Annotated in this window: 59 protein-coding genes and 1 CRISPR repeat array (1 of these 60 only partly in view); of the genes, 8 read left to right on the top strand and 51 right to left on the bottom strand. The window is 57.8% G+C overall.

The window, feature by feature from the left end; translation table 11 throughout:
* The 5 genes in view from DXX99_RS06370 to DXX99_RS06350 are tightly spaced (at most 17 nt apart) and all read right to left on the bottom strand, a layout consistent with a single transcriptional unit that may run on beyond the window.
* Positions 1-427: the 5' portion of a spore germination protein gene (locus DXX99_RS06370; RefSeq protein ID WP_115792665.1), read on the bottom strand. The gene continues 1,064 nt to the left of window position 1, outside the view; only the first 427 of its 1,491 coding nucleotides appear in the window; it begins with the start codon at positions 425-427; its stop codon lies off the left edge, out of view.
* A 17-nt stretch (positions 428-444) separates the two neighbouring features.
* Positions 445-801 (bottom strand): stage V sporulation protein AE, encoded by a 357-nt coding sequence (gene spoVAE, locus DXX99_RS06365; protein ID WP_115792664.1) that lies wholly within the window; start codon positions 799-801, stop codon positions 445-447.
* 13 nt (positions 802-814) lie between these two features.
* Positions 815-1,828 carry a stage V sporulation protein AD gene (spoVAD, locus tag DXX99_RS06360; protein WP_115792663.1) on the bottom strand — a complete coding sequence of 338 codons (1,014 nt, stop codon included), beginning with the start codon at positions 1,826-1,828 and terminating at the stop codon, positions 815-817.
* 16 nt (positions 1,829-1,844) lie between these two features.
* A complete protein-coding gene (gene spoVAC, locus DXX99_RS06355) occupies positions 1,845-2,330 on the bottom strand; it encodes a stage V sporulation protein AC (RefSeq protein WP_115792691.1) in 486 nt (161 codons plus the stop codon).
* Between the two features lie 14 nt (positions 2,331-2,344).
* Complete coding sequence (locus tag DXX99_RS06350) at positions 2,345-2,539, bottom strand: dodecin family protein (protein ID WP_115792662.1); 195 nt, start codon at positions 2,537-2,539, stop codon at positions 2,345-2,347.
* Positions 2,540-2,688: 149 nt separating this feature from the next.
* On the opposite strand from DXX99_RS06350, the gene DXX99_RS06345 reads away from it, so the two are divergent.
* Entirely contained in the window at positions 2,689-3,918 is a 1,230-nt protein-coding gene (locus DXX99_RS06345) for an MFS transporter (RefSeq protein ID WP_115792661.1), read from the top strand.
* On the opposite strand, the gene DXX99_RS06340 is transcribed toward DXX99_RS06345, so the two are convergent.
* From DXX99_RS06340 to DXX99_RS06255, 16 genes are all read right to left on the bottom strand, one after another.
* Positions 3,908-4,351 carry a 4Fe-4S dicluster domain-containing protein gene (locus DXX99_RS06340; RefSeq protein ID WP_115792660.1) on the bottom strand — a complete coding sequence of 148 codons (444 nt, stop codon included), beginning with the start codon at positions 4,349-4,351 and terminating at the stop codon, positions 3,908-3,910. The genes DXX99_RS06345 and DXX99_RS06340 overlap by 11 nt on opposite strands.
* Before the next feature lie 241 nt (positions 4,352-4,592).
* Entirely contained in the window at positions 4,593-4,943 is a 351-nt protein-coding gene (locus DXX99_RS06335; protein WP_115792659.1) for an NADH-ubiquinone oxidoreductase-F iron-sulfur binding region domain-containing protein, read from the bottom strand.
* Between the two features lie 38 nt (positions 4,944-4,981).
* A complete protein-coding gene (hemL, locus tag DXX99_RS06330; RefSeq protein ID WP_115792658.1) occupies positions 4,982-6,277 on the bottom strand; it encodes a glutamate-1-semialdehyde 2,1-aminomutase in 1,296 nt (431 codons plus the stop codon).
* The gene (ahbB, locus tag DXX99_RS06325; RefSeq protein ID WP_115792657.1) at positions 6,270-6,755 is read right to left on the bottom strand and encodes a siroheme decarboxylase subunit beta; all 486 of its coding nucleotides are present in this window, start codon (positions 6,753-6,755) and stop codon (positions 6,270-6,272) included. The genes hemL and ahbB overlap by 8 nt, the downstream gene beginning before the upstream one ends.
* Complete coding sequence (ahbA, locus tag DXX99_RS06320; protein ID WP_115792656.1) at positions 6,712-7,233, bottom strand: siroheme decarboxylase subunit alpha; 522 nt, start codon at positions 7,231-7,233, stop codon at positions 6,712-6,714. Before ahbA ends, ahbB begins: the two co-directional genes overlap by 44 nt.
* Positions 7,234-7,240: 7 nt before the next feature.
* Positions 7,241-8,233 (bottom strand): putative heme d1 biosynthesis radical SAM protein NirJ2, encoded by a 993-nt coding sequence (gene nirJ2, locus DXX99_RS06315; RefSeq protein WP_115792655.1) that lies wholly within the window; start codon positions 8,231-8,233, stop codon positions 7,241-7,243.
* A 22-nt stretch (positions 8,234-8,255) separates the two neighbouring features.
* Positions 8,256-9,230, bottom strand: a complete 975-nt coding sequence (gene hemB / locus DXX99_RS06310) for a porphobilinogen synthase (protein ID WP_115792654.1) — start codon at positions 9,228-9,230, stop codon at positions 8,256-8,258.
* Positions 9,227-10,753 (bottom strand): uroporphyrinogen-III C-methyltransferase, encoded by a 1,527-nt coding sequence (gene cobA / locus DXX99_RS06305; protein ID WP_115792653.1) that lies wholly within the window; start codon positions 10,751-10,753, stop codon positions 9,227-9,229. Before cobA ends, hemB begins: the two co-directional genes overlap by 4 nt.
* Positions 10,754-10,775: 22 nt before the next feature.
* The gene (gene hemC, locus DXX99_RS06300; protein WP_115792652.1) at positions 10,776-11,702 is read right to left on the bottom strand and encodes a hydroxymethylbilane synthase; all 927 of its coding nucleotides are present in this window, start codon (positions 11,700-11,702) and stop codon (positions 10,776-10,778) included.
* Between the two features lie 5 nt (positions 11,703-11,707).
* A complete protein-coding gene (gene hemA, locus DXX99_RS06295; RefSeq protein WP_115792651.1) occupies positions 11,708-13,018 on the bottom strand; it encodes a glutamyl-tRNA reductase in 1,311 nt (436 codons plus the stop codon).
* Positions 12,993-13,622, bottom strand: a complete 630-nt coding sequence (locus DXX99_RS06290) for a precorrin-2 dehydrogenase/sirohydrochlorin ferrochelatase family protein (RefSeq protein ID WP_115792650.1) — start codon at positions 13,620-13,622, stop codon at positions 12,993-12,995. Before DXX99_RS06290 ends, hemA begins: the two co-directional genes overlap by 26 nt.
* Before the next feature lie 21 nt (positions 13,623-13,643).
* Entirely contained in the window at positions 13,644-14,606 is a 963-nt protein-coding gene (locus DXX99_RS06285; RefSeq protein ID WP_115792649.1) for a polyprenyl synthetase family protein, read from the bottom strand.
* Between the two features lie 68 nt (positions 14,607-14,674).
* Complete coding sequence (locus tag DXX99_RS06280; RefSeq protein WP_115792648.1) at positions 14,675-15,265, bottom strand: TraR/DksA C4-type zinc finger protein; 591 nt, start codon at positions 15,263-15,265, stop codon at positions 14,675-14,677.
* Between the two features lie 366 nt (positions 15,266-15,631).
* Positions 15,632-16,591: direct repeats of the CRISPR family, unit length 30 nt; unit sequence CTTTCAATCCCACAATGGTTCGATTGCTAC.
* A gap of 1,517 nt (positions 16,592-18,108) precedes the next feature.
* Positions 18,109-18,426, bottom strand: coding sequence for a DUF5665 domain-containing protein (locus tag DXX99_RS06265; RefSeq protein ID WP_115792645.1), 318 nt, complete (start codon positions 18,424-18,426; stop codon positions 18,109-18,111).
* A complete protein-coding gene (locus DXX99_RS06260; RefSeq protein WP_115792644.1) occupies positions 18,423-18,638 on the bottom strand; it encodes a YlzJ-like family protein in 216 nt (71 codons plus the stop codon). The genes DXX99_RS06265 and DXX99_RS06260 overlap by 4 nt, the downstream gene beginning before the upstream one ends.
* A gap of 13 nt (positions 18,639-18,651) precedes the next feature.
* Positions 18,652-19,356 (bottom strand): ClpP family protease, encoded by a 705-nt coding sequence (locus DXX99_RS06255; RefSeq protein WP_115792643.1) that lies wholly within the window; start codon positions 19,354-19,356, stop codon positions 18,652-18,654.
* An 87-nt stretch (positions 19,357-19,443) separates the two neighbouring features.
* On the opposite strand from DXX99_RS06255, the gene DXX99_RS06250 reads away from it, so the two are divergent.
* On the top strand, positions 19,444-20,826 hold the full coding sequence (locus DXX99_RS06250) for an RsmB/NOP family class I SAM-dependent RNA methyltransferase (protein ID WP_115792642.1): 1,383 nt from the start codon (positions 19,444-19,446) through the stop codon (positions 20,824-20,826).
* Here DXX99_RS06250 and DXX99_RS06245 read toward each other — a convergent pair.
* The 26 genes from DXX99_RS06245 to DXX99_RS06110 all read right to left on the bottom strand — a co-directional run bounded on the left by DXX99_RS06245 (position 20,823) and on the right by DXX99_RS06110 (position 45,933).
* Positions 20,823-21,950, bottom strand: coding sequence for a geranylgeranyl reductase family protein (locus tag DXX99_RS06245; protein WP_165847742.1), 1,128 nt, complete (start codon positions 21,948-21,950; stop codon positions 20,823-20,825). The genes DXX99_RS06250 and DXX99_RS06245 overlap by 4 nt on opposite strands.
* Before the next feature lie 14 nt (positions 21,951-21,964).
* Positions 21,965-23,326, bottom strand: a complete 1,362-nt coding sequence (locus DXX99_RS06240) for a PFL family protein (RefSeq protein WP_115792640.1) — start codon at positions 23,324-23,326, stop codon at positions 21,965-21,967.
* A gap of 15 nt (positions 23,327-23,341) precedes the next feature.
* Positions 23,342-23,626, bottom strand: a complete 285-nt coding sequence (locus DXX99_RS06235; RefSeq protein WP_115792639.1) for an ACT domain-containing protein — start codon at positions 23,624-23,626, stop codon at positions 23,342-23,344.
* A gap of 4 nt (positions 23,627-23,630) precedes the next feature.
* Complete coding sequence (gene secF, locus DXX99_RS06230; protein ID WP_115792638.1) at positions 23,631-24,521, bottom strand: protein translocase subunit SecF; 891 nt, start codon at positions 24,519-24,521, stop codon at positions 23,631-23,633.
* 17 nt (positions 24,522-24,538) lie between these two features.
* Positions 24,539-25,774, bottom strand: coding sequence for a protein translocase subunit SecD (gene secD, locus DXX99_RS06225; protein WP_115792637.1), 1,236 nt, complete (start codon positions 25,772-25,774; stop codon positions 24,539-24,541).
* Between the two features lie 14 nt (positions 25,775-25,788).
* Positions 25,789-26,469, bottom strand: a complete 681-nt coding sequence (locus DXX99_RS06220; protein WP_115792636.1) for an HD domain-containing protein — start codon at positions 26,467-26,469, stop codon at positions 25,789-25,791.
* Positions 26,470-26,473: 4 nt separating this feature from the next.
* The gene (gene yajC, locus DXX99_RS06215) at positions 26,474-26,761 is read right to left on the bottom strand and encodes a preprotein translocase subunit YajC (protein ID WP_115792635.1); all 288 of its coding nucleotides are present in this window, start codon (positions 26,759-26,761) and stop codon (positions 26,474-26,476) included.
* A gap of 224 nt (positions 26,762-26,985) precedes the next feature.
* A complete protein-coding gene (locus DXX99_RS06210) occupies positions 26,986-28,299 on the bottom strand; it encodes an RNA-guided endonuclease InsQ/TnpB family protein (RefSeq protein WP_115792634.1) in 1,314 nt (437 codons plus the stop codon).
* Between the two features lie 125 nt (positions 28,300-28,424).
* Positions 28,425-29,522: a tRNA guanosine(34) transglycosylase Tgt gene (tgt, locus tag DXX99_RS06205; RefSeq protein ID WP_115792633.1), complete on the bottom strand. Its 1,098-nt coding sequence runs from the start codon at positions 29,520-29,522 to the stop codon at positions 28,425-28,427.
* Positions 29,485-30,732, bottom strand: a complete 1,248-nt coding sequence (locus DXX99_RS06200; RefSeq protein WP_115792632.1) for a cation diffusion facilitator family transporter — start codon at positions 30,730-30,732, stop codon at positions 29,485-29,487. The genes tgt and DXX99_RS06200 overlap by 38 nt, the downstream gene beginning before the upstream one ends.
* A gap of 221 nt (positions 30,733-30,953) precedes the next feature.
* Complete coding sequence (locus DXX99_RS06190) at positions 30,954-31,586, bottom strand: cyclodeaminase/cyclohydrolase family protein (RefSeq protein ID WP_205664656.1); 633 nt, start codon at positions 31,584-31,586, stop codon at positions 30,954-30,956.
* Positions 31,587-31,611: 25 nt separating this feature from the next.
* A complete protein-coding gene (locus DXX99_RS06185; protein WP_115792629.1) occupies positions 31,612-32,448 on the bottom strand; it encodes a bifunctional 5,10-methylenetetrahydrofolate dehydrogenase/5,10-methenyltetrahydrofolate cyclohydrolase in 837 nt (278 codons plus the stop codon).
* Between the two features lie 112 nt (positions 32,449-32,560).
* Positions 32,561-32,992: a transcription antitermination factor NusB gene (gene nusB / locus DXX99_RS06180; protein ID WP_115792628.1), complete on the bottom strand. Its 432-nt coding sequence runs from the start codon at positions 32,990-32,992 to the stop codon at positions 32,561-32,563.
* Positions 32,993-33,002: 10 nt separating this feature from the next.
* Positions 33,003-33,221 carry a DUF2273 domain-containing protein gene (locus DXX99_RS06175; protein ID WP_115792690.1) on the bottom strand — a complete coding sequence of 73 codons (219 nt, stop codon included), beginning with the start codon at positions 33,219-33,221 and terminating at the stop codon, positions 33,003-33,005.
* 11 nt (positions 33,222-33,232) lie between these two features.
* Positions 33,233-33,769 carry an alkaline shock response membrane anchor protein AmaP gene (gene amaP, locus DXX99_RS06170; RefSeq protein ID WP_165847741.1) on the bottom strand — a complete coding sequence of 179 codons (537 nt, stop codon included), beginning with the start codon at positions 33,767-33,769 and terminating at the stop codon, positions 33,233-33,235.
* Between the two features lie 19 nt (positions 33,770-33,788).
* Positions 33,789-34,190: an Asp23/Gls24 family envelope stress response protein gene (locus DXX99_RS06165; RefSeq protein WP_115792626.1), complete on the bottom strand. Its 402-nt coding sequence runs from the start codon at positions 34,188-34,190 to the stop codon at positions 33,789-33,791.
* Positions 34,191-34,263: 73 nt separating this feature from the next.
* Positions 34,264-35,610, bottom strand: coding sequence for an acetyl-CoA carboxylase biotin carboxylase subunit (gene accC, locus DXX99_RS06160; protein WP_115792625.1), 1,347 nt, complete (start codon positions 35,608-35,610; stop codon positions 34,264-34,266).
* A 12-nt stretch (positions 35,611-35,622) separates the two neighbouring features.
* Positions 35,623-37,479 (bottom strand): sodium-extruding oxaloacetate decarboxylase subunit alpha, encoded by a 1,857-nt coding sequence (gene oadA, locus DXX99_RS06155; protein ID WP_115792624.1) that lies wholly within the window; start codon positions 37,477-37,479, stop codon positions 35,623-35,625.
* 155 nt (positions 37,480-37,634) lie between these two features.
* Positions 37,635-38,186 carry a DedA family protein gene (locus DXX99_RS06150; protein WP_165847740.1) on the bottom strand — a complete coding sequence of 184 codons (552 nt, stop codon included), beginning with the start codon at positions 38,184-38,186 and terminating at the stop codon, positions 37,635-37,637.
* A 45-nt stretch (positions 38,187-38,231) separates the two neighbouring features.
* Complete coding sequence (locus DXX99_RS06145; protein WP_115792622.1) at positions 38,232-39,026, bottom strand: PIG-L deacetylase family protein; 795 nt, start codon at positions 39,024-39,026, stop codon at positions 38,232-38,234.
* A complete protein-coding gene (locus tag DXX99_RS06140) occupies positions 39,013-40,191 on the bottom strand; it encodes a glycosyltransferase (protein WP_115792621.1) in 1,179 nt (392 codons plus the stop codon). Before DXX99_RS06140 ends, DXX99_RS06145 begins: the two co-directional genes overlap by 14 nt.
* 51 nt (positions 40,192-40,242) lie before the next feature.
* Positions 40,243-42,474, bottom strand: coding sequence for a putative bifunctional diguanylate cyclase/phosphodiesterase (locus tag DXX99_RS06135; protein WP_115792620.1), 2,232 nt, complete (start codon positions 42,472-42,474; stop codon positions 40,243-40,245).
* Positions 42,475-42,558: 84 nt separating this feature from the next.
* On the bottom strand, positions 42,559-42,939 hold the full coding sequence (gene aroH, locus DXX99_RS06130) for a chorismate mutase (protein ID WP_205664655.1): 381 nt from the start codon (positions 42,937-42,939) through the stop codon (positions 42,559-42,561).
* 10 nt (positions 42,940-42,949) lie between these two features.
* Positions 42,950-43,414 (bottom strand): hypothetical protein, encoded by a 465-nt coding sequence (locus DXX99_RS06125; RefSeq protein WP_115792619.1) that lies wholly within the window; start codon positions 43,412-43,414, stop codon positions 42,950-42,952.
* Positions 43,415-43,473: 59 nt separating this feature from the next.
* On the bottom strand, positions 43,474-44,229 hold the full coding sequence (locus tag DXX99_RS06120; RefSeq protein WP_115792688.1) for a pseudouridine synthase: 756 nt from the start codon (positions 44,227-44,229) through the stop codon (positions 43,474-43,476).
* A gap of 183 nt (positions 44,230-44,412) precedes the next feature.
* Positions 44,413-45,933 carry a recombinase family protein gene (locus DXX99_RS06110; protein ID WP_115792618.1) on the bottom strand — a complete coding sequence of 507 codons (1,521 nt, stop codon included), beginning with the start codon at positions 45,931-45,933 and terminating at the stop codon, positions 44,413-44,415.
* Between the two features lie 392 nt (positions 45,934-46,325).
* Here DXX99_RS06110 and DXX99_RS06105 point away from each other — a divergent pair, with 392 nt between their 5' ends.
* The 4 genes from DXX99_RS06105 (at position 46,326) to DXX99_RS06090 (ending at position 49,898) form a co-directional block, all read left to right on the top strand.
* The gene (locus DXX99_RS06105) at positions 46,326-47,411 is read left to right on the top strand and encodes a DNA cytosine methyltransferase (protein WP_115792617.1); all 1,086 of its coding nucleotides are present in this window, start codon (positions 46,326-46,328) and stop codon (positions 47,409-47,411) included.
* Positions 47,378-48,157, top strand: coding sequence for an HhH-GPD family protein (locus tag DXX99_RS12125; protein ID WP_115792616.1), 780 nt, complete (start codon positions 47,378-47,380; stop codon positions 48,155-48,157). The genes DXX99_RS06105 and DXX99_RS12125 overlap by 34 nt, the downstream gene beginning before the upstream one ends.
* A gap of 14 nt (positions 48,158-48,171) precedes the next feature.
* Positions 48,172-49,044, top strand: a complete 873-nt coding sequence (locus DXX99_RS06095) for an NgoMIV family type II restriction endonuclease (protein WP_205664654.1) — start codon at positions 48,172-48,174, stop codon at positions 49,042-49,044.
* A 92-nt stretch (positions 49,045-49,136) separates the two neighbouring features.
* Entirely contained in the window at positions 49,137-49,898 is a 762-nt protein-coding gene (locus tag DXX99_RS06090) for a hypothetical protein (RefSeq protein WP_115792614.1), read from the top strand.
* A gap of 620 nt (positions 49,899-50,518) precedes the next feature.
* Here DXX99_RS06090 and DXX99_RS06085 read toward each other — a convergent pair.
* Positions 50,519-51,073 (bottom strand): Clp protease N-terminal domain-containing protein, encoded by a 555-nt coding sequence (locus tag DXX99_RS06085; protein ID WP_276308331.1) that lies wholly within the window; start codon positions 51,071-51,073, stop codon positions 50,519-50,521.
* 195 nt (positions 51,074-51,268) lie between these two features.
* Positions 51,269-52,090, bottom strand: coding sequence for a thermonuclease family protein (locus DXX99_RS11910; RefSeq protein WP_240610845.1), 822 nt, complete (start codon positions 52,088-52,090; stop codon positions 51,269-51,271).
* A 555-nt stretch (positions 52,091-52,645) separates the two neighbouring features.
* Here DXX99_RS11910 and DXX99_RS06075 point away from each other — a divergent pair.
* Together DXX99_RS06075 and DXX99_RS11325 are read left to right on the top strand one after the other, a co-directional pair.
* The gene (locus DXX99_RS06075; RefSeq protein WP_134642960.1) at positions 52,646-53,143 is read left to right on the top strand and encodes a hypothetical protein; all 498 of its coding nucleotides are present in this window, start codon (positions 52,646-52,648) and stop codon (positions 53,141-53,143) included.
* A gap of 93 nt (positions 53,144-53,236) precedes the next feature.
* Positions 53,237-54,091, top strand: coding sequence for a hypothetical protein (locus tag DXX99_RS11325; RefSeq protein WP_134642959.1), 855 nt, complete (start codon positions 53,237-53,239; stop codon positions 54,089-54,091).
* A 137-nt stretch (positions 54,092-54,228) separates the two neighbouring features.
* Here DXX99_RS11325 and DXX99_RS06065 read toward each other — a convergent pair whose 3' ends face one another.
* The gene (locus DXX99_RS06065) at positions 54,229-56,193 is read right to left on the bottom strand and encodes a VirD4-like conjugal transfer protein, CD1115 family (RefSeq protein WP_115792611.1); all 1,965 of its coding nucleotides are present in this window, start codon (positions 56,191-56,193) and stop codon (positions 54,229-54,231) included.
* On the bottom strand, positions 56,156-57,145 hold the full coding sequence (locus DXX99_RS06060) for a hypothetical protein (protein WP_115792610.1): 990 nt from the start codon (positions 57,143-57,145) through the stop codon (positions 56,156-56,158). Before DXX99_RS06060 ends, DXX99_RS06065 begins: the two co-directional genes overlap by 38 nt.
* Positions 57,146-57,348 lie beyond the last annotated feature (203 nt).

Genomic DNA, 57,348 nt, shown 5'->3' with positions numbered 1-57,348 from the left:
AACCTCGGGTTACCTTTTCCAGGTCGGGCTCCTCGGGCATGCGGGCTGGGTACTGGCGCACATCTATGGCTATGGCGCGCGCCTCCCCGTCCAACAGTAAAACGGCGGGGCCGCTCAAAGCGGCGTCAATCACCTCTTCCAGGGTTTTGAGTTCCTGCACCTCGCCGTAGACCACGTGCCGGTAAAGGAGCTTCTGGAAAGTGTTGAAAGCTATCTCCTCCGGCTGCAGGCGGGAAAACTCGCGCATGATAAGGCTTAAGGGAGTGTCCTTGGCGAAGGCGTCGACGAAGAGAAAGGCCGCCTTTCTTCTGCCGATCTCGATCTCGCGCAGGATGAGATCGAAATTCTTCTTGAACACCAGGCGCCGGTCGAGCTCCTTAAGATTATCTTCCAGGTTTTTGGAAAGCGGTGTTTGGCGCTTGGTCACACTCTACCCTCCCCACTTTAGCCTTTGGGGCGGAAAAGCAGAGCGGCGAAGTAGCCGAAGACCACGGCGGCCGTTATCCCGGCTGCTGCCGAAGCCACCCCTCCCCGGAAAACTCCCAAAAGCCCCTCCCGTGCCGCTCCTTTTATGGCTCCCTGTGCCAGCAGGTGCCCGAAGCCGGTAAGGGGCACGGTGGCACCCGCTCCCGCAAATTTCACCAAGGGCTCGTAAAGCCCTAGAGCGCTCAGGACCGCACCGGTGGTGACTAGCCCCACCAGGACGTGCGCCGGAGTCACCTTGTGGCTGGTAAGGTCCATCAAGAGCTGAGCCAGCAAGCAGATGAAGCCGCCTACCAGGAAGGCCTTTAAGAAAAGCATCTCTTTTCCCCCTTCAAGCCTCCAGAACCACTGCGTGGGCTATGGCCGGGATGGTGTCCCCCTGCTTGGTGGTTATGGGGCTCATAAGCGCCCCCGTACCTATCCCCAGCACCCGTCGCAGGCGCCCAGCAGACAACTCCTGGAAAAGGTAACCGCAGGTGACCACCGCCGGGCAGCCGCAGCCGCTGCCGCCGGCGTGCACATCCTGCTTCTGGCGGTCGAAGATCATGAGCCCGCAGTCGTTGTGCCGCTCACCAAGTTCATACCCATACTCCCGGCAAAGGGCCAGCAAGAGCTCCCGTCCGTAGTAGCCCAGGTCCCCCGTTAAGATGAGGTCGTAGTCGGTGACCTGCCTTCCCAGGTCGCTGAGATGACTCACTATGGTGTTGGCGGCAGCAGGAGCCATGGCCGCCCCCATGTTCATAGGATCGGTGCTCCCTAGGTCTATCACCCGGCCGATGGTGGCATGGGTAACCCGGGGCCCTTTCCCCTGCCTGCCGAGTAAGATGGCTCCCGCACCCGTCACCGTCCACTGGGCCGTAGGGGGGCGCTGGCTCCCGTGCTCGGTGGGAAAGCGGAATTGTCTTTCCGCCGTGGAATAGTGGCTGGAAGAACCGATGAGGACGTAGTCGGCAAAACCGCCATCGATAAGCATGGCTCCCAGGGCCAGGCCCTCATATATGGTAGCGCAGGCCCCGTAAAGCCCCACGTAGGGAATTCCTAGAGCTCGGGCGGCGAAGTTGGCTGCCACGATCTGGTTTAGCAGGTCCCCCGCCAAAAGGTAGTCTACCTGCTCGGGCCGGAGATTGGCCTTGGCCAGCGCTTTCTCCAAAGCCTCCTGTAAGAAGCGCCTCTCAGCCTTCTCCCAGCTGTCTTCCCCGTAGTACGGGTCCTCTATGACCTTATCGAAGGTGGGGCGCAGCGGGCCCTGCCCCTCCTTGGCTCCTGCCAGGGCGGCCGTGGCCAGGATGACCGGCGGTTGAGCAAAGGCCACCGTTTGACTTCCTATTCTCTTGGGTGCCGGCATGAAGCTCTTCCCCCTTTTAGCTTCCCAGCGGAGGGCGGGGACCGAAAAGGTAATAGATAAGGCCACTTAACCAGGCGGTGACGATGCCGAAAACCAGGATGGGGCCGGCGACGGCGAAAAGCCTGGCCCCTACCCCCAGAACCAGACCCTCCGTGCGGGCCTCTAAGGCCGGAGCCACCATGGCGTTGGCAAAACCGGTTATGGGGACGAGCATACCCGCCCCTGCATAGCGGGCTAGCTCGTCATAGAGCCCCAAACCGGTGAGGAAGGCAGCCAGGAAAACCAGGACGATAGAGGTCGCCGTGGCCGCGTCTAAGAAACTGAGCCCAACGCCTTGGAAAAAGGAAACGATGCCCTGGCCGGCGGTACAGATAAGTCCTCCCACTCCAAAGGCCCAGAGGCAGTTGCGCCAAACCGGCGGGCGGGGTACGAGTCGGTTGACCATCTGCTGATACTGGCGCTTTTGCATCTCCAGCGGCTGGCTAGGATCAAACTGTCTCACCAACTTCGCACCCCTCAGTCCACGTAAGCTACCTTGACGTTGGCCTTGTACTCTTTAATGACCCCGTTTTCTACGTTGGCCGTGAGGTTCAGTATCTCCACACCGGTGATATTGCCTAGGGTGCGGGAAGCCTCGCTCACCGCTGCTTGAACCGCCTCCCGCCAGCTGTGCGGAGACTCTCCTACCAACTCAGCCACCTTGACGTGCATGGCTTCTTCCCTCCTCCGAAATCTAAAGCTTTAAAGAGTCCACCCTCTATTCTGGCTGTCTCGCCTCTTTCCTATTCCCTCTGCTTGAGCCCCATCCAGCAAGAAGCGTATAATGAAGCGCGTGATCTTGCTCTTCGGAGGGGTAGAAGCTGGGACGCGCCTTTCCCCTTTTCGCCGCCCTCTATCACCGCAACTACCGCCTTTACTGGACAGGACAGCTCATCTCGGTAAGCGGCACCTGGATGCAACAGGTGGCCCTCTCCTGGCTCATCCTGGAACTTACCCACTCGGCCTTTAAGCTGGGAGTGGTGGGAGCGGCCCAGTTTCTGCCCGTTCTTCTCTTCTCGCTCTACGGAGGAATCCTGGCCGACCGCTTCCCTAAGAAATACTTGATCATATTCACCCAGGCCAGCATGATGCTGGTGGCCTTTCTCCTGGGGATGTTGGTGGTGACGGGGAAGGTTCATTACGTGGCGATAGTGGTACTGGCCTTTCTTCTGGGGTGCTTCAACGCCGTAGACATGCCGGCCCGCCAATCCTTTATCCTGGATTTGGTAGACCGCCGCACCCTCATGAACGCTTTGGCCCTGCACTCGGCCCTTTTCAACGGAGCCAGGGTGGTGGGGCCGGCACTGGCGGGAGTGGTGCTGGCCCGCTGGGGAACGGCCACCTGCTTTTTCTTGAACGCCGCTTCCTTTCTGGCCGTCTTGGTGCAGTTGGTCCGTATAGATGTGGTGAGCCGCAGAGACGTTGCAGGCGAAACCTCTTCTCCCTTCCGGGAACTCAAAGAGGCCTTTGTTTACGTGAAGGAGACGCCGCGGCTCCTTTATCCCCTGTTGTTACTGGCCCTTTTTAGCACTCTGGCCGTCAACTTTAATGTTTTGGTACCCGCCTTGGCGCGGCTCACCTTAAAAGAAGGGGCTCAGCAATACGCCTACCTTCTCACGGCTCAGGGCTTGGGAGCAGTGGCGGGAGGAATTTTCTTGGCCTGGCTTAGTTGGCAGGGGCCGAGGATCGCCTGGATTGTCACCGGAGCTCTGGCTCTCTGCCTTCCCCAGATTGTTTTGGGTCTCTTGCCCGGGTATAGCCAGGCCCTGTTCTTGCTCTTCGTGGCTGGCTGGGGAATGGTGGTGCTCATCAGCACCATAAATACCAATTTACAATTGAACGCCCGCGACGATTACCGCGGGCGGGTCATGAGCCTTTATGTGCTGCTCTTCGTGGGCACCTCTCCGGTAGGTAACCTACTGGCTGGCGCCTTGGCCCACCGCTGGGGGGTTCCCTGGGCCTTCACTCTAGGATCGGCCGCTGCCCTTCTGGCCGGAGCCATCGTGGCTGCCTGCTGGTACCGAACCGAAAGGAGAGTTGCTAGTTCATAGCCGCTCCTTTCTTCTCCTCCACCGGTCGGACAGCTGGCTTTCGTGCCCCTAGCGTGTAGACAGCCACCTTCTCCTCCTTCCGGGTGGCAGGCGAAGTGTGGGTCCCCTGAAAGACGATGATCCCCTGCGGGCAGACCTCAATGCACAGGCCGCAGTAGATGCACTTGTAGGGATCGTAGCGCCTCTTTATGAGGCGGCCGGCGCTGCGCGTCTGCCCTTCGCTCGCCGAAGCTACCTCTAGCCGGGGCCCTATCTCTACTTTAATGGCCCCCACCGGGCAGGTACGTTCGCAGCGGCGGCAGGTCATACATTCCTCTACAGTAAAGACGATTTCTCCCCGCGTGGCCGGAAACGGAGAACGGTTTTCCTGCGGGTATTTGCGGGTGACCGGCGGGGAGAAGAGGTTTTTGAGCACCACCGAAAGCATTTTCATCCGAAACTACCCCCATCCCTCGTGAAAAGTTTAACTATGTTAAGATTCAACCTTTACTAAATAAAGTAACTGTCACTCCCGTGCCGGTGCAAAGTCCGTACTAATCAGTAGAAACCCTTTCAGACTGCTAAAAGAAAATCTATATGGCTTTTAAAGCAGCTCTTATAAAAAAACGGGGAAAAGCAAAGGAGAGCTTTTCCCCGCGGCGCTTACTTGTCTAATTTTTCGCTGAAATTTAGGGTTATACCTCCACCACGTAGCGAATATCACACACGCCAGCCGGGCAGTAACGCTCCGTAAGATGCGCAGCGAACTCCTCGTCGTAGTTCGCCAAGGCCTCTTGCACCATGCGCGCCCCTATCCTGGAAGCAGGGCAGGCTTCCCCCGCCAGAACCTGCTTGGCCAGTGAGGAGAGTTCGTCGAGCAAAGAAATCTCTCCTTCGCCCCGGCTTATCTGGCGCAAGAGCTCGTAGATTCGGGGCAGGGCCTCCCGGCAGCCGGAACACTCCCCGCACTTCTCTTGCAGGGCCAGCCCCAGATAGTAAGCCGTGAGATCCACGATGCAGCGCGGTATAGCTCCGCCCGAGCACATGGGATTTCGCCTCCCAACCGAGTTTCCTTAAAGGGATTTTAACTCTTCGCTTTGAGCTTGCGCAAGGCGCGTCTGGTCGCCTCCACGGTGAAGGCCACGTCCTCCTCCCTATGGGCCAAGGAAATAAACCATGCCTCGAACTGGGAAGGGGGCAGGTAGACTCCTTCCTCGAGCATGGCATGGAAGAAATTAGCAAAAAGCGACGTGTCCGATTTAACCGCCGAGGCGTAATCCCCAACCTCTTCCGAAGTGAAGAAAAGGGTGAGCATGGAGCCTACCCGGTTGATCCTGCCGGGAACTCCCGCTTCCTCCAGAGCCCTCCGCAGGCCATCTTCCAGCATTTTCCCCAGTTTCTCAAGATACGGATAGGTTTCCTCTTGGCGCAGCACCTCCAAAGTGGCGACTCCGGCTGCCATAGCCAGGGGATTGCCGGAAAGGGTCCCGGCCTGGTAGACGGGGCCTACAGGTGCCACCATTTCCATGATTTCTCTTCTACCGCCGAAGGCTCCTACGGGCAAGCCCCCGCCGATGATCTTTCCCAGACAGGTGAGATCGGGAGTGACGCCGTAAAGCGTTTGGGCGCCGCCGTAAGCCACTCGGAACCCGGTGATCACCTCGTCGAAAATGAGCAGGGCTCCATAGGAACGGCAGAGCTCGCGCAGCCCCTCCAGAAAGCCGGGCCGGGGGGGTACTACCCCCATGTTCCCGGCCACGGGCTCCAGGATGACCGCCGCTATCTCTTCCCCACGCTCCTTGAAGATTTCCCTGACCCCTTCCAGGTCGTTGAAACGGGCCACCAGAGTGTCAGCCGCCGTACCCGGCGGCACGCCTGGACTGGTAGGAACTCCCAGGGTCAAAGCCCCGGAGCCAGCCTTTATAAGGAAGGAGTCAGCGTGGCCGTGGTAACAGCCCTCAAACTTCAGGATCTTGAAGCGGCGGGTGTAGGCCCGCGCCAGACGTATGGCGCTCATCGTGGCCTCGGTACCGGAGTTGACCAGGCGCACCATTTCCACACCGGGCAGGGCTTCCACCAGGCGACGGGCCAGTTCCACCTCCAGCGGACAGGGGGCACCGAAGCTCATGCCCCGCTTGGCCTGCGAAGCTACGGCCTCCACCACTGCCGGGTGCGCGTGCCCCAGGATGAGCGGCCCCCAGGAGCAGACGTAGTCCAGGTAGGAGTTGCCGTCGGCGTCGTAGACCCTGGCCCCTTCTCCCCCCACTATGAAGGGGGGAATCCCTCCAACCGCCTTGAAGGCCCGGACCGGGCTGTTGACCCCTCCGGGAAGGTACTTCTGGGCCTCGGTAAACAGCCGGATAGATGTCTCCCTATTCACTTCCTTCCCCCCTCTCGGTGAAGTACTGGGGGTTGGAGCGCTTAAGTTCCTGGGTGCTGAAAAGCACCAGGAAATCTTTTATCCCCACGGCCTCGCTAAGCCTCCTTACGATCTCCCAGCACTCCTCCCGCCGGGGACGGTGAATCATAGTGTAGAGGTTGTAGGGCCACTCGGGGGTGGGCAATCGCTCGTAACAGTGGGTAACCTCCGGGAAAGAAGCCAGCTTCCTTCCCACCTCTTCCACCCTTTCCGGAGGCACCTGCCACACCACCATGGCGTTGGCCGTGAACCCCACGTGCTGCTGACGCAGGGCGGCCGAAAGCCGCCGGATTATCCCCTTTTCCAAATATTCTTTCACCTTGGCAATGACCGCCTCTTCACTCATCCCCACCCGCTTCCCGATTTCACGAAAGGGGCGGGAAGTGAGGGGGAAATTATTCCCCAGCTCCAGGATCAGGCGCTGCTCCTGCTCGGTCATGGCTTCCCTCCAGGTCGAAGTTCACCCTTATCTTGAAAATGCGGCGGGCTGGCAGGTTGAGAAACTGGTTGATCCCCGTCTTCTCTCTTATCTCCCGCAATATCTGGTTTATCCGCTCGTGCGAAGGGGCCAGGATGGTGAACCAGACATTGTAAGTCTCGTGCTCCCGGACGTAGTTGTGGGTCACTTCCGGATAGCTGTTGATTACCTCGGCCACTTCCGGTATCCTTTTCGGCGGCACCGCTAGGGCGCATAGGGTGCCGGTGTAGCCTATCTTACGAGAGTCAATAATGGCCCCCAGGCGCCTGATCACCCCCATTTCTTTTAGCTCGCGCAGCCGGGCGATCAGCGCCTCCTCTGTCATCCCCACCTGTGCGGCCAGCTCCCGGAAAGGCTCCGGCACGGGGGAAAACCCCTTTTGCAAGGCGGCCAGCAGCCGCCGGTCGGCATCGGTTAAAACCGCTTTCTTTTCCGGCATGGAACTTCTAGCCCCTCTTTTTCGGCCGGTAGAGACACCAGGGTTCTTCGGCCATGTAATCGCCGTAGTAGTAAAGGGCTCGTGCCCGACAACCGCCGCAAACATCGTTGTACTCGCATACCCCGCACTTGCCGGTGTACTGCCGGGTGCGCAGACGCTGGAAGATGGGAGCTTCTTTCCATATGATGGAAAAAGGGGTCTGGCGCACATCGCCCGCCGGCAGGTCGAGGTAGGCGCAGGGCTGCACGATCCCCACCGGGTTTATAAGGCAGTAGGCCAGCCCGGCCAAACACCCCCGACCGAAGCGGGTATCGTATCCCATCTGGCGGGCGATGCGCTGGAACTGGGGGGCGCAGGTGGGCTTCACCTCTATGTTAGCCTCCCTACCTTTTTGCAACAGGCGCCGGAGCAGGCGCTCGTACTGCTCGGCTCTGAGCGAAGCCTCGGCCAGGTTGACGGCCCGGCCGGTGGGCACCAGGAAGAAAACGTGATGCCCCCTGGCCCCCATGGCCACGGCGAAGTCGGTGATTTCTTCGACCTCTTCGTAGTTAAAATCCATCACCGTGGTGTGTATCTGAAAGGGCAACCCCTCCTCGCGGCAGGCCTCCATCCCCTTAACCGCCGCCTCCCAAGACCCGGGCACGCCCCGGAGGCGATCGTGTTTTTGCGGATCCAAACTGTCAAGGCTTATCCCCGCCACGGTAAGCCCGGCCTTTTTGAGCTCTCTGGCCACCTCGCGGGTGATGAGCGTCCCGTTAGTCCCTAAGACCGGTCGCAGACCTAAAGAGCGGGCGTGCGCTATCAAGGAGTAGAGGTCCGGGCGTAAGATGGGTTCTCCACCGGAGAAGATCATGATTTTGAACCCCGCCCGCGCTATCTCTTCGATGAGCTCTTTGCCCTCCTCGGTGGTGAGCTCCGCCTCTTTTTTCGCGCCGGCATCCCGGTAGCAGTGCTCGCACTTCAGGTTGCAGGCGTTGGTCACGTTCCAGGAAATGATCATTTTTTTCTTCTCCTTTCCCCGCTTACCCGCGCAGCCAGCGGGCCGCCTCCTTGGCGAAGTAGGTTATGATGATGTCGGCCCCCGCCCGCTTGATGGCGGTAAGCACTTCCAGCACCACCGCCTTCTCGTCAAGCCAGCCGAGCTTTGCTGCTGCCTTTATCATAGCGTACTCCCCGCTCACATTGTAGGCCGCCACCGGGCGCCCAAAAGCGTCCTTAACCTGCCTTATGACGTCCAGGTAGGCCAAGGCCGGCTTCACCATAACTATGTCGGCTCCCTCTTCCAGGTCGAGCTCTACCTCCCAGAGAGCCTCGGCTGCGTTGGCCGGGTCCATCTGGTAGCTACGGCGGTCGCCGAAGCGGGGAGCACTTTCCGCTGCCTCCCGAAAGGGGCCATAAAAGGCAGAGGCGTACTTGGCGCTGTAAGCCATGATGCCTACCTCCTGAAGGCCGGCCGCGTCCAGCGCCTCTCTTATAGCCCTCACCCTCCCGTCCATCATGTCCGACGGGGCCACCAGGTCGGCTCCCGCCTCGGCGTAAGTCACCGCTGCCCGCGCCAGAAGAGGAAGGGTGGGATCGTTGAGCACGCGCCCTTCTTCGACCACCCCGCAGTGACCGTGGTTGGTGTAAGGGCAGAGACAGACATCGGCCGCCACCACCAACTCGGGAAAGCGGGCTTTAATCGCCCGTACGGCCCGCGGAACCACACCTTCCCGGTTCCAGGCCTCGCTCCCCTGGGGGTCTTTGCGGTCGGTGACGCCGAAGAGCAAGATTCCGGGCAGGCCTAGCTCCACTGCTTCCTCCAGTTCGTCCAAGAGTTGGTCTATGGAGTAGCGAAAGACGCCGGGCATGGACTCCACCGGCTGCCTTATACCCTTTCCTTCCACCACGAAGAGCGGCCACAGAAGATCCTTTACCCCGAGCTCCGTCTCCCGCACCAAGCGCCGCAAGTTTTCCAGCCGACGCAGGCGGCGCGGCCGGTGGTAAGGATAGGTCAATTTAATCCCCCCTCGCTGCCAAAGTGGGCGGCCAGGGCCGCCACCAGCCCCGGTATGGTGTACTCCTTAGCCTCCACATCCACTTTAATACCGAGCTCCCTGGCCGTCTGGCTGGTTACCGGGCCGATGGAAGCCACGGTGACGCGTCCAAGCAGCTTCCCTGCTTCTTCCCCCAGCGCCTCCACCAGGAAGCGTACGGTGGAGGAACTGGTGAAAGTGACGGCGTCTATTTCTCCCGCCTCCAGAAGGCGCCGGGCGAGGGCGACCCTTTCCTGAGCCGGGCGTATGTGGTAGGCTACCACGCTTTCTACTTCGCAGCCTAAAGCCTTCAGGGCCTCTTCTAAAAGCTTGCGGGCCAGATCGGCACGGGGCAGAAGGACGCGCTCTCCCGGCCGCACCCACAGGCGGAGGCTCTCCACCAGCTCCTCCGCTCGGTAGGCCTCGGGCAAATCGGCCACTTCAAGCCCCTTTTCCCGCAGGACTTCCGCCGTGGCCGGTCCCAGGGCCACGAAGCGGGCTTTGGCAAAGGCTCTAATATCTTTCTTTTTCTCCCGCAGGCGGCGGAAGAAGTGTTCCACTCCGTTGACCGAGGTGAAGACCACCCAATCGTAGGTCCCGGCCCGATCGAGTGCCCTATCCAGTGGTCCCCAGTCTTCTGGCGGATCTATCCTTATCACCGGGCACTCTACCGCTTCCCCTCCTAAGGCCGCCAGAGCTCGGGAGAGGCGGGAAGCTTGGTGGCGAGCCCTGGTCACCAGGACGCGCTTTCCTTTGAGAGGACCGGGAGTGAACCAGGCGAGCTCCCGGCTGAGTTTCACCACCTGGCCCACCACCACCACCGCCGGGTTAGTAAGCCCAGCTTCCTCTACTTCTCGCACCAGATCCTTTAAAGGGGCCGTTACCTGCCTCTGCCTGCCGGTGGTGCCCCACTGGATCACCGCCGCCGGCGTGCTGCCCGGCATTCCCTTTTCCTGAAGCTTTTGCACGATGGTCTCCAAGTGAGCCATTCCCATAAGAAAGACCAGAGTGCCGTTGTTAGCCATACTTTCCCAGTTTAGGTTAGAATCTTCTTTCTCCGGGTCTTCACTCCCGGTAGCTACGGTAAAGCTGGCCACGTAGTTTCGGTGGGTGAGAGGTATCCCGGCGTAGGCAGGAGCAGCTATGGCCGCCGTCACTCCCGGCACCACCTCGAAAGGTATCCCAGCCCCGCTCAAAGCCTCTGCCTCTTCTCCTCCCCGCCCGAAGACGAAGGGGTCTCCACCTTTCAGCCGCACCACCACTTTACCTTCTCGCGCATAGCGCACCAGAAGGGAGTTTATCTCTTCCTGGCTTAAGGCGTGCTTTCCCGGTTCCTTCCCCACAAAGATCAAGCTGGCTTCCGGGCGAGCGTGGTTCAAAAGGGCCGGGTTTACCAGGCGGTCGTAGACCACCACATCGGCCCTCGCCAGAACCTCTGCCCCTTTAAGGGTAATGAGCCCCGGATCTCCGGGACCTCCACCTACTAGGTAAACCTTACCCCCCATTCCCCAACCTCCAACCACTAGCTTATCCCCGCAGCAACTCTTCGGCACCTTCCTGGAGGAGCCGCTCGGCCAGTCTTATTCCCACTTCTTCCGGATAGGCCGTAGGGCCGCTTTCCTGCCCCCGGATAATTCTCCTCCCTTCCGGATCGGCCACCAGCCCTTCCAGCAAGATCTCGGTTCCCGCCACGCGCGCCAAGGCGGCTATGGGCACATGGCACCCTCCCCCCAGCCAACGCAAAAAGGCTCGCTCGGCGGTCACTTCCAGGCGCGTGGTCGGATCGTCCAGTGCTTCCAGCATCTTTCTGAGCTTCCGGTCTTCCTTCCTTATCTCTACCCCTATGGCTCCCTGCGCCACTGCCGGAAGACAAACTTTATAAGAAAGGAGTGTCATTCTTCTGGTGAGATCAAGTCCAAGCCTTTTAAGCCCGGCCCAGGCCAGAACTATCGCTTCGCACTCCCCTCTTTCCAGCTTGCGTAGGCGGGTGGGCACATTTCCCCGCAGGGATACGAAGTTCAAATCCGGACGGACCGCTTTCAGCTGGGCCTGCCGCCGTAGGCTGGAGGTACCTATCCTGGCCCTTTCCGGCAGGTCCTCCAGCCCCGCCCCCGTTAGAGATACGAGTACATCTCCCGGATGCTCGCGGGGAAGCACCGCTCCCACGCAGAGTTCTTCCGGCAGCTCGGTGGGGAGATCCTTGAGACTGTGCACCGCCAGATCTATTTTTCCCTCTAGCAGGGCTATTTCCAGCTCCTTGGTAAAAAGCCCCTTCCCCCCTATGCGGGGAAGGGCCAAGTTCCGTACCTTATCGCCGGTGGTCTTAATTTTGACTACTTCATAGGTGTAGTGCGGCCATCTCTCCCGGAGGATCTGTAAAACTTGCTCCGTCTGAACCAGAGCCAGATCGCTCCCCCGGGTACCGATGCGCAGGCAACACTTGCTTCTCCTCATTCCCTCTAACTTTTACCCCCGCTCGAACACTCGCTTCGGGCTTCCGCCTTCTCTATCTCCAAGTTAAAAAGTTCCTGCAAAGTCTCGGCGTAAACGTGCCCCCGGGTGGTCAGGGCCAGCTCTTTCAGGCGCACTATGGGATCGTGTAAAAGCTGGTTGACGAGGCTGTTGGCCAAAGAGAGCACCGCCTTCTGCTGCTGGGGGGTAAGCGGACCCAGCCGATTTAAAGCCCGCTTGAGTTCCCGCTGTTTTATTTCTTCGCCGCGCTCTTTAAGGGCAGCAATTACGGGAACCACTGCCCGCTCGGCCTGGCGGCGCAAAAACTTATCCACTTCCTCTTCTATAATGGCCTCGGCTTGGACTGCCGCCTGCCGCCGGGCCGCGTAGTTTTCGTCCACCACTTTGCTCAAGGCGTCGATGTCGTAAAGCGTGACGCCGGGGAGCTTTCCTACCTCCGGATCCACGTCGCGGGGGACGGCTATGTCAATGAGGAAGAGCTTCCTCCCGCCCCGCCGCCGCATGACCTCGGCCACGGCCCCGGCATGAATAACGTAGTGGGTGGCCGCTGTGCAACTGATCACTATATCCGCGTCCAGCATCTGCTCGTAAAGCTCGTCAAAGCGTACGGCCCGGCCACCGAAACGCGCCGCCAGCTCCCTAGCGTGATCGAAGGAGCGGTTGGACACTATCACTCCCGCCACCCCGTTAGCCACCAGGTGCTTGACCGTAAGCTCTCCCATCTTACCCGCACCCACTATCAGTACCGTGCGCTCCGCCAAGCTACCCAGCGCTTGCCGAACCAACTCCACCGCCGCGGAGCTCACTGAAACCGCATTGCGGTCAATACCAGTTTCCACGCGCACCCGCTTTCCCACCGCCAGGGCCTGCTGGAAAAGGGCATTGAAGTAACTCTCGGTGGCACCTACCTCCAGCGCCAGGTGATAGGCGTCGCGCACCTGTCCCAGTATCTGGGTCTCTCCTAGTACCATCGAGTCCAGGCCCGAAGCCACCCGAAAAAGATGCTTAACGCAGTTGCGCTCGGTGTGGGCGTAAAGATAGGGCTTGAGTCCCGTCTCAAACTCCACCCCCGCCCGTCGGGAAATTACCTCGATGACCGCTGTGCGGGCTACTTCCTTGGAGAGGAGCAGGTAAAATTCCGTGCGGTTACAGGTAGAAAGCAGAACTACAGCCTCTACTCCAGATCTGCGCTTGAGCTCGACTAGCAGCTCACGCGCCTGCGTCGGAGTAAAGGAGAAACGCTCCCGCACCTGGACCGGCGCTGTCCGGTGGTTAAGCCCCACTACTATCAAGAACACGCCTCACCAACTCCTTTGCTCGACCGAGGTCGTTACGTTCCAAGGCTTCCACGATATCCGGACCCACCAACCCGGTCAGCACTCGCTCCTTTTCCCCCTTCTCAAGCTTCAAGAGACGGGGGCGCAATTCTCCTAAATAAGCCAGAAATTCCCCCCACGCCGGAGAGAGCCTGGCTTCCAGCCACTGCCGCAGAGCTCGGGCCAGCCCCGGACTCTTTCCCTGGGTGGAGATGGCCACGGTCAAGTCTCCCCGGCGCACCACCGAAGGGACATAAAAGTCGCAAAGCTCCGGAGTGTCGACCACGTTCACCCACACTCCGCCAGCTTGGCATTCCCGGGCTACCGCCTCGTTTACTTCCCGGTTGTCGGTGGCGCTTATCACCAAAAAAGCCCCCGCCGTGTCACCCGCACGAAACTCCCGGGCCCACCATTCTATTTTCCCTTCTTGAGCCCACCTGCGCAGGGAGGGTGCCACTTCAGGGCTTATGACCCGCACCCGCGCCCGGCAGGCCAGAAGCCCCTCCACCTTTCTGGTGGCCACCTGTCCGCCGCCCACCACCACGCAAAGCTTTCCTTCCAACCGCAAGAAGATAGGATAAAGCACGCTACCTCTCCTTCAATGGTATCAAAAGCTGCGGGTAAGGACGAACTCGGCAATTTGCTCCAGGCGGCGGCGCTGGGGTATGGCAGGGAGAGAACGCAAAAAGCGCAAGGCCTTGTTGGTAAAAGCCTGCGCTACTTCCAGACTAAAACTTATTCCTCCCGCTTCTTTGACTATGGCAATGGCTTCCTGAACCTCCGCCTCGCTCTTCCCCCGCATGCAAATGATTTCTTTAAGCCGCCGCCCCCTCCTGCTCCGGCTCCAGGCGTAAATAACAGGAAGAGTAGCTATCCCCTGGCGGATATCCCCACCTACCACCTTGCCCAACACCCGCTCCTCGGCCACCAGGTCGAGCACGTCGTCCACCACCTGGAAAGCCATTCCCAGGGCCAACCCGTATTGCCGTAGGGCCTGACAGACCACAGGCGGGGCCTCGCATACCCTGGCCCCCAACTCGCAGGCGGCACCGATGAAGAGAGCCGTCTTCCGGCGGATGCGCCGGAAATAGCGCCAAACGCTCTGGTGAGGACTGTAGCTCTCTCTTTCTTGCGCGAATTCTCCTGTGCACATGGCTAGGCAGGTGGCTGCCAGTTTCCTCGCCACCATTGGATCGTCGTAGCCAGAGACCAGTTCTATGGCCTGGGCAAAGAGGACATCTCCCACCTTGATGGCTGTCTCCGGACCCCAGCGCGAATGGACCGTGGGGATACCTCGCCTCATCTCGGCTCCGTCGATCACGTCGTCATGTACTAGCGTGGCCATGTGGATGAGCTCCACCGCCGCCGCCAGCGGGAGGACCCGCTCCAGGGAGTAGTGGCCAAAGTGGGCACACAACAAAGCGAGGGCCGGCCGCAGGCGCTTGCCCCCGGCAGTCAGCAGGTGAAAGGCTGGCTCGCGCAGAGGAGAAGGGGCATGCGCCACCAGCTTTCGGATTTCCTCTTCCACACGGTCCAAGTCCTCTCGCAGATCCCCCCAGAAAGTCAGCACATACCTGCCCCCCTAATTGGGGTTATTCGCCCTTCACCGGTCGAAATCCTGCCTCTCCCACCTTAAAATTAGGACTTACCCGCCGGTGGATCTTCATAAGGGCGGAAATCCTGGTACCAAACGCCGTCTTCGCGCGTAACCGGTATTCCGTCTGCCCCTTCCCGCTCCTCCAGTTCAGTGGAAAGGGAATGCTGAGCTACATCCTCCCACACCTCTTCCTGATTGTAACCTAGGTCATCCCCTGCTTCCAAGAAGGGAGTACCCAGGACTTCCTCTTCCACGGGGCGAATGCGCTTAACTTTTTCCGCTTCCTGTTTTTCTTTGCAGGCGTGGCAGAGAGTAGTGTAGGGAACCGCTTCTAGCCTCTCGCGGGGGATAGGTGCGCCGCAGCTTTCACAGCGCCCATAAGTCCCTTCTTCCAGTCGACGAAGGGCATCCTCTATAGCTTGGAGTTTCAGGAGGGCATCTTCCCGCAAGGCCAAATCCTTGGCCCGCTCAAAGAGCTCGCTCCCTATATCGGCTGGGTGGTTGTCGGCCAGAGATAGCTCCCCTGTAGCTTCGCGCATTGATTGGCGCTCACTATGGGCCCTTTCCTCCAGCTCTTCTTTCTCCTGGAGCAAGCGCCGACGAAAGCGCTCCAGGTCTATTCCTTCGGTCAAGGCTCTAAAACCTCCTTCCTTTTCTCCCTCAGAGACGAGCACCCCTGGTGCAAGGTAAGCTTCCCTGCTCCGGCTCGCCCCCAGTACCCGCTTCGAAGTAGTTGTAGTATTCCCCGGACCGAAGAAGGTTCCCCTCCCTTATAAGCTGCATAAGGGGATCCCTATCTCAACAGGCCTGATTCTTTCCTTTCAAGATATTTCCCAGCTCCCCTGGCGCAAGCTCCAAGAGAAAACTAGGTGCCTGGCGCGAACGAAGTGCCCAGCTCCCGCCCGCAACACCTTTCACGATGAGCAAAAAATAAAAAGACCGGATGCCACTCCGGATCTCAACGAACCGATTTCCCCTTTTCGTTTCAATCCCACACTCTTTCAATCCCACAATGGTTCGATTGCTACCATATGCGCGCCATGCCTGGGGAGTATCCTCCATCACTTTCAATCCCACAATGGTTCGATTGCTACTCTTTCTGCTTATGAGCTGTTAGGCTTAATGGCGAAACTTTCAATCCCACAATGGTTCGATTGCTACCCTAGAGGTCCAGCGAGCGGAAGACCCGGAGCTGGAAACTTTCAATCCCACAATGGTTCGATTGCTACACATCCTGCCCCCCGAAACCTTCTTCAGCCAGCCGCCTTTCAATCCCACAATGGTTCGATTGCTACGCGTCCACCGCGTCCTAAACGGCGCCCTAAAGCAGGCTTTCAATCCCACAATGGTTCGATTGCTACCAGTCACCGTAACGCCCGGCTCCAGCTCCACCACCAGGCTTTCAATCCCACAATGGTTCGATTGCTACTATAACGGCACTATACGTGTAGACCGTAGAGAAATCTTTCAATCCCACAATGGTTCGATTGCTACGTGGATTGCAAGCGAAATCAAGGGTTGGTTGAAAAAGCTTTCAATCCCACAATGGTTCGATTGCTACTCTCTTCCACCATTGCCTACGCCCTCCCCTTTCTACTTTCAATCCCACAATGGTTCGATTGCTACGCTCAAGCCCCAAGAGGTGTTGGACGCTATGCGCGCTTTCAATCCCACAATGGTTCGATTGCTACGTGGCCTGCTTGCACGCAGCCAGGGCGGCCGCGTCCCTTTCAATCCCACAATGGTTCGATTGCTACCAACTGGCCTAAAGGGACACAGAACATCCGGGTGGACTTTCAATCCCACAATGGTTCGATTGCTACGCCTTCCAAAAGGAGGTGGTGGTCATTCGTAGCCGCTCTTTCAATCCCACAATGGTTCGATTGCTACCTTCGACCGGAAAGCGCTCCTTTATCGCTTCGATCGCTCTTTCAATCCCACAATGGTTCGATTGCTACGAAGCATGTTTGGGGGCGGGAGGCCTTGATTTTTCTCGCTCCGAGCTCCTGCCACCTTCTCCAGATTGCCGTCGACCTTCGGTTAACCCCAAAACCCCAGGGGGTCGACGGCAACTCCCGATTCCCGAAACCCGCGCCAGCACTGGATCTGTTATAATCTTCCAAACAGCAGGTAGCTCCCAGCGCCCTTTAACCGCCCAGGTCGACGGCAATTATAACATGGCGGCAGCAGACAGAGCAAACCCCAGATTTGCTGGTGTAAACCGCAAAAAATGGCCACCCACTCTTATTTACTGCATCTTTCTAGACAAAGTACGGAATTGCGCTAACTCTTAACCCTCGCAGGCACACTGAGAGTAAGGGCCTTTGTTCCGGTTAGTCTGCCGCCAGCATATGCACCTCCACCCCGGCGTACTAACGGCGCGCTTTTCGGCACGGAGATCAAGGTCACCATGCTACCGGAGCTCGATAACGCTCACAGACATCAAGCCATAGCCCAGACCCGTTTTAGCTCCCACGCCGTGAGTAGAAAAGGCGTAGTCCAGCCACTTGACTGTTTTTTCTAGCAATTCCTTTCCTTCGGCTTCTCCCACTTCTTTCCCAATATTCAGATAGAAAACCCAGGAACCCCCTTCTACCGCTCCGAAAAACACCGGAATCGGGTTGTAGTAATCGCCCGGGGGGAAAGGCTCCGCCTTCCTGGTAGTACGGTGCGTAGTGCGGATTCAGTACGTCTTCTACCACCACAGGCGGCTCCAGAGGAAACCCATCGAAAAAGCACACTCCTCCCCGCTCCTCCCGCCCGAAAACGCGGCAGAATAAGGGATCGCCGAGCGCTCTCTCTTCCTTACCCCAAATTCCTTCCAGATCACCGCGCTGCGCACTGCCCTTTGAATGCGCTGGCCGGCACACAAGGGAAACCGTAAAGCGGATAGAGGGCCAAGGAAACTTCGTAAACTGATTCTGCTCCCAAACCCACCACTAACCGGCCCTTCAAGCGAGCGACTATTCTTCTGAACTCAAGCCCGGAACTTTTGAGTGCCTGCCTGCAGCGTTTATCCAGCAACTCAAAAAAGGATCGCTCGGGAATAAGGGGCGGATCAAAGACAACTCTCTTTCCAGGCAAAGAAAACTGGAAAGTCCCTTTCTCCCCGTCGTAGCTTGCCCCTTTTTCGAGGAAGGGTCCAAAGTTTTTGATCGTCTGACCACGGAGAAGATCCGCGGTTTTATAAATCCGCGCACCCAATCGGCATACCGATCAAGTTCGCGGGTGAGAGCCCGCTGAAAGTCGGCCAAAGCAACAGGATCTTTCAGAAAGTGCCCCCCTACCCACTTGCCCATGTTGTCCCCGTCCATGCAGAGCACGGCGTAATATTTGGTGAATTTTAACCCTTTACTGAGGCTGTGGAAATTTTTTTCAATTGCTTATTAGTCGACGGGGCTGAAATTTCTGCCAAGCCAGAGCAAACTATTGCCAAAATCGGCTCCAATCTGCACCCCGCGCGGCCCGGAAAGCCTCAGTACAGGTGCATTTCCACCATGCGTACGATCTCCGCGATAAAGCGGCCTATCCCCGGAAGGTTGGCTGTCACTAGCATCCGCAAGAAGTAAAGCAAAATGCTACTGAGCAGGGCAAAACCCACCGCTATCCCCAGCCCTCGCGCTACTCCGGAAATGAAATTCACATACATTAAGCGCCAGGGGTGCTCCAAAAGCCTCACATACTCGGCCAGTCGCATCTTCTCCACCTGCAAGGCCAGCTCCTTAGTCCGCCTTTCCAGCTGTCCCAGCAGGTAGGCAAGCCTCGCCTCTTCTTTGGGAGTCACTGCCTTCATTCCCCTTCTCTAAACCACACCTTCTGTCCCGGCGTTAAAGCCACGTCGAGGAAAGAAAAGGGATCGGTGGCCAGAACCCGCACGATCTTACCTTCCCCCCGTCCCGTGACTTCCACCAGCACCGGCACTCCTTTCAAGAAACAGAGGCGCTGAATGGGTACTTTTCCTTCCTCCCACACCAGCTCTAAGGGGAGAGGAGTGTAAAGCAGCAAAACTTTCACCTCCTCAAGTGGGAAAGGGAGGAGGAGAGGCCCGGTTGAGGGCTATGAGTTCCCGGAGCTTGGCAAGCGCCTCCCGCACTCCTCCCACCTCGTCAATGAGCCCGCAGTCCACCGCTTCTCTTCCCACCAGCACCGTCCCTATGTCTCGCGCCAGCTCCCCCGAGCGGAACATCAGTTCCCGAAAGCGCCACTCTTCTATACGTGAGTGCCGTACTACAAACTTTATGACCCTATCTTGCATCTTTTCCAGGTACTCCCAAGTCTGCGGCACGCCTATAACCTGGCCGGTGAGTCTTATGGGGTGGATGGTCATGCTGGCCGTCTCGGTGATAAAAGAGTAGCGACATCCGACGGCGATGGGAACCCCTATGGAATGACCTCCGCCAAGAACTAGGGAAACGGTGGGCTTGGAAAGAGAGGCTAACATTTCCGCAATGGCCAAGCCCGCCTCCACGTCTCCCCCGACCGTGTTGAGTATCACCAGTATCCCCTCTACCTCCGGATGCTGCTCCAGGGCAACAAGCTGAGGGAGAACGTGCTCATACTTGGTAGTTTTATTTTGCGGGGGCAGGACCAGATGTCCCTCGATCTGCCCCACGATGGTGAGACAGTGAATGTTGCTGCGGGGTTGCGGCACTACCGTTGTCCCCATCTCCCGCATCTGAGCCAAGGCCGAGGTTTTGGCTTCGGGAATCGGCTCCATCATCATCCCGCGCCCACCCTCTCACGATATTCTTTGCCGGGAATTATTCTTCCTCAGTCCGCCCGAAAAACTCCCGACGGATATAATGAAAGTATGGCTGGCAGGTGGGAAGATTTTCTCCAACGTATGGCCCGCCTTCTGGGAGAAGAAGTAAAGCCTTTCGCGGAGGCCCTGAAGCGACCCGAACCGCCGGCGCTCCGGGTGAATACTCTGAAGCTTTTACCTGAGCATTTCGCCAAGCGTAGCCCCTTTCCCCTGGATCCAGTTCCCTGGTGTCCGGAGGGCTTCGTGGTGCTGGATGCCAGAGCCCGGCCAGCCCTCCACCCTTACCATGTTGCCGGCCTTTACTACCTGCAGGATCCGGCGGCCATGTTAGCCGGGGTTCTCCTGGATCCCCAACCAGGGGAGTGGGTACTGGATCTTTGCGCTGCACCGGGAGGAAAGGCCACCCACTTGGCCGCGCGCATGCAAAACTGCGGGGTTCTGGTAGCCAACGACCCTAACCCCCGACGGGTCACCGTCTTAGCCCGTAACCTGGAGAGAATGGGGGTAACCTGCGCGGTAGTCCTGCAGGAAGAACCGGCCCGCCTGGCCCAGCGCTTCGCCGGTCTTTTTGACCGCGTTCTGGTGGACGCTCCTTGTTCGGGAGAAGCCACTCTGGCTTTCGATCCCGAGGCCAGGCGCCGCTGGTCGCCCAGGACCGTTTGCAAAATGGCCGCTTTGCAAAGCCACATTTTGCAGCATGCCGCCCGGCTTATCCGCCCAGGGGGTCTCTTGCTTTATGCTACCTGCACCTTCGCACCAGAAGAAAACGAGGAAGTAATAGCCTCTTTCCTGAGGACTCATCCCGAGTTTCACCTGGTGGAAGTGGAAAGGCACCCCCTTTTCGACCGGGGGCGTCCGGAGTGGATCCACCCCTACCTTCCCGAGCTCGCGCGAGCAGTGCGCCTCTGGCCTCACCGGGGACCGGGAAAAGGGCACTTTTACGCTCTCTTACAGAGGGAAGGGGAAAAGGCCTCTTCCCACCCCCACCCTGGCAATTCTCTTCCCCCAGAAGCAGCAAAGGCTTACCGCTCCTTCTGTGAACGACATCTGAAGGGCACGCCAGCCGAAGAGGGGCTGATACTGTGGCGGGAGGGCATTTACCGCGTCCCCCTTCCCTTTAAGATGCTGGAGGGCTTGCGGGTACTCCGCCCCGGCTGGTGGCTAGGGATCTTTAAGCAGGGTGAGTTCAGGCCCGACCACGCCTTGGCCCTGGGGATGAAGACCAAACAAGCGAAAAGGGTTCTGTCCCTCCTCCCTTCCGATCCCAGGCTCAAAGCCTATCTGCGCGGAGAGGAGTTCCCTCTAGACGCGGAGGAAGGATGGGTGCTAATAGCGGTGGAGGAGTTTCCTCTAGGTTGGGGTTACTGCCGCCAGGGAAAGCTCAGAAATTTCTATCCTCGTGCCTGGCGCCTGCCGACCAGTTTAAGCTAGCTAGAAGGGCCACGTAAAAGTTTTTCCCAGTAGCGTGCCCCTGCCCGGCGGAAGAGCTCAGCGTACCCGCCGAAGAAGAGGAACTCCCAGAAGTGGCGAACCTGCTCAGGCCGGGAAGAAAAGTAACGGGCGATGAGGGGAAGGAAGCGGTAGAAAAGCCGAGCCAAGCGGTGGGCGAAGTGGTACTCGCGCCCGAGAGAAGCTTTTACCAACTCGCGATACCGGGGAACGGCCCGCTCCCCTACCCCTTCCTCCAGTATGGCCTTGGCCGCCAACTGGGCACTGCAGAAGGCGGCGTAGAGCCCTTCGCCGGTCAGGGGGTCAACCAGACCTGCTGCGTCCCCCAAGAGCATTACTCGCCCCCGCCCTAACTCCGTCTCCTCTCCGGCTAAGGCCAGAGGGTGGGCCCGCAGCCGGAGGGGCCGACCCAGTCCGTTGCGCCGGGCAAAGTTTTCCCAGTGAAAGCGTAGCTCGCGGGCGGCGGCAAAAGAGCCTACGCCCGCATTGAGATGACCAGCTTTAGGGAAGACCCAGCCGTAGCCGTAGGGCAGCGCTTCCAGATCTATCAGAATAGTGTCCCTCTTCTCGGACCAGGCCGGTGGAGGAGTGATGGCTGCGGTCAAAGCAAAACGCCGGGGGAGGGAGCGACCGACCAGCCGTGCCACTCGGCTTAATGCCCCGTCCGCTCCTATCACCAGCTGTGCCCGATAACTGGCCCCGCCGGCGGTGATGACGGTCAGTGCTTCCCCGGTCTCCTCGATTTGCACCACTTCCTCGCCCTCCCGCAAAAAGGCTCCCGCTCGGCGGGCCTGCTCGGCCAGGTAAGTGTCTAAGAGTTCTCGTCGCACCAGAAAGCAGACCGGCCGACCCCAGCCGATCTCCAGGGTTTTTACGCCGGGAAGGCGCAGGATCGCCCTTTTCACTTCCCCATCTACCACCGCCTGAAAAGAAAAAGGAAGAAGGGCCGCTGCCTTGGGGGTAAGCCCCCCACCGCAAGGCTTTTCCCGGGGAAAGCAAGCCTTTTCCAAAAGCAGGACCGAAAGGCCGGCCCGCGCCAGGCTGTAAGCGCACAGAGCTCCGGCCGGTCCTGCACCCACCACGATAACCGGCCAGGAACTCTTCAAGAGCCGACTCCCCTTCAGTTACCCAGGCTCTGGATGGGGGCAGGGATGCGTCCCCCGCGGGCGATAAAGGCGGCAGGGGAGAAGCGGCTTACCGGTATAACCGGAGCCCGGCCCAAAAGCCCCCCGAACTCCACCCAGTCGCCTGGCTTCTTACCCGGCGCGGGAATAATGCGCACCCCGGTGGTTTTGTTATTGACCATTCCTATGGCCATCTCGTCGGCGATGATAGCGGCTATGGTAGCTGCCGGAGTATCACCGGGTATGACGATCATATCCAGCCCCACCGAACAGACGGAGGTCATAGCTTCGAGCTTCTCCAAGGAAAGGGCTCCTTCCGCTGCCGCCCGCACCATGCCCGCGTCTTCGCTCACCGGTATGAAGGCGCCGGAGAGGCCGCCCACATAGGAAGAAGCCATGGCCCCACCTTTCTTTACAGCATCGTTCAGCAGGGCCAGGGCCGCCGTGGTTCCAGGTGCCCCGCAACGCTCAATCCCCATGGCCTCCAGGATCTCGGCCACGCTGTCCCCGACTGCTGGTGTGGGCGCTAAGGAGATATCGACCACACCGAAGGAAACCCCCAACCGCCGGGCCGCTTCTCGGCCCACCAGCTCCCCCATCCGGGTAATTTTGAAGGCCATCTTTTTGATCTTCTCCGCCAGCTCTCCCAGATCGGCATCGGGGGGCATGTTCTCGATGGCGCGCTTGACTACACCTGGACCGCTTATTCCCACATTTACAGCACACTCCGGCTCCCCTATCCCGTGGAAGGCCCCCGCCATGAAGGGGTTGTCCTCCGGCGCGTTGGCGAAGACCACCAGTCGGGCTGCCCCTATGCCTTGCCGATCGGCCGTGAGAGCGGCCGTCTCTTTGACTATGTGCCCCATGATCGCCACCGCGTCCATATTGATCCCTGTTCTGGTGGTGGCTACGTTGACCGAAGCGCAGACCCGTTCCGTCCGAGCCAAGGCTTCAGGTATGGACTCGATGAGCAAGCGGTCTCCGCGGGTAAACCCTTTGTGCACCAGGGCGCTGAATCCGCCGATGAAATCCACCCCCACCGCCTGGGCCGCCTTTTCCAGCGTCTGGGCAAAAAGCAAGTAGTCTTCTACTTCCGACCCTTCGGCCACCAGCGCTATGGGAGTGACGGCTATACGCTTGTTGACAATGGGGATGCCGTACTCTTGCTCGATCTCTTCCCCCACCTGCACGAGACGAGCAGCCAAGCGAGTTATCTTGTCGTAAATCTTGCGGCAGCAGCGCTGAGGGTCAGGATCAGCGCAATCCCGCAGGCTTATCCCCAGAGTGATGGTGCGAATGTCCAGGTTTTCTTCCTGGATCATTTTGATAGTTTCCAAGATCTCCTGGATGGTCAGCAATTTTCCAAAAACCTCCTATATCCGGTGCATGTAAAGAAAGACATCCTCGTGCTGGGCGTCGATGCGCACGCCTAGCTCCCGACCCTTGGCCGCCAGGCGCTCCTTCAAGGTGTTCAAATCCACCGAGCACCGGCTTATATCGGCGATCATGATCATGGCCAAGAATTCCTGCAAAATGGTTTGGCTTATGTCCAAGATGTTAACGTTGTGCTCGGCCAATACCGAAGCCACCCCAGCGATAATGCCCACGCGATCCTTTCCCAGGACGGTGACGATGATACGCTCAGGCGCTGTTCCCATCGTTTCAAGCCCTCCCGGCCTTCGGGGCCTTGGCCCGCCGCTTCTCTTCCCAGCGTTTTAGATCGTACCAGATAGGGCTGGCGTCGCAGACGGAGCTGTAAGCGCCACTCACCACGCCTATGATCAAGGCCAGCACGAAGTTGCGCAGGGTGCTGCCCCCAAGGAAGTAGAGGGCCACCAGCACAAAGAGCACCGTCATGACCGTGTTGATGGAGCGCGTCAAGGTCTGCCAGATGCTAAGGTTGATAACATCGGCTAGGGGCTCGCTGAGCCTCCTTATCTTGATGTTCTCACGGATACGGTCGAAGACGATAACCGTGTCGTGCAGGGAGTAGCCCAGGGTGGTGAGCACCGCAGCCACAAAGGAGCTGTCCACCTCTAGCTGAAAAATAGAAAATATACCCAGAACTACCAGTACGTCGTGCACCAGGCCGATTATGGCCGCCACACCCTGTTTGAAGTCGAAGCGGATGGCTAAGTAAATGAGGAGGATAACTAAAGTGAGAAGGGAGGCCAGAAAAGCCTTGCGGGTGAGTTCCTTACCGATGACCGGTCCCACCTTATCCGAGCGCAGGAGAGTGAGCGGCCCTATCTTTTGCTCCAAAGCCTTCACCACTTCCTGGCTTTGCTTTTCCTCGAGGGGGCGGGTCCTGATGAGGAAGACCGAAGCGCCGCCTTTCTGAATCATGGCATCTTTAAGGCCGAGATCGGTCAAGACCTGCCTTACCTTGGCGATCTCCGCCGGGCGGTGAAATTCTATTTCCATGAGGCTCCCGCCGGTGAAATCTATCCCCAGGTTTAAGCCCCTCAAGGAGAGCGACACCAGGCCGGGCAGGATCACGGCCAAAGACAGGGCGTACCAAAGAAAACGCCAGCGAACGAAATGCAAGCGCAAGGGCGTCGAAACCTCCTTTAAGCTCCGTAAAGCTTGGGGTTTTTGATGAGCCCTGTATCGAGAACGAGCCGCAGGAGCCAGCGCGTCATGGTAACTGCCGTCAGGAAGCTAGCGATAACACCCACCGCCAAAGTCAGGGCAAAACCGCGGATGGGACCGGTGCCAAAGTAATAGAGGACCAGAGCTCCTAGAACGGTGGTAACGTTGGCGTCAAAAATAGCTCGGAAAGCGTACCTGAATCCGTGGTCAACGGCAGTCCGTAGACTTTTGCCGCTACGCAGCTCCTCCTTTATGCGCTCCGATATCAAGATGTTAGCGTCTACCGCTACACCGAAGCTCAAGAGATACCCGGCAATACCGGGGAGAGTCATGGTGGCTTTGAGGGCAACGAAGACCAGGAGCACCAGCAGGGCGTAAATACCCAGGCAGAAGTCAGCTATAAGTCCCGGTACCCGGTAATAAAGGAGCATGAAGATGAGGATGGCAGCCACACCGATGGCCCCGGCGTAAAGGGACTTATGCAGCGAATCCGCCCCCAGAGTAGGCCCCACCGTGCGTTTTTCCAGTATCTCCAGCTTCACCGGCAAAGCACCCGACTGCAGGAGCACCGCTATGCGGTGGGCCTCTTCTAGAGACTGATAGCCGGTGATCTCCGCCTTACCATCCGTTATGACCGCCTCGACGACCGGGTTCTGTATGAGCTTGCCGTCAAGGTAGATCCCTATGTGCCTCCCCAGGTTCTCCCGGGTGGCCGCCTCAAATTTCTTGGCCCCCTCGGCGTTGAAGGTGAGATGCACCACCGGCTTGTTAGTTGTGGGATCAATGGCCTCACGCGCCTCTTTCAGATCCCGGCCGGTGACGATCACCTGTCCACTTTCGGTCTTAAATTCCAAGAAAGCAGGGCGGATGAGGGTGTTTATCACCTCATCGGGGTTCTTCACCCCTGGAAGTTCCACGATGACCCGCCGAGCGCCCTGCTGCTGAATGATGGGCTCGGTAACGCCGAAGCGGTTTACCCGCTCCTGCAAGACGGCGAGAACCTGCTTCATGGCCTGGGGAGTGACCTTAGCCTCCGGGGTGTCTACCGCCTGCAGCACCACGTGTACCCCGCCTTGAAGGTCGAGTCCCAAGCGCACATGCTTGGTTATGGGAAACCAGGGAAGGTCTTTCACCGGGGGTAGGAAGGCAAACCACATGGCTACCCCTACGACGGTAACCACTGCCAGTAAGGTGAGTATTTTGTCCCAGCGCACTTTCTTTCCCCCTCTTAGAGTAGCTTCGCCCCGTTGATCATGAGTTCAAAATCGGCCTTCAAAAACTTAGCCGCCCGGCGGCACAAAGCCATCCGGGAAAGGAAAATCTCGAAATACTCCATCACCGGGCATATCTGGATGTCGATGGTGAGCTCCAAGGTGATGGTGCGCTTTTCTTCGTTAACCCAGAGAAAAGAGTGTTCCACGGCGTAATTTACCCGGTCATGGATATCGAAGGTAGCCGGGTCAGGGTTGCGTACCCGGGAGCGGTGCACATCTGACTTATCGGCCAAGATGAGCGCTGCCGCCACGTTGTTGACCGGCTGCCCGTATTGTTCCTCGTGGTTGGCTATGGCCGAGATGACAATGGCCAACTCCTCCGGCGGCATGCCCATATCGCTCAGGATCCGGTAAGCGATGAGGGCACCGGAAATGCCATGGTCGTTGCGGCTGACTACGTTCCCTATGTCGTGCAAGTACCCCGCTATGGCAGCCAGCTCCGCCTCCCGGGGAGGGTAATTCAACCGCTCCAGTATGTTGCGAGCAATAGTGGCCACCAAGTTGACGTGGCGGAAGCTGTGCTCGGTGTAACCCATCTCTCCCAGGAACTGGTTGCCTTTACGAATAAAAGTTTCCACTACCGGATTTCTTTTTACATCCTGAAGGGTTACTACTTTTACTTCCCGGCGCTGCATAAATCTACTTGCGCTCGCCTTCCTCCGCCTGGTTTAGTACCTGGGCTATGGCCTGTTTCAGGATCTCGATGCGGACGTTGTCGGCTACCCGGAGGATCACAGTGTCCTCTTTGATTTTGGCAATGGTACCGATGATACCGCCGACGGTCACCACCCGGTCGTCTACCTTTAGCGCCTTGAGCATTTCTTGGTGCTTGCGCTGGCGCACCTGCTGTGGCCTAATCAAGAGAAAGTAAAAAAGGGCGATGATGGCCACCAGCCAAAGGATGGATACCAGTTGCTGCGACGGCATGAACTCCCCCCCCTTTCCTAACAAGGTTATCTTTCGGTGCGATCGAAGAAAATCCTTTCGTCCCAGGCTGTGACTTCCTCCCTACCCCTTAAGGGGTAGGGCTTCCAGCGGCAGGTGCATACGCCTGCCGGGCTACACCGGTGCGAGCGACCCCTTTTCGACCCGTTGCCGGAGGGTCTCCCGGAGGGGACCGTCACCGCCGTCCCGACTACGTCAGGTGCCGCTCACGCGGCCCTTGACGATACTTGCACGAACCTGTTGTGCCTCCCGTCCCAGCGCCAGACCCGTACTCCCCTGGGGGCAAAGGGCAGCTCGACTCGGCCGGTGCAGCTGCCGAAAAGATACTGCTTTAAGAGGTTGACCGCGCCGTTGAGGTCGGCCTGCAGGACCAGCCCGCACCTCCCGCACACCCACAGACCGCGGTGCCTCCGCCAGGCAGGGTCGCGGGTACCACAGAGACAGCACGTGGAAGACGTGTTTCTTTCCGTCCAGGCGTCGGTCTCAATACCCCACATCAGGTTTTTGTAGCGCTGCTCCTGCCGGAGCCGGTCGTAGGCCATCTGGTTGATCTTCTGGGTAGCCTTTTTACCCTTCATCCAGGTGCGGGCGAAGCGGCGCAGGTCAGTTAAATCTCCCACCACCGCAAAGGCCACTCCTTCTGCTCCGTCCAGCTCCGCAAAGAGTTTCGTCAGGGAGTGCTCCATCTGCCTTATGCGATGGTCGAGTCTCTTTAGCACACGCACCTTCGCGGAAAGGCACCTCCTCCACCTGCGGGAGCCTTCTTTCAGGCGGCTCACCTTTTCCTGAAACTCTGCTATAGTTTTGTTCCTGTACTGCACCAGGGAGAGGAGCTCCCGGCACACAAACAGGTCGAGTCGGCCACTGGATACAGCGCGGGCGAACATGGCGGAGTTGTAGTCGTAGGCCGAGACGGCACCCGTCTGGTTTACAGACACCACTCCCAGGTCGAGGGTCACGTGGAGTACCAGGTTTTCCACTTTGCGGCGGCGGACGACCGCCTTCACCTTGACCTCGACCGGGACGCCCTTCACCTCTGTGCCGTCCGGCAGGGTGACCACGTTCCAGCCTCCGGGCAGCGCAACCTTGATGGGTTCCTTCTTCCGGGAGAGCTTCAACACGAGGGTGTCGTCCTCAACATCGAAGCCCTGCCTCTTCCAGGTGACGGTGCGGAGGTGGTTCTTCGGCTTGAAGCCCGGCGGGCTCATTTCCAGGTGGCCGTTTTCCCTGTGCTTGCGGTAGGCAGACACGGCTTCGAAGTACTCCTCCGCCACCGCCTGGGCCGACTGGGAATGGAGTTCCTTCCACGCGGCAAAAGCTTTGAACTTCGCCTTGAGTTCCGCTTCTGTCGGCCAGCGGTTTTCCTGCCTGAAGGTCTCGCGACTGTGCCAGACGCAGGAGTTCCAGATGCGGTTTGCCGCCAGCATGACGGGTTGGAAGACCGGCAGTGCTTCCAACCCCAGCGGGAACTGTTTGGTCAGAAGGAGACGGTGGGGGTGTGACTTATCGCTCCAGGCCACGCACTTCACCTCCTTTCTTCCGGAATGCGGCGCTTGAGTTGATTGTAGCACAAAAACCTGGCCGCCGTGATCGATCCGTCCGCCTTTATGGAGACGGGTCTTCCCGCGGCGGTTTTATAAAAATCTTACTCTCCCCCACCTCGCAACCAGGTCTCGTAAAGGTGGGCGAAGGTCCCGGAAGCGATGGCCTCTCTGATTCTTTCCATGAGCCTGAAAAGGAAGTGCAGGTTATGCAGAGTCAAGAGCCTTGGTCCCAGCATTTCCTCCGCCCGGAAGAGGTGGTGGAGGTAAGCTCTAGTGTAGTGCCGACAAGTGTAGCACTGGCACCCCTCCTCCAAGGGGCCGAAGTCGCGGGCATAAGCCGCGCGGCGGATATTTATCCTCCCCCGGCGGGTAAAGACGGTGGCGTGGCGCCCCAGCCGGGTAGGGAGCACGCAGTCGAACATATCCACCCCCCGAGCCACCCCTTCCAAAATGTCTTCCGGCGTTCCCACGCCCATGAGGTAGCGAGGCTTGTCCGGGGGAAGCAAGGGAACCACCCAGTCCAGCACCGCGTAGGTGAGTTCCTTGGGCTCTCCCACGCTAAGCCCTCCTATGGCGTAGCCGGGAAAATCCAGGGCCACTAACTCCTTAACGCTTCTCTCCCGCAAGTCACGGTAAACCCCACCCTGAACGATTCCGAAAAAGGTCACCTCCTTCCGCCGCCAAACCTTTAGCGAGCGCTCCGCCCAGGCGGAGGTCCGCTTTACCGCCCTCTCGATCTCTTCCCGGGAAGCGGGGTAGGGTGGACACTCGTCGAGCACCATGGCTATGTCCGGGCCTAGCCTCTCCTGCAAATCCACCACCTTCTCAGGGGTAAAGAGGTGCTCGCTGCCGTCCAAATGAGACCGGAAGATAACCCCTTCGTCGGTGACTTTGCGTAAAGGGGCCAGGCTCAGCACTTGAAAGCCTCCGCTGTCGGTCAAGATGGGACCGAACCAGCGCATGAAACGGTGCAGCCCCCCCGCTTCTTCCACGATGGAAACACCGGGGCGCAGGTAAAGATGGTAGGTGTTACAGAGGAGTATCTGGGTTCCGAGAGCTCCCAACTCCTCCGGTGTTAACCCCTTGACCGTGGCCTGAGTTCCCACGGGCATAAAAACAGGCGTGTCTACCACGCCGTGCGGGGTGAAAAGCCTACCCCACCTAGCCTTTCCTTCCTGGGCCAGTACCTCGAACCTCAGTCCGCTCCTCCCTCCTCGCTATGAGCTCACCCAAGTCTTCTATAACCGCCGCCAGGTCCCGGTGGGCGATGGTGCGGTAGGAAACGTCGGCGGCTTCAAAGAGGTAAGCGGGCCCCTTTTCCTCCAGCGACTCCTGGGTGAGGACCAAATCCACCCCTCTCTCCACCAGGAAATGAGCCAGCTTCATCCCCTTCCCTTTCTCCTCCCGCAGAAAGGGGTTAGGAAGGGTGATTTGCTCCTTTACCTCCCATGTTTGGCGGTCCACCTTGAGCAGGGCCAGGTAAGGGGCGCTGCCGAAGTGTTCCGAAATTTCCCCCCGCAGGCCGGCCAGAGGTACAGCCACCGTCAGATAGTCTTTCTCCTCCGGCTCGTAGTGGATGGTCACCCGCTCTATACCGGGGACCGCCTCTTTCACTGCCTCCTCTATCTCCTCGGATATAGCATGGGCCTCCTTGAGGCTGTGAGAGCGCAGGGTTATTTCGGCCACCACGAAGATCACGCTGCCGGAATTGCGGGCCATAATGCGCTTGATTCCGGTAACCCGCGGATCGCGGGCTATGGTCTCCCTTATCTTGTCTAAGGTGGCGTAGTCCACCGAAGCATCAAGTAGGCCCCGGAGCGCATCTACCATTATCTCTCCCCCGGCCCGGGCCAGAAAAAGGATGACCACCACCGTGGCTATCTTCTCGAGAAAAGGATACCCCAGCCAGGCCCCCACCAGGCTTACCAGCACCACCAGGGCCGAAACCGAATCGGCCCGCAGGTGCAAGGCGTCAGCTTTAAGAGCCGGGGAATTGTACTCCTCCCCTTTGCGCTTCTCATACCAGGAAAAAAGAAAAACGGCGACGATGATTGCTGCCAGCCCCGGGACGGCCACCGAAAGGTTGGTGAGTTCTACCTGCCGCTGCCCCAGCACCCCTTCGCGGAAAATCTCGTAGCCGGCAAAGAAAACCACCCCGGCAATCAGCAACGAGACCAGGTTCTCTACCTTGTAAAGCCCCCAGGGGAAGGCCCGACTTTTAAGCCGCGCCAGGCGGATCCCCACCCAGGTAGCCGAGCTGGCCGCCAGGTCGGAAAGGCTGTGCAGAGTTTCCGCCCATAACGCGGTGCTTCCTGTGAGGAAAGCCAGGATACCTTTGGCCGCCGTTACTGCCAGGTTAAGCAGCACCGAGAGAGAGGCTACCCGCTGAGCTTCCGAAAGTCGCTGCACTTACCTTTCGTGCCTCCCGGGCACAGAATTTCAGGACTTTCCCGGTCAGTAGCCGGTGATCCCTGAGATTAAAGGCAAAAGGCCCACTAGCCCCAGTAAAGCCCAGGGCGTCTTGGGCCCCCAAAAGGCAAGCGATGACAAGCTCAGAAGCACGAGCCCCAGGATAATCTTGCGCTTACGTTCCCGCCAACTAAGGACACATCTTATCCGCTTCATAGTTTTTATTTTATCATTTTTTCTTGGACGGCGGTGAACACCCGTTCCCAGACCTTCCTCCCTTTCTCTAAAAGATCCTCCTTCTGGGCCCGGAACTGTGCCGCCAGCTCCTCGTCCCTGAGGTAGGGCAGGTTTATGTCCACGTTCAAAAGTGCCGCCTGCAGCGCGGCCCAGGCCAGATGTCCAGCAACCCCCGCGTCGCTTACCGCCATTTCGTTCCCCTTGCGGGCCACCTCCAGGGCCAGCTCCAGCACCTTAAAACAACGCTCGGCTATCTCCAGAGGCACTTCCGTGGCCCGGCGCAAGGCTTCTTGCATCTTCTGCTGCCTAAAGCTTTTCTCCTCTGGCGTACTCTTGGGAAGCCGCAAGGCTTGCATATAGGTGTTAAAAGCTTCCATGTCCGCCTCCATGAGCTTCTCCATGGCCTCTAGAGTTTCTTCGGCCTCGCGGCGCACCCTTTCCATATCCGGGGCCACTTCCCGAAATTTCTCCTTACCCAGGGTGAGATTGGCCACCATGGCCGCCATGGAAGCGGCCAGAGCCCCGGTTAAGGCCGCCACGCTTCCCCCTCCCGGCGTGGGGCTAGAGGAAGCTGCCTCTTTAAGAAATTGTCCCAAGCTCCAGCCAAAAACCCCCACTGAGATCTACCTCCTACTAGCATCCCTACAGGGACATGGCCTTGAGCAAATTCTTCATCAACATGACCGTGGTGAGGCTTCCTACTCCACCGGGCACAGGGGTTAGATAACCGGCTACTGGTTCCACCGAGGGAAAGTCCACATCCCCACATATGCCCTGCTCGGTCTGGTTTATACCGGCATCCACCACCACCGCCCCCGGCTTCACCATATTTCCGGTGATCAAGCCGGGACGGCCGGCGGCCACGATGAGGATCTCGGCTTGCCGGGTATGGTAGCCAAGGTCCGCCGTCCGGCTGTGGCACACAGTAACCGTAGCATCTTTCCGAAGCAGAAGGGGAAGGAGAGGCCGGCCCACCGTCTCCCCCCGGCCCACCACCACTACGTGCTTACCCGCCAACTCGATCCCGTGGCGTTCTAAGATAATAAGACAACTTTGTGGCGTAGCTGGGAAAAGGCCTTCCTCACCGGAAAACAAACGCCCTCGGTTTTCGTAGGTAAGCCCGTCCACATCCTTCAAAGGGGAAAGGGCAGAAAGAAGGCGATCCTTGTTTAAGTGCGGAGGGAGGGGAAATTCCAGGATAATTCCGTGCACTTCGGGGGAGGCGCTAAGTTCCTTGAGCTTGGCCTCCACCTCCTCTTGTGCAGCCGTGGCGCCGAACTTCACCAGTTCATAGGCCATGCCTACACTTTTTAGCGCCTTTTCCTTGGCTTGGGCATAAACCACCGCCGCGGGGTCATCTCCTACCAGGACTGCCACCAGCTTGGGGGTTACCCCTCTGGCCTTCCACCGATCCACTTCTTCCCGCACTTCTTCTTTGATCTGCGCCGCCAACTCTTTACCCGAAAGCAAAACGGCCACTTCCCTCGTCCACCACCCTTAAACCACGGTATGTTTTGCCCTCAATATAGCTCTAGTAACAGTTGGGAACCAATATAAAGCGCACCAGCGGAAAAAAGAAAGGGGTGAAAGGTCAGGAAGGGAAGCCTACCCTCTCACGGTAAAGAGAAAGATTTTCTGCCACCTTGCCCAGAATGCCGTTGACGAAGCGGGGGGATTCCTCCCCCCCATAGCGCTTGGCCAGCTCTACCGCCTCGTTGATGGCCACCGCCGGCGGTATATCCTGCCGGAACAAGAGTTCGTAGAGAGCCAAGCGCATCACATTCCGGTCCACCCGGTTCATACGCTCCAGCCGCCACCCCCGGCTGAGCTCCTCTATCACCCGGTCTATCTGCGGGCGGTGAGCCAGGGTGCCCAAAACCAGAGAGGTAGCGAACTCCCTGCTGGCGTTGCCCAGGCGCCACTCCGCCAAGGTGCGCTCCAGCGCTTCCTCCACCACGGCTCCTCCCACATCCACTTGAAAAAGAACCATCAGGGCCGCCTCGCGCGCCCTTCGCCGGCTCATCCCTCTCTCCCTACCTGGATCGGAAGAACCTTTCCCACAGCCGCCTCCAATCAGTGCGCTCGTCCACTTTCTTACCCAGGAAGTAGCCTACCGCAACGCAAAGCGCCACAAAAACCGCCTTCCAAAAACCGTAAACGATGGCGAACCAGCCAAAAAGCAGCCCTAATCCCACGCCCAGGATCTTCCCTCGGTGCTCCTTTATCCACTCCCACCACTGTTCCCAGTCCATAGCTTCTCGCCTCACTCCACCCGTGGTCTGGCTGTGACCACGTTCTCCAGCATCACCCGCACGCGGCTGAGATCGAGGCCGGTGACTTCTTTCACCGTCTGCTGCACCTTCTCCTGGATCTCCTGAGCCAGCGTAGGAAGGCTTACGCTGGCTGTGGTAAGCAGGCGGATCTCCACCGCAATGCCCTGCGGCGTGGGGATCACCCGGGGCTTCACTTCCTTCACCCCGGGAAAAGAACTCACCACCTTGGCCACCAGACTCTCCACCGCTGCTAAAGAAACCTTCACTTCTCCTAAAGGGGTTTCGTCGATCACCGCCAAGGAACCAGCCCGGCTTGTAGGAGATAGGCTTACCACGAGTAGCCACAGGCCTACCAGGAAGAAAGCGCCCAAACCTGCCACTACTCCCCAACGCGCGGCTACCACATTCAGGTAGTCCAGAAGATCCAAAGCCGGTGCCCATCCCCCTATAGCCAGAAGAAATAGGGCCGCCGCTGCGTTGGCTACGAGCACATACAGAAAAAGGAGACCGCGATCCAACGGTCTCAAAAGCATCACTCCTTAAAGTTTAGCGCACCCGGCGCCTCTCCTCTTCCCGTTCTTCCTCGGGGAAGACCACTCCTTGCACATGCACGTTCACTTCTACCACAGCCAGTCCTGTCATTTCCTCTACGGCACGTTTGACGTTAGCCTGAACCTGGGCGGCCACGTCGGCGATTCTCACTCCGTAGTTTACCACGATGAAAAGGTCGATGGCCGCCTCTCTTTCTCCTACCTCCACTTTGACCCCTTTGGTGAGGTTCTTGCGCCCCAGCATTTCCGCGATGCCGCCTACGATGCCACCACTCATACCCGCAACACCCGGTACTTCCATGGCCGCCAAGCCTGCTATGATCCCCACCACTTCGTTGGCTATGCGCACCGCTCCAAGTTCGCTGCGCAACTCCTGCCCGGCTCCAGCGTTAGTCAAAGGACACCACCTCCTTCGATAACTGCCTCCATTATATCAGAGTCTTTCCTCACCTGCCACACTTTAAAACCCTTCATTCTCCTAGAATTCGCCTTTGTACGAAGTTAGTATAGACTTCTCCTCGTCTGAAGAAAGCGTTGCGTAGAACTTTGAGGTGAAAAGGGATGGTCGTGCTTATCCCTTCGATGATAAATTCCTCCAGGGCCCTCTCGGCCCGGGCAATAGCTTCCTCCCGATCGCGTCCCCAAGCAATGAGCTTGGCGATAAGCGAGTCGTAATAGGGGGGAATTTCGTAACCAGGGTAAACGGCACTGTCCACCCGGATGCCTGGCCCCCCGGGAGGAAGATAGGCGGTGATACGCCCCGGGCAGGGGGTGAACTGCCGCTCCGGATCCTCCGCGTTTATGCGGCACTCGATGGCCCAGCCTGTGAGTTTCACGTCCTCCTGGCGGCATGTTATACGCTCTCCGGCCGCCAGTTTTATCTGCTCCTTGACCAAGTCCCACCCGGTAACCATTTCGGTTACCGGGTGCTCCACCTGGATGCGGGTGTTCATCTCGATAAAGTAGAAATTACCATGCTTGTCCAGCAGAAACTCCACCGTTCCCACGTTGTGGTAGCCTACCGCCTGCGCCGCCTTCACCGCCGCTTCTCCCATCCGCCGGCGCAGTTCAGGAGTCAAGGCCACCGACGGGGACTCCTCCAAAAGCTTCTGGTTGCGCCTTTGAATGGAGCAGTCGCGCTCCCCAAGATAGACCAGGTTGCCGTACTTGTCCCCCACTATCTGAAACTCGATGTGGCGGGGCTCCTCCAAGTACTTCTCCAGGTAAACTTCGGGGTTGCCAAAGGCCGCTTCTGCCTCCGATTGGGCTGCGGCCAGGGCCTTTTCTAACTCTGCCGGCGTGTGTACCACCCGCATCCCCCGTCCACCCCCGCCAGCTGAAGCCTTTATGAGTACCGGGTAGCCGAGCTCTGCCGCCAGCCGCAGAGCCTCCTTTACATCGGTTATGACCTCTTCCGATCCGGGAACCACCGGAACGCCTGCCTCCGCTACCGTCTTGCGGGCCAGAGCTTTGGAGCCCATCTTCTCCAAGGCTTCTACCGGCGGGCCTATAAAGGTGAGCCCGCAGGTGGAACATATCTCGGCAAAACTAGCGTTCTCCGCCAAAAAGCCGTAGCCCGGGTGAATGGCGTCTGCCCCGGTTACCTCGGCGGCGCTCAGGATGTTGGTGATGTTGAGGTAGCTTTGGCTAGCCGGCGGGGGGCCGATGCATACCGCTTCGTCGGCCAGCCGGACCGGTAAGCTCTCGCGGTCCGCCTCGGAATAAACCACCACCGTCTTTATTCCCAGTTCGCGGCAGGCCCTTATTATGCGCAGCGCAATTTCTCCCCGGTTGGCGATGAGTACCTTCTTGAACATCAGGCCCCTCCCCTACTTCTTAGGCCGGATTAGGAAGAGAGGTTGGCCGTACTCCACCGGCTGACCGTTTTCCACCAGTATCTCCACTATCTCGCCTGCCACCTCGGCCTGAATCTCGTTCATTAGTTTCATGGCTTCAATAATGCAGAGCACCTGACCTTTTTCCACCACGTCCCCCACCTCTACGTAAGGAGGAGCGTCGGGAGCTGGTGCCCGATAAAAAGTGCCCACCATGGGAGCGCGGACGGTGTAAAGCTCCTCTTTCTCTTCTTTTTTAGGCTCCTTGGCCTTCTCCTTCGCGCCTACTTCAAGGTTTTCCCGGCTAGCAGGAATCTTTTCCGGCACTGAAATCATGCCCTTGCGAATGGTGAGCTTCATCCCGGCGCTCTCCAGACAGAATTCGGTGATATCGCTTTCCTCCAGAAGCTTCAGAAGCTCTTTTATCTCTTTGATGTTCATCGTGCCTTCTGCCTCCTTAGGAGTTTCTTCCTTCTTGCCCTCCTCTTTCCGCACCTTTTCCGCCATCTTCTTGAGCTCCCCTTTCTTGCGGAGCTCAAAGAAACGGCGCGCCACCTGAGGGAAGAGAGCATAGGAGAGGACGTCCTCCTCCGAGGTGGCCAGATCCTTTATCTCCTCGCGCGCTTTTTCCAGCCCCGGCGGGAGTAAATCCGCCGGACGGCAGTCGATGGGCTTGCGGTCGCCCAGGACTTTGCGCTGAACCTCGGGATCGATGGGAGCTGGGGGACGGCCGTAATACCCTTGGACATAGCGACGCACCTCTTCGGGCACCAGCTTGTAACGCTCCCCTGTAAGCACGTTAAGCACCGCCTGGATGCCCACTATCTGGCTAGTGGGGGTGACCAGAGGAGGATAGCCGAGCTCGGCCCGCACCCGCGGGATCTCTTCCAGCACCTCCGGCAAGCGGTGAAGCGCTTTCTGCTCCTGTAGCTGGGCCACTAGGTTGGAGATCATGCCGCCCGGTACCTGGTGTTCAAAAACTCGCATATCATGAATCCGGGTGACTCCCCGCTCGAAGCCCCGTTTCTTGCGCACTTCCTCGAAGTACTCAGCGATGGCGAAAAGCTCCTTAAGATCAAGCCCGGTATCGTAAGGGGTATCCTGCAAGGCCCGCACTAGGGTTTCCACCGGCGGCTGGGAAGCACCGAAAGCCAGGGGTACCGAGGCGGTGTCCACGATATCCACCCCTGCCTCCGCTGCTTTGAGGTAGGCGGCCAAAGCCAAACCGCCGATGTAGTGGCAGTGAAGCTCCACCGGTATGGAGAGCTCGCGTTTGAAAAGACTCACGAGTTCATAAGCACGGTAAGGAGCTAGAAGACCGGCCATGTCCTTTATGCAGATGGAATCGGCCCCCAGCTCCTCCAGCTTGCGTGCGGTTTCCAAGTAGTGCTCGGTAGTGTGCACCGGGCTTAGGGTGTAGACCACGGTGGCTTGGACGTGCGCTCCTGCCTCTTTAGCCACCTTTATGGGAAACTCTAGGTTGCGAATATCGTTTAGGGCGTCGAAAATGCGGATGATGTCGATGCCATTGGCCACCGCCCGCTTGACAAAAGCTTCCACCACGTCGTCCGGGTAGTGCCCGTAACCCACCAGAGATTGGCCGCGCAAAAGCATCTGCAGCGGGGTATTCTTCACGCGCTTTTTGAGCTCGCGTAGCCGCTCCCAGGGATCTTCGTAAAGATAACGCAGGCAGACGTCAAAAGTAGCTCCTCCCCACACCTCTAGGGCATGATACCCCACCCGGTCGAGCCTTTCCGCTATGGGTAACATGTCTTCGGTGCGCATGCGGGTTGCCCACAGGCTTTGGTGACCGTCGCGCAGGGTGGTGTCGGTGATCTTTAAAGGACGCATCCTTTACCCCCAACCCCCTGATGGCAAAAAATTAAAAGCCTCTTGTCCGGCTTTCTCTGCCCTTGGAGCAGGCTGAATAGTTGCAATTTATTATAACTGAAAGCCTGGGAGCAAGAAAACGGGGGAAAACGCAAGTATACAAAAGACAAAGTGGTTCAGTGTAATTTTTTCCTGTGACGCTGCCAGTAACAGCGTAAGGCGAAGAGGAAGAGAAGGGAGGAGATTATGGCTGCCATCACCGCCCAACGGGCCGAGGTAGAAAAACTACAGAGGGAAAGGAAGCGCCGGGTGAGTTCCAAAAGTCCCCAGTTGAAAATTATTGTGCCGCCCAAGGTCGCCAAAAGGAAGCTGGGAAAGCCGAGACGAGCGAAACCGGCGACGAAAGAAGACCAGGGACGAACATAGCCCACAAAGCGGCAGGCGAATACGGCCCATAACCCGTAGCGGGCGTACCAGCGCTCAAGTTTGTCGGCTAAAGTCATAAACTCTACATTACGGGCGAAACGGCGTCTCACCCACCTCTCCATGCCCAGACCCAGGAAATAAGCCACAGCACTCCCCGTGAGGTGACCGGCGGTGAGGAGCAAGAGGAGGAAAGAGTAGGGATAACCCTGATCGAGAAGGGCACACGCCGCAACGTAAGCCGCCTCGGTGGGAAAAGGCACGCCCAGGTTCTCCACCGCCACGCTCAAAAAAATGCCGGCCACACCGAGATACTCCCAGATACCCTTTCCCTCCCTGGAATCCGTTATTTAAGGCGTCCAGCGGGCGAAGAGTTCGTTTTGTCTGATGAAGCTGTGCAGCAGCGGTCTCAAGAAGGGGTTGCGGAGTTGTGTGCGGTACTGCTCAATAGCCTCTGCCTTGCAGTGCAGTACCTCCGCCGGTAAAGGAAATTTTAACCATTGTTGATCGAAGCTCAACATGGCTACCGGAGGCAAAAGATACCCTTGCCGAGCTAGGGCTTTTGGCTGCGGAAAGTAGCGGTGATGCACCAGGTAGCGGCAGGCCAGGCATTCTTTGCCGGTGTATCCTTGCTCCTTTAGGACTTCCTCCACCATCTCTCCGAGCACTGCGTGGTCGGGATGATGATCGGCGGGATGGGGGTAAAGGACCACCGTGGGGGAGAAGTTATTTATCTCCCAAGCGATGCGGGACTTAAGGGGCAAGCAGTAAGCTCTGAGGTGACCGTCAGGGTAACCCCAGAAGACCAGGTTTTTTTCCGGAATGCCCAGGATGCCAGTAGCACGGCGAAACTCCTGGTAACGCAAGTCCTTAAGGCCATGCTTATTGCCGTCGGTGGCCAGCACTATCCGGATCTCCGCTCCTGCTCGCTGAGCCAGACAGAGGTATCCTCCGGCCGCGATGGTTTCGTCGTCAGGATGAGGGGAGAAACAAAGTACGCGGTCGGTGGCTTTGGGCGAGGGCATGTCGCGCAAGAGATAGTAAGCCGGCTGCGGAAGAACGCTGTAGGCGTAGCCGTGATAAATGTACCCCCCTAACATAAGCAGGACGGCCGTCAAGGCTACATAAAGCCTATGCTTTCCCATTCCGCACCACCCGATGGTAAATTTCTTCTATACGGGCCATGCTGGCCTCCAGTTTATGCGTCACCACCTTCTCCAGACTCTTTTTTCCCATGCGCCGACGCAAGTCCTCGTCGGCCAACAATAAATTCACCTTCTCCGCCAGATCTTCGGGGTCGCCCAGCTTGAAGAGAAAACCGTTCTCCCCATCGGCGACCAGTTCCGGCAGAGCTCCCGCCCGCGCCGCCACTATTGGCAAGCCCGAAGCCATGGCTTCCAGCGTCACGATGCTCTGCGACTCTATGCCGGAGGGAATAACGAAGCAGGCAGCCAGCTGGTAAAGGCGCGGGAGGTTCTCGCTGTGGTTAGCGAACGGGCCTAGAAAGGTTACGTGCGAGGCTAGGCCGTCTTTTCTTACCCAGCGTTCGAATTTTTCCCGCAGATTGCCCGTGCCGCAGAGCACAAAGTGTACATCGTGCCGCGCCAAGATGAGCGGCATGGCCCTTATCAGGGTGTCAAGGCTTTTATCGGGATCCATCCTTCCCACGTAAAGGACGATGGGCTTGGCCGGCAGATGGAAAGCCAAACGCGCGGCCAGAGGGGGCTCGTAAGCGAAGAAACGATCAAGATCCACCCCGTTGGAAATGGCGGTCACCGGTACGGCCACGCCAGCGGACAAGAGATCTCGCCTCACCGTCTCGCTGGGACAGATCACGTGCCGGCACTGATTATAAAACTTCACCATGGCAGAAGTGAGCTTGCGGCGCAGAGGGCCATGAAAAGGACGCAAGAACCAGAGGTAAGCCAGCACGTACTCTAAGGTGAAGTGGTGGCTTATCACCACAGGAACCTTTTCTTCCCGGCAGGCTCTGAGCAGAGCTGAACCTATGGAAGTGGGATCTTGCAAGTGCACAATATCCGGACGCCATTCTCGCACCACGCGCCGCGCCAGGCTTAAGGGATAAACCGTCACCCGGAAACCTTTACGGAAGGGATGCCATACGGAAGCTACCCGCAACACGGTGAACCCTTCAGGGAAGCGCTCAGAAAAATTGCGGTAGCGGGGGGAAGGGACCATCACCGCCACCTCGTGACCTCGCCGGGCAAGATAGGACGCTAAATTGAAAGTGGTGACCGCCACGCCGGATATGTTGGGGTAAAAAGACTCCGACCCTATTAAGACGCGCATCGCCTCTCCCTTTGCCTCACAAGTCTTTTACCGAAAGGTTTTAAAGATATGTTACTTGCAAGCTTTATTCCTTTCAAGCTTCTCTGCGATAGATTCAGGGGAGCAGCGGAAAAGAGGGGGGCTGAAGAAATAACCTTGAGCGCAGTCTACACCCAAATCCTTCAGAATAGCTAAAACTTCTTCTCTTTCCACCCACTCCGCCACCGTTTCCTTCCGGGCAGCGCGGGCCAGAGCAACAATGGCCTCAACCAAAGCTCGCATGGCCGGTTGCTTATCCAGATCTTTAACAAAGATGCCGGCGATTTTGATCACGTCCAGCATGCCCTCGTCCAAAAGCTCTACCAGCCAACTGAAGGAGGAGTGGCCAGCGCCAAAGTCGTCTATAGCCAGGAAGCAGCCTATTCGCTTTAGCTCCTTGAGCCACTCTTTGACCTGGTGAACGTTCCGCACCACCGACCTTTCGGAAATCTCAAAGCCCAGCCGCGAAGGCGCTACTCGCTTTTCCTCCAGCTGCCGCTTCACAAAGGCGATGAAATCCTTGTCCCCTATGGTAAAGGAGGAGAGGTTCACAAAAACCCGACTCTGAGGGTTGGCAACCAGATAGTCCACCGCCCGGGTTACCACGTAGCGGTCAAGCCGGGGCAAAAGACCGTAACGCTCCGCGTATGGAATAAACTGATGGGGTAGAAGCAGTCTTCCGTCCCTGGTCTTCAAGCGCAGGAGAGCTTCGCAAGAGCAAAGCATCCCCGTGCGCAAATCCACAATGGGCTGGTAAAGCAAAACGAAGTGCCCGTGCGCCAGTGCGTCCTGCAGGCGGCTCAGCCAGTCCCCTCCCTCTCGAAGCTCTTCTCGCTTTTCCTCCGGCGGTAGGTAGACGGTGCGATTTCCTCCCTCGGCTTTGGCCAGGTAAAGGGCTTCGTCGGCCCGGGCCAGCACCTGCAAAGGGGTGTCCCCCTCGGTTATCTGGGTAATCCCTACGCTCAACCCCAGAGGAAAGGCGCGCCCCTCCACCATCAGCGGGGAGGAGCAAACCGCCTCGCGCAGCCGTGTGGCTCGGTCTTCGGCCTCGGCCAGATCTGCCTCTTCCAGAAGGACCGCGAACTCGTCCCCACCTAAGCGGGCCAGGAAGTCTCCCTTACGGAGCACTCTTTTCATCCTCTCCACCACCGCCCGCAAGGCCCGGTCTCCAGCGGCATGGCCTAAAGTATCGTTGATCAGCTTGAACTGATCGAGGTCGAGAAACAAGAGCATACCTCGCCTGGCGTGGCTGGCTGTTTTTTTCAGAAAGTCTTGGAGGGCGGTCTCTAGGGAGTAACGGTTAGGAAGCCCCGTCAGGAAGTCATGTGCGGCTAGAAAGTAGAGCTGCTTTCGCTGCCAGAAAAAGTAAAGAGCAAAAACCGAGAAAGAAAAAAGGGCTAATAAAAGCCAGGCGCTGGCCCCTACAGCCAGTGACGCAAGAACGACCTCCCTCTCCTTGGCCCTGACTTTTGCTGGGTCAATTGCTACTATTACCCACCAGTTCCAGCCGGGTATTTCGAAGAGATGCATCTCCAAAACACTACCACTATGGTAAGGAAAAGTCAGCACTTCGGGAGCAAAAAGAGGTTCTTCCAGCAGCTGCCACCCGACTAGCTCCCGCTTTTCTCCCGTCCAGGCCACGACATATCCGTGACTGTCCAGCACTCCCAACTGCTCCCCCCAACTCGCCCGCTGCCCGGCGAGGAACTGGCGAAAATTAGAAGACGGCACCGCTACGGCCACCACTCCTAGGAGCTGTGACTCCCGGTATACGGGAGTGGCAAAGAAGATGTAATAGTCTCCGGTTGCGGGATCGCGCACGGGGGGCAAAACGACCAAACCTCTTTTATGCACCGCTTCGGTGTACCAGGGCTCCTGCCGGCCATCCTGTCCCCAAGGGTAGGGGGAGCCTAATATCCTGCCGTCCTCTGCCTGGACATAGTAGAGCCTCAGCACAGAAGTAAAGCTCCTGGCCCAATGGGCAACTGACTCTTCCGCTTTCTCCTGATCCCTGGTTGCCAACTCGCTGGCGATGGTGTTCAATAGCCCCCGATAAAGCCCAAGAGTATTCTGCAGGAGGTAGACGCCGTTCAGGCCCTTAGAATCGATTTCCCTGGCTACCTCGCGGCGGAAGTCTTCCTGATTTTGCCAGGTATACCGGCCGAAGTAAAGAAGGAGGAAAACGCCTCCCAGTATCACAACAGCGATGGTGGTCAACAGAACCTTCCGGACCGAAATTTCGACTCTCTCGATATAATAAGCCATTGGCGCTAGCCTCTCGACATTTTTCCTGGTTATCCGATTAATCTTCTACTACTCCGTGCCATCCTCCTCCCTTTTCCTGCCGAACTACTTTCGCGGCGGAGCCAGATCGGGGCGAAGAACCGCCGCTTCTCCCAGGTAAAGGTGCTTAATCTCTTCTTGGGATTTTTCGGTGTTGGCCAAAAGAAGCACCCTTACAACACGGGGAAGAGAGCCCGGTACATCTATCTCCCGGGCACACAGGAGGGGAACATAATGCCAGCCCAGTTCCCGCGCTGCCAGTGCCGGGAACTCGGCGTTCAGATCCGGGGTTAGGGTAAAAAATACACCGGCTATATCTTCCACCGCCAGCTCGTTTTCCCGCAACAAAGCCAAAAGCAGCTCCTTGGTGGCTTCGAGTATAGCCTCGCGTGTATTCTCCTTCACAGTTATAGCTCCGCGAATGCCTCTGACGGGTATTAAAACCACTCTCCTTTCCCTATCTCCCCTCCAACTTCTTTTCTAATTTCTGTCGGTAACGCATAACTTCCTCTCCCATGCGGTAGAAAATTCTCTCTAGCTCGTGCTTGCTCAGAAGCACGTTCTCGGGGGACAGGATTTCTATCTTGCGGAACTCCTCTCGGAAGACCAGGCGCACCAAGTCCTCCACTCCGTCCGCTACCACCGTGATCTCCAAAGGGGCGTAGGCCACTTCCGTCCCCAGCGCTTCGTCGAAAACCGTGTATACCTCCTGCCCCATATCGATATTTTCCACCCTAAGGCCTTGAAAGGGTATGTTGCGAAAGTAAGCAGCCTGTTGCTCCCGCGCTTCTTCTGCCGCCTTTTCTATGTTTTTTCCGCCGAAGAAAAGTCGTCCTGAGCGCCCCGCTCCCCGAAAATCAAAGCGGATGCGGGCCTTGATTTCTCTTTCGGTGAGTTCCTCCCCCGTCAAACTCCTAACCACTTCTCTTCCTCCTCCAGAACCTTCTAAAGTAAATATTTGCTAAACACCAACTCTTCGATTCAAGGGCGAAACCCTTTTTTCGCCCCTTCCACAAGTCCCGCCGCCTTTCGAAGACTTTCCACCTCGCGGGGAGTAAGATGTCTATATTCCCCCGGGCGTAAAGGGCCCAGCCTCACCGGCCCTACCGCCACTCGCTTCAACCGCGAAACTTCATAGCCCAAAGCCCTAAACATACGCCTTATCTGCCTTTTACGTCCTTCCCTGATAGTCAACTGCAAAATCGTCTCTCCTTTTGTGCGCCGCAAAGCTCGCACCTCAACAGGCAGGGTAGGACCGTCTTCCAGTTCTATTCCCCGACGTAGAAGGTCTAGCTTTTCCTTCCCCACCTCCCCTTTCACCCACACCAGGTAGGTTTTAGGGACATGAAAGCGCGGGTGCAGGAGACGGTGGGCCAGTTCCCCATCATTAGTGAGCAGGAGCAACCCCTCGCTGTCATAATCTAAGCGCCCTACGGGGAATACCCTTTCCCTTAACCCCTTAAGAAAATCGGTTACTTTCGGACGTCCTTGAGGATCGTGAAGAGTGGTGACCACACCCCGTGGCTTATGAAAGGCCAGATAAATTAGGCGCTCGGGCAGCTTAATCGGCTTGCCATCCACCTCAATCAAGTCCCTTTCCGGGTCCACCTTAACTCCCAGCTTGTCCACTACTTGACCGTTGACTCTTACCCTTCCGGCGAGAATAAGTTTTTCGGCCTTGCGGCGCGAGGCTATCCCCGCCCGCGCTAGGACTTTTTGCAGGCGCTCCTCCGGCAAAAACATCACCACCTCTCTTACCATAATTTAACCGAAGATCAGCCGCACGAAAAATACCGAGGCTAGGAAGGTGGTGATGTCGGCAATGAGCCCGGTAATGGGGGCATAGCGATACTTCTTTATTCCAATTGAGCCAAAGTACAGAGAAAGAACATAGAAAGTGATCTGGGTTTTTAAAACGCTTTACCTTTTCCCCCTGCCCTTTTCCCAGAATATCTCCCGGAAAACCCTGTCCCCCGTCCGGAGGCAGACGGTGACAGTGCGGTGGCCCGGCACACCCGTCCTGTAGACCAGCACCTCCTCCACCAGGAGCCTCACGAGCCCCCGCTTCTCCCCGTCCTCCAGCCCGTCGAGCCGCGACAGGAACTCCTCCGCCCGGCGGCGCAGGTCGTCTATCTTTCTCTCAGCCTTCTCCCGCGCCCTGAGCGCTTCCTCCAGCGCGGCCTTCCGCTGCAGGAGCTCTTCCCGGCGGCGTTTGATCTCGGCCAGGCGCGCCGCGACCTCCTCGTCCAGGTCCAGCAGGCCCGCCGACAGGGCGTCCAGGACGGCCGCCCTCCCCTTCTCGACGCGCTCCAGGGCCTCCTCCACCCGCCCGAGCTCCTGCTCCAGGGCGGGGTCTTCCCGCTCCCTCCGGATTTCCCGCATGAGCGCGTCGGGGTCTCTGAGCAGAGAGGTGACTACCTCCCAGACGAGGGGTTCCAGCCTGTCGGCCCGCACCCTGTTGCCGCACCCGCGGCAGGCGTAAGTCCTGGCGTAGTACTTGCCCCAGACGCCCACCGCGCTCGTCGGCATCGGCTCCCCGCAGTGCCCGCAGGTTGCCAGGCCCGCGAGCAGGTGCCTGGGCCGGTTGCGCCCGGCGTAAAGCCGCCTGATCTTTTTGAGCTTTTCCTGAGCTTGCTCGAAGGTCTCCGGATCGATAATCGGGGGCACGGGTATGGGGATCCACTCCTCTTCGGGCTTCAGGGGGTAGTCCCTGCCCCGGCGCGGTACGGAGCAGTCGCGCCGGTTGAAGAACCAGGTCCCCGTGTAGGTGGGATTGGAGAGCACGTTAGCAACTACGGTCTGGTACCACTTTCCCCCGTTCTTCGACGGGACGCCCAGGGCGTTGAGCCTCTTCGCTATGCCGGTCGTGCCTATGTCTTCGTTCACGAACCAGTCGAAGACCTGCTTCAAAATTCGAGCTTCTTCTTCGTTTATCTTCACCTCGCCGGTCTCCGGGTCGTAGTCGTAGCCGTACACGTGAAACCGGTGGGGGATCTTCCCCTGCTTCGCCTTGGTGAGCTTCCCGCGCACCGTGCGGTCGCGGATCTTCTCCCTCTCGTACTCCGCTATGGCCCCCCGGATGGAGTAGAAGAGCCTGCCCTCCGGTGTGTCCCGCCACTCGTACTCCACGAACTCCAGCCTCACCCCCGCCCTCTCGAACTCCTCCGTCAGGAGGAGCTGGTGGGCGAGCTTCCTGGAGAGCCGGTCGGGGTCGCGCACCACGATGAGGTCCACTTCCCCACGGGCCACCGCTTCCCTTAACGCCGTGAGCCCCGGCCTTTCGAGCACCGCCCCGGAGTGCCCCTCATCGGCAAACTCCACTACCGCCTCTGCTCCCAGTTCCTCTGCCTTCTTCCGGCAGGCTTCTCTCTGCTCGGCCAGCGAGTAGCCGTGCAGGGCCTGCTCCTCCGTGCTCACCCGCACGTATATCGCCGCCCTCATTTTCTTCCTCCTCCAGCCTCCGCAGGAAGATCCGGGCCAGGTACCTGTACGCCTCTCTCAGGACTTCTTCTCTCTCCAAGTCGAGACACCTCCTCGGCAGCCCCGGAAAAGGCTACGCGGCGCGAACTTTGTCCTATGACAGCGAAAAAGCCCGGTTCTTACACCGGGCTTTGTAGTGAGGGGCTGCCGCTGCACCTCCCCGAAAAAAGGCTAATTCCTGGCAGGAATTTTCCTGCTAGGGATTAGCAGGGGAAAAGCTTTGACCGGAGAATCATATTCTCACTAGAGGCGTGCGTGGAGGGGAAAATTGCTAGCAGGCAGGCCCGGACTTGCAGTTGGCCCCGGTTATCGGAACCCGGTGGGGTTCGGGGAAGATCTGGAGGAGATAAAAAATGAGTAGTAAAAACTGGGATAGGCTTCACAGCACCCTGGTGCCTATCTTAAGTCTTTTCTCCGGCGCAGGAGGGATGGACCTGGGTTTTTACCGGGCAGGGTTTATGGCCCTGCTAGCGATTGACATATCGCCTGCAGCTGTTAAGACATATAAGCGAAATCACCCGCACGCCCGCGTTGAGTGTCTCGATCTCTCCCAGGTGCAGGCAGAAGAACTCGTGGAGTTATGGAACTCCTGTAGCGGGGGACAAGCTCCCGTGGGTATTGTGGGTGGCCCACCCTGCCAGGCGTTTTCTGTTTCGAACGTGAGGCAATCACCTGACGATCCCCGGGCGCAGCTTGTGGTGCGCTATGCGGAAATTATACGCGTTTTCGCGGAGCGTGCAGGTATTGCCTTTTTTGTCTTTGAGAATGTTCCTGGGTTGCTTGGAAAGCGTCACAGGGATCGGTACGAGTTGTTTAAAAAACTATGCAGGCATGCCGGGTTCAGGATATACGAGAAACTTATTGATGCAGTCAACTTTGGCGTGCCCCAGTACCGGCCCAGGATTTTCGTGGTTGGTTTTAATGAGAACCTGCTTCCAGATATTGAGTTTGAAATACCAGAAGGGGATAGCGAACCTGTTCCTGTCTCCGCAGTCTTGCAGGGACTACCTGAGCCAGCTTATTACCGTCCTGGGTTAAAGCCCGGGGATATCCCTTTTCACCCTAACCATGTGACGCAGAGACCAAAATCAGAAAAATTCCGGAACGGGTCTCTAGTGCCTGGCAAGGTCGTGGGTCGTAGCTTCCGCGTTCTCCGGTGGGATGCCCCGAGTTGGACTGTTGCATACGGACACCGCGAGGTACACATTCATCCCGGCGGCCATCGTCGACTTTCGGTACTCGAGGCTATGCTCCTGCAAGGATTCCCGCCCAGCTATGTCCTCGAAGGGACCCTGAGCCAGCAAATCACACTGGTTAGTGATGCTGTACCTCCGCCCGTAGGCGAGGCAGTTGCGCGGGCAATAGCGCAAGCCCTGGAAAAAGCCCGGGGGGGACTGGTTGAGAAATGGCAAGCTCTCGCAGCTCCAGGCGGGATATAGAAACGGCTACTAACTCGCCCGGACAGGCAGGTGCCAGGGATAGCGCGAGCCGGAACCAGCTTTCGGGTATCCCTGAAGGCTTTTTTATCCAGTGGTTTAAAAGCCACGGCCGTTATTTTCCGTGGAGAGAACGGCATGTTACGCCGTTTGGTGTTCTGGTAGCAGAAATCCTACTGCGGCAAACGAAAGCAGAAATGGTGGCAAGCTGCTGGCCGGAACTGGTTAAGAGATACCCGAGCCCGCAGGAGCTAGCACAAGCCAGGGAGGGAGAGATATGGGAACTAGTACATAATCTCGGGCTAGGGCGCCAGCGAGTACTTGCCCTGCGAGCTGTTTCAAGCGAGCTAGTGAGGCGCTTTAAAGGCCAGGTACCTGCATCGCTTGAAGAGCTGCTAAGCCTACCCCATGTCGGGCTTTACACGGCACACGCTGTTTGTGTCTTTGCGTTCGGGATGCGGCTACCAGTAGTTGATAGTAACGTAATTAGGCTTTTCTCTCGCCTGACTGGACAGCAGATGAAAAAGGATATAAGACGCTGCCTGGTAGCATGGGAGATTGCGTGGAGTATTTTACCTGCAACAGGAGCTCGCGAGCACAACTTTGGGCTTCTTGATTTTGCTGGAACAGTTTGTACTTCATTGTATCCTGCATGTATTAGTTGCCCTATTAGCTGCTACTGCGTATATCACGCATGTAGTAACAAGTTCATTACTAATTCCAGTTCTTCCCGGGGTGATGATACATGAAGAGGGGTGTTTCGTTGATAGAAGAAAAGCGCCGGGAGTATCACAGGAAACTCTGCACTTGTGTGCTAGGATTTCGAGAAGGTATTCCTACAAACGCCGACAAAAAAAGCAAAACAAGTACAAGAATAGCCCGGGCTCTCGCTAGCATGATATCTCGCAGCGCTGGAGTCGAGTTAAGGGAGATTGACGCTAAGCCACAAGAACTTGGTGGGATATTTACAACTTGCACCAGGGAATTCCTGGAGGAAACTTTTAAATCGCTTGATCATGCCCGCCCCGGGCCCTGGGATTTTGATACCAGCCAGGCTAGGCTAGGAATAGCTCGGTACGAGCCTTATATTCATCTTGCTGCGCTAGATGAACTTGTAAAGCTCCTTGAAAGCAAGAATCCCGCACTAGCGACGGCTTTTGAACGAGATTACCTTATAATACCTGATATTGTCATTGCTCGCAGGCCATGGCCGGATGAAGAAATTAATAGGGGGGATTTAATTATTATTGAAGGCGATGAATATGCCAGGTATTCGCCATTTCGCAAAAAGCGCGACGACCAGCCCTCTATTCTTCATGCCAGTATATCGTGCAAGTGGACTCTCCGGAGTGACCGTGCCCAGAATGCCCGTACCGAGGCCCTAAACCTGATCCGCAACCGGAAGGGAAGAACTCCCCACATCGTGGTGGTTACCGGCGAGCCCCTACCTACGCGGATTGCCTCTATTGCGCTTGGAACGGGAGATATTGATTGCGTCTATCATGTGGCGCTCCTAGAACTGCGCCAGGTAATACGTGAAGCAGGAAACGAGGACCAGGCAGATATGCTAGACCAGCTTGTGGAGGGCTCCCGGCTGCGCGATATTAGTGACCTTCCCCTGGACCTGGCTATTTAGCTAGCCAGAAGGGAGAAACACAGTCTAGCCGAATGTTGGGACAAGCAAGATGTTTGTACAAATTGTCGTTTTAAAGGGGGAACCTGCCTGTTATGCGCGTGAGTTTTGATGATTGTGTAGAGGAACTCGTGAAAAATAACCCCGAATCAGAATATAAGTTAAAAGAGTGGGAAAAGCGTTATGAAAGGCTGGAGTCTCCTAGAGAAAAGGTTCTTCAGCACAAGTTTATCTCCGAAGTTAAACGTTTTACGCATGAGTTTTTGTTTAGGATAACTGCTAGCGACGTTAAAAAAATAGGCGAGGAGACCCGCCACGCACTTGGCGATCTCAAGAGTGATACGGATCCTATTCAAGATGTAGAAGATTTCTATACCCCGTTTGCGGTAGAGTATTTTCTCCACGGGCTATTGGAGGAGAACAAGCGCCTTCCCACTTTTCAAGAGTTTTGGGGAGCAATGGGCGGAAAGTACAAGAAGTATTACATGGATGAACTGTTTCTCAAACTAGGAGGAAAATACGACAAGATATGCTTAAAAAGAGCAATACAGTGGCGGCTAGGCAAGTTCTATTACTCCTGGCTCCGGGAGCTTTATGTACTGGCGTTGCTACGGGAAAACCACGGGCTGGCCTTAAAATATCACCTTTTTGCTGATCTCGTGCTCTCTATAGACGCATGGTATGGGAAAAAGGTGCTTTGTATAAGAGTCCCAAGCAAGTATGCTAGCCGGAAGTCCTCCCCCCCGCACGGGTTCACCATAGTAGAAGCAAGGATTCCCCGCCAGGGCTATGGCAAGCCCTGGCTTCTCGACGAGACCGAGTTAGAAAGGATAGCCCAGAAGTTTAGAGAGCCATAAACCCGAGAAAACCCGAGAACTAGGTAGAACAAAAAAAACATCTTGCCTGGAGCCCCGGACGGTCTGGCTTCGGTAAAAGCACCACCAGCCGCTTTTGCGCTTATCCACGAAAAGCTTAGACACCTTCCTACCCCTGGCCGTGTACATCTTCCGCACCAACTCCGCTTTCTCTCCCGGACCGAGCACGCGCACGCATTTTTTCCCCTGCCCGTCCTCACCTTCTCTATGCGTTCCACGCCGTAGCACGTACTCAACGGCCTGGTCTCGGCCAGAGCCTGCGCCACCGTGTCCACCTGCTCGGAGGAAAGCATCATCCTCTCTCCGGCGCAGGTAACCTACCAACTCCACTCCGAAAGATGGGCATGGAGCAGCCTTCTGCTTTAAGCCACCGGCAGCGGGTGAAGAGGACCACCGGAAACACACATCCCTCCAACAAACCCAGGCCTAGCCCTTTGAGCCACTCCAACCCTCTCCTCAGCACCAGGTTCCTTGCTATTCCACGTCGCCAGTTGCTGTTTGTGTAAACCTGGGGTTTTGGAGCTAGCGAGTCTTTTGGTCCTCCAATCAAACTCTCTGCACCGACTAAGGCAATAAGACTTTAGTCAGCAACCGGACTCTGTTCATGTTGCACCAGGCGCGCCAGCGTTGAGCACTTCCAATACCTTGGTCCTTACCTTATCCAGATCAGCACCGGATATACCGAGAACCTGGGCCGCTACTCCCTCGCCCTCACGTATGAGCCCTAGAAGCAAATGCTCGGTGCCCACGTAGTTATGCCCCAGCTGCCGCATCTCTTCTACTACCAGCTCCAGCACCCGCTTGGCCCGCGGGGTCAAGGTAACTTCTGGCTCCTCTCCTCGCCCCACTATTCGCTCCACCTTCTCCCGCACGGCGTCGGCACTTATTCCCAGGTTCTGAAGTGCCTTGGCCGCCACCCCTTCGTCCTCGCGCAAAAGCCCCAGCAGAATATGCTCCGTTCCGACGAAGGGGTAGTTCATGCGCCGCGCCTCTTCCTGTGCCAAGAGCAGAACTTTCTGCGCCCTACGGGTGAAGCGGGCACTGAAGTAACGGGGGCTTTCGCTGCCCTGACAATGGTTTTTCCTTTCTAAAATCTTCATTACAGTCTGGGCTATAATAAACCCGACTCCTGCCGCTATCAAAACCTCCGTTGTCACTGCGATCTACCCCCAGAAAATTTCTTGTCATGTTTTCCCCTCACACCTCACCTAGTTCTCCGCAGGCTGCTTCTTCATGTTGGCTGGCAGTCTAATGGCCCACCTGATCCAGAAGGGGAATTTCACTATCTACGTGCTCGTACATTCCCTTCCTCTTCCTGCCCGAGACCAGGAGACACCAATACGGCAGCTTCCTTACGGATTACACACCTCGCACGGCCTGTACCCCGCCTCCAGTGCTTCCTCCCTGCTCCTGAACTCCACCCGGTTGTGGGGAGCTATCTTCTGCGCCCACTCGCAGTCTGGACGATGGAAGACCTTCGACCGGGCGTTGCCGATATACCCAGCTTCCCCACCTTTACTGGTCGAAGGTGCGGCCGGAGCCAGGCCCCACAGCCCTTTCCCCTGCTCCCTGGCCTCCCGCTGGAACTTGACAAACAGGTCGGCGTACTTCACGTTGGGTTGGACCGTCATGACCTGGGCGTACCCGTCCAGCAGGAGCCGGGCGTTGAACATCTTCGACCGGACTTCATCCTCGGAGCCGGAGGAGGGCGGCTCAAGCCACACGTAGGCCAGGAGCCTGCCGTACCTGTCGCGCTCCTGGGTATCCAACTCAAGCCAGACCTTCTTTCCCAGGAGCCGCTTCGTGGTGTACTCCTTAGCTTCCCGGCCGTAGGGCTGCTCCTTTATGCCCAGGTCGGGGTGGCTTATCTCCGGGCAGTTCACCCCGATCATCCGCACCCGCTTGTCCCGGCCGTTTAACTTCACGTGGATGGTGTCGCCGTCGGAGACGGAGGTGACCAGGGCTTCGACTGCTTTGACCGCGGTTCCGGTTGGCTGCTCCGGCGAACCGGTCTGAGAGGGCGCCTGGTTAGCGGGCTGCTCTCGAACTACCTGGGCCGTCTGGTCCTTGCCCGGAGTGGCCTGGGGCTGCCCGCCGCAGCCCGCGAGCAGAAGGAAAGCGAAAACCAGCAACAGCAGGCGGGCAAGACTCGACAGGCCGATCCGGCTCCGCAAGGACACCACTCCCTTAAAGACTTTTAAAGGGCTATTCGACCTCAAGCTGCCCTTGTCCTCTTCCGGATCAGGAAAAAATGGGATGGATTTGGTTCCAAGGTAGCAGGAAAAAACACCTACAGGCCGAACCTGTAACCTCGATTTCACCCTTTTTATCGCCGAAAGCCCTATCGTAGGCAAAGAATTATGGGCTGGCACTAGCGTCAAAAGACAAAAGAGCTCGTAAGTGTTTTTCGTAAGCCAATGCCGGTCGAGTGTTCTGTGCAACAGACTGGGATACCTCTGTAAGAACAGCAGGAGGGACCTACGGTGAGTCTTACAAGTAAGCAGGTGATTGCGTGCCTCAGTAAAGCCCTGGCAGAACTGCTGAGCAGGACTGAGCTTGTAAATGCGCTGCGTAGTGTGGGTCTGGAGCCGCGACCGGGTTCTAGCAAGCTTGCTTGTGCCGAGGCAACTTTGCGGGCTTATGCTCACCGGCCCGAATTCGCCGATGCAGTTGCAAGGTTAATCCAACGAGTCCTAAAGGAGGCTCAACGGCAGGCTGCGTATAGGGAAATGAACGACCTGCCCGACCCTTCTGCCGACTTAGTGTGGGCCTTGCGGCGCGAAGGCTACGAAGTGAAAGGCAGTGATATCATACCGCTTGGATCGGCTGCTGCACTTCTTCCAGAACTTAAAGTAGCCCTGGAATCAAAGTTAGTACGGGCCGGCCTGACCACAGCTTTGGCCCACTTAGATGAGGCCACTGACACCCTGGCTCAAGGACAGTACGGTGCCTGCGCAGCAGCCGTCCGATCATTCTTGCAGGACGTCTTCGACCAGTGGGCCCTCCGGATGAATCCGTCAGCGGGCCGCAGAAATCCCGGCGGAGATCGTCGTAGGTGGCTTGAAAAACAGGGATTCTTGCCCCCTAAAGAAGCCGCACTGGTCAAGGCGTTTTTCGAGTGGCTACACCAAGCAGGTCCACATCCAGGTAAACCATCCGAGTCGGAGGCAAAAGCCAAATTTCATATAGCCTTGCACGCCGATAAGGATAAGGTTAGCGTATTGTGATGAGCGCCGGAGCTATTGCAAAAAGAGGTATGAGAATAGAGTAAAGCTAAACTTGGCACAGCGAGGTAATTAATAAGGAGTGGGGAAGAGAAAATGGCAAAATGGACAATAGGCTTTGAGGAGAATGGCAAACTTTATAAAGTAACCAAGATATTTACTTATAGAGACGGTGGTTTTGGAGTTGCCGTTCCCTATCATTTTGCTCACAAAGGCTACCTTTTCAAAGCTAGAGTAGATTATACAAAGCGAGAACAATGGATCCCTCGCGGAGAAGTGGTGGAATATGCTGCTTCAAACAAAGTTAAACTCTCTTTACACTTAGATGGATTTGTGCAATTCTCCGGGATAAAGCCCGGAAAGATTACTTCTGGGAGAGATTTAAAATCTGGTAAACCCCGGGGGTTAGGTGTTCAATCGCAGCCGTTAACAAATCCCATCAAATCAGGACCAGCATTTGGCATAACAATTTGGGGGTTATCAGAATTTGAACCTCTTTTGGAGCAAGAGCTTCAAGAGAAGACTACCATCGTTTTTTGGGAACAAGATTATTACTTAAGACATTGCACACCGGAAGACTGGAACGGCTATATTCTTGAAGGATTCGTTTTTGAAAGGGGAAAATACCCATATTTAAAATTTGAGATAAACCATAACCGGCTAGAACTTCATTACGTGAGGCCTTTCTTTCAATATGAAATCCCTGGCACCATTTTCCGCCTCAAAGCTATACCATCACAGAATCCCCATTACTTTATTTCCCTTATGGTATCCCGAATAAGGGTAGGGTTTCCTTCGAGCTCTGGCTTTTGCCTGGTTGGTCCAAGTGGAGAAGTTGAACTCGATCGATACGGCAGAGTTGTTAATGGTACAACATTGTGTGCAATTTATCCTGCACCGATGAAGGATTTGCCCTCACAAACCTTGGATTACAAAAAAAAGAAAGAATAATAAGAGATAATTCCTCTGACCATACTTCTGTCTTGTCTTACCAGAAAGAGAAGTTTTCTTCTCTTTCCCAGTAATCTTCTCCCCTAAAGGTGTCCCTCGAAAACAAAAGGCTCCGGCAGTTTTCAACCGGAGCCTTTCTACGCCCAGAAGCCCTCCTCCTGCCGCTCCCCCGCTCCAATTTCTCCTTCTCCGTCCCGCCGGACGGGAGATTCGGAAGGTCTTTTTTTCTGCTCCCCTGCTTCCCGCTCCTCTTCTTCCTGTTTCCCTGCCCCCGCCTGCTCGGAATCCTCCCGCCACGCCTCCGCCCACCCGGGCCGGTACTCCAGCACGTGCACAGGCTCAAGCTCTTTCACTAACGGGTGCTGGGTGTAGACGAGCTTCTTGAGCTTCACCGCCCGCCCGTCCGCCACCCGCACCACGCACTCGTCAAGCTTGAGCCTCGTCACCTCGGACAGGTCCATCAACGGCGCCCTCTCCACGCTCTCCGACTCCCTCCCGGCCCACGGGTCGAGCCACTTTTTTATGCCCTTGGGCCTCTGGTCGGTGACCTTCTTCACCGACGTGTGCCCCAGGATGTCGGAGACGTAGGCGGCCGTGCTCCTTTCAACACCGCCCAGGATGAGCCAGTAGTCGCAGTCGCCCAGGATTATCTCCCACAAGCTCTGCCCGTAGCTGTTCATGAGCTGCGGTATGTTCTGGAAGACCACCGTGACCCCGATCCCCCGCCCGCGCATGGTCGATATCTTCTTCTCAAAGTCCGGGACCGGCGGTATGTTGCAGAACTCGTCGAGCAGGAAGTGCACGGGGACGGGCAGGCGGCCCTTGGGCTGCCTGTCGGCATACCGCGTGAGCTTGATGAAGAGAAAGCTGTAAAAAAGCGCGGCCAGGAAGTTGTAGGTGGGGTGCGTGTCCGGCAGGACGCAGAAGTAGGCGCAGGGCCTCTTCCCCGGAAGCTCCAGGTCTATGTCGCTCGCCTGGGTCAAAGCGCACACCAGCCGGTCCTGGAAGACCTCAAGCCGCGTGCCCAGGCCGATTATCACCCCGGAGCGCACCGTCCCCGAGGTCTCCAGGAAAAGGTTGTACGGTAGCTTCGCCGGGTGGTCGGCAGGCAGGGCCTGGAAGATCCTGTCAAGCCGCTTCGAGTCCCCGGAAGCCAGGATGCGATAAAGCGTCCCCAAATTCCTCTGCGCCTGCGGCATCTCGCTCACCACGTACAGCACCAGGGCCTTTAACAAGTTCATCTCCGCGCGGTCCCAGAAGGGGTCGCCGCCCTTGCGCCCCGGCACCTGCGTGTTGGCTATCACCACGTTGGTGAAGAGCAGGGCGTCAAGAGAGCTCTTCACCTCCCCCAGCGGGTTCCACCGGTCGGAATTCAGCATCGACTCCAGGTTGAAGACCTTGACCACGTAGCCCCGCTTCTCAAAAAAGCGCCGGAAGTCTCTCACCAGCTCCCCCTTCGGGTCCGTCACCACCACGCTCGTCCCCGATACCGCCGCCTGGAAGAGGTTGCACCTTATCGGCCCCACAGACTTCATCCTCCCGGGCGGACCGAACACCGCCACGTTCCGGTTCCCGGGCGCTTTTTCCTTCAGGACGACGGGCCTTATACCCACCGGGGTGGAGACGCCGCCCAGAACGTACCCCGGTGTGGACCAGGAAAAGCCGAAGTACTCCCGCAAAGCGAAGGGGGAACTGAACCGCGCCGTGCCGCCGGGCGTCTCCCGGCCCTGGCTCGGCCCCTTTACACCGAAAAGGCCCTCCCCGTGCACGACCTTCAGGTAGGCCAGCACCCCTACCCCCGCCAGGCAGAGGTTCAAAATCCCCCAGACCTGAAAGACGGCAGGGGAGCTTAACTCTTTCAAGCCCAGCAGGCGCAGGAAAAAGGCTAAAGCCACCTGAAACGGATGGGCCAGGTACCAGCCGGGCCCGGGCGTGCTCGACGGCACGTTGAACAACAGCTCCCGGCACTTCACAAGCCACGCCGCCACAGGCGTCAAGAGCCACACGTCCAGGAGGAAAACCACCGGCAGGACCAGGGGAAGATACATCAGCCAGCGGTGCTTCTCAACCCTGTCTCTCAGGACGGAGAGCACCCTGTCCACCCGTCACCACCTCCCGGCAGGGAGGGCTTGAGCTCCGCTCAACGACCCCCAGGCCGGGAGGAAGCTCCGCCCAGCCGGAAAAGTCGTCCCTCAGGACGGCAAACTCCGCCCCGGGAAAAAGCACCGAGAAGAACCGGCGCTGACCGGAAAGGCAGACAAGCAGCTTCCCCGCACAGCCCCCCTCCAGCAAACGCCACCTGCTCACAAGGTCGTTCGCCACCAGCACCGCAACCTCGCGCCCGTTCCACCTCCAGCTCCAGGGAGCCACCCTCTCAATACCGGGAAAAACCCCCTCAAGTAGCCCCTCAAAGCCGGGAGACAGCATCCCGGCAAGCACCGCCGGCCCCCTGTCAGCAGGCAGAAGCAGCAGCTCTCCCAGCCCCAACCCCCGGCAGAACACCTCCGCCAGCCGCGAAAACTCCTCCATCCCCTCCTTCTTCAAGCAGAGTACCACCGCACGTGAAGCTCCGGTCTCTTTCAGCCCGTCAAAAACCCTCCCGATCGCAAACTGGCTCTTTCCCTCCAGCAGGAATACCCCGTACTCCCGGCCGCCCGCGTACACCGCCGCCACCAGGTGCTTCCTCTCCACACCACCAAGCTCCCTGCGAAGCTTGACCTCAACTCCAGGCACACACCGCAGGGCAAGGTAGAGGTCGGCAATCCCAAAAGACGCACCCCGCCTCTTCCTGGGAACCAGCACCACCTGCTCGCCACACTCCAGAAGGTCCAGAAGACGGGAAGTGGGCCAGACACACCCCTGCCTGCGCCTCACCAGCCTCCACTTCACAAGCTTCTTGACCCTGTTCAGGTGGTACTGCTGCGCGTCACCGTAAAACTTCCTTACGTGCTCCAGCGAAAGCACCCCCACCCCCGCCAGCACCCTCAAAAACTCCATGTCCCGCTCCGTCAGCTCCAGCCGCCTGCGCCCGTCCTTCAACACCACCACCGCCACCCAAAACCACCTCCCGTTATCTAAAATAGTTCTCTTTTTCACAAATTGCCCGTTCCCGCAGGCCACCTGCACCGCGCAGGCAAGACCGCAGGCCGGACAGGTACAAGCTACCGTCGTGCCCGAGCGTTGCCACTCCTGAAACTTCCGGACCTCACCACGTTTTCCTGCCCACCCTGTACCCGCGCGCCAGGTTGGGCTGGAGG

It is taken from the genome of Ammonifex thiophilus (genome assembly GCF_003368535.1).
In the GTDB taxonomy this organism is placed as follows: domain Bacteria; phylum Bacillota; class Desulfotomaculia; order Desulfotomaculales; family Ammonificaceae; genus Ammonifex; species Ammonifex thiophilus.
Note: the sequence above shows the minus strand (reverse complement) of the source record. Positions and strands in the feature narration are given on the sequence as shown.

Bases quoted from the DNA above. Each gene is read 5' to 3' on its own strand.
- spoVAE (WP_115792664.1), bottom strand. From the start codon at position 801: ATGCTTTTCTTAAAGGCCTTCCTGGTAGGCGGCTTCATCTGCTTGCTG.
- spoVAD (WP_115792663.1), bottom strand. From the start codon at position 1,828: ATGCCGGCACCCAAGAGAATAGGAAGTCAAACGGTGGCCTTTGCTCAA.
- DXX99_RS06350 (WP_115792662.1), bottom strand. From the start codon at position 2,539: ATGCACGTCAAGGTGGCTGAGTTGGTAGGAGAGTCTCCGCACAGCTGG.
- DXX99_RS06340 (WP_115792660.1), bottom strand. From the start codon at position 4,351: ATGAAAATGCTTTCGGTGGTGCTCAAAAACCTCTTCTCCCCGCCGGTC.
- DXX99_RS06335 (WP_115792659.1), bottom strand. From the start codon at position 4,943: ATGTGCTCGGGCGGAGCTATACCGCGCTGCATCGTGGATCTCACGGCT.
- ahbB (WP_115792657.1), bottom strand. From the start codon at position 6,755: ATGACCGAGCAGGAGCAGCGCCTGATCCTGGAGCTGGGGAATAATTTC.
- ahbA (WP_115792656.1), bottom strand. From the start codon at position 7,233: ATGCCGGAAAAGAAAGCGGTTTTAACCGATGCCGACCGGCGGCTGCTG.
- nirJ2 (WP_115792655.1), bottom strand. From the start codon at position 8,233: ATGATCATTTCCTGGAACGTGACCAACGCCTGCAACCTGAAGTGCGAG.
- cobA (WP_115792653.1), bottom strand. From the start codon at position 10,753: ATGGGGGGTAAGGTTTACCTAGTAGGTGGAGGTCCCGGAGATCCGGGG.
- hemC (WP_115792652.1), bottom strand. From the start codon at position 11,702: ATGAGGAGAAGCAAGTGTTGCCTGCGCATCGGTACCCGGGGGAGCGAT.
- DXX99_RS06265 (WP_115792645.1), bottom strand. From the start codon at position 18,426: ATGAAGGCAGTGACTCCCAAAGAAGAGGCGAGGCTTGCCTACCTGCTG.
- DXX99_RS06255 (WP_115792643.1), bottom strand. From the start codon at position 19,356: ATGATGATGGAGCCGATTCCCGAAGCCAAAACCTCGGCCTTGGCTCAG.
- DXX99_RS06250 (WP_115792642.1), top strand. From the start codon at position 19,444: ATGGCTGGCAGGTGGGAAGATTTTCTCCAACGTATGGCCCGCCTTCTG.
- DXX99_RS06235 (WP_115792639.1), bottom strand. From the start codon at position 23,626: ATGGGAACAGCGCCTGAGCGTATCATCGTCACCGTCCTGGGAAAGGAT.
- DXX99_RS06220 (WP_115792636.1), bottom strand. From the start codon at position 26,469: ATGCAGCGCCGGGAAGTAAAAGTAGTAACCCTTCAGGATGTAAAAAGA.
- yajC (WP_115792635.1), bottom strand. From the start codon at position 26,761: ATGCCGTCGCAGCAACTGGTATCCATCCTTTGGCTGGTGGCCATCATC.
- nusB (WP_115792628.1), bottom strand. From the start codon at position 32,992: ATGAGCCGGCGAAGGGCGCGCGAGGCGGCCCTGATGGTTCTTTTTCAA.
- DXX99_RS06175 (WP_115792690.1), bottom strand. From the start codon at position 33,221: ATGGACTGGGAACAGTGGTGGGAGTGGATAAAGGAGCACCGAGGGAAG.
- accC (WP_115792625.1), bottom strand. From the start codon at position 35,610: ATGTTCAAGAAGGTACTCATCGCCAACCGGGGAGAAATTGCGCTGCGC.
- oadA (WP_115792624.1), bottom strand. From the start codon at position 37,479: ATGCGTCCTTTAAAGATCACCGACACCACCCTGCGCGACGGTCACCAA.
- DXX99_RS06145 (WP_115792622.1), bottom strand. From the start codon at position 39,026: ATGGGAAAGCATAGGCTTTATGTAGCCTTGACGGCCGTCCTGCTTATG.
- DXX99_RS06140 (WP_115792621.1), bottom strand. From the start codon at position 40,191: ATGCGCGTCTTAATAGGGTCGGAGTCTTTTTACCCCAACATATCCGGC.
- DXX99_RS06135 (WP_115792620.1), bottom strand. From the start codon at position 42,474: ATGGCTTATTATATCGAGAGAGTCGAAATTTCGGTCCGGAAGGTTCTG.
- DXX99_RS06110 (WP_115792618.1), bottom strand. From the start codon at position 45,933: ATGAGGGCGGCGATATACGTGCGGGTGAGCACGGAGGAGCAGGCCCTG.
- DXX99_RS06105 (WP_115792617.1), top strand. From the start codon at position 46,326: ATGAGTAGTAAAAACTGGGATAGGCTTCACAGCACCCTGGTGCCTATC.
- DXX99_RS12125 (WP_115792616.1), top strand. From the start codon at position 47,378: ATGGCAAGCTCTCGCAGCTCCAGGCGGGATATAGAAACGGCTACTAAC.
- DXX99_RS06090 (WP_115792614.1), top strand. From the start codon at position 49,137: ATGCGCGTGAGTTTTGATGATTGTGTAGAGGAACTCGTGAAAAATAAC.
- DXX99_RS06075 (WP_134642960.1), top strand. From the start codon at position 52,646: ATGAACGACCTGCCCGACCCTTCTGCCGACTTAGTGTGGGCCTTGCGG.
- DXX99_RS11325 (WP_134642959.1), top strand. From the start codon at position 53,237: ATGGCAAAATGGACAATAGGCTTTGAGGAGAATGGCAAACTTTATAAA.